Below are 57671 nucleotides of genomic sequence, written 5' to 3' on the forward strand. Positions count from 1 at the left end.
AACAGATGGATCGTCCTGAACCAGTGCGAAGTAGCTGTAAATATCATCAGTTGTAGTACCGATAGGAGTATCAATATATTTCAACGTACCTTCGTGATCCTTTTGAACAGCACGAACAATCGATTTATCAGGTTGTACAGACTCGTCAACACTCCTTGTGGAGGATTGAGATTTGGATACTTCCCACTCACCTTTTACTTGTTTTAATGTCAAATCAATAATTCCAAGTGCAGCGCCACCATACCCTGCCTGAACAGCAGGTACGCCATTAATGGTTCCTTTAGTATTATCAACACCAGGAAGAGGATTTCCTGCAGAATCTTTGAATAAAGCATCTAATTCAGTAACGGTTTTAGCTGGGAATACTTTATGTGTGTGTGAAAAAGTGAGAGCATCAATACCAGGTACTTTGCTTAAAGCATATACGGTATCCTCTGTATTATCGAGATTCCCATTAAAACCGGAGTGAGCCATAGCAACAATTACATCCGCACCTTTTTTCTCTAGGACAGGAATGTATTTTTTAGCAGTTGCTACAACATCCTTTGTAATGACCTTTCCATCAAGATGGGCCTTGTCCCATTCGTTGATTTGTGGTGGAACAAACCCGATATAGCCAATCTTGATGATTTTGGTTTTTCCGGATTGGTCTTTAACTTTTTTATTGACGATTTTATAGGGCTGGAATTTATGTACATCATTGCGTGGATTGTTATCCTGATCATCAATGTATACGTTTGCATTAATGACAGGAAAATCAGCGTCATTATATACTTCGTTCAGATATTTCAACCCATAGTTAAACTCGTGGTTTCCAAGAGTCGCTATATCATAATCCATGATATTCATAGCCTTTATGGCTGGATGTGTTTCTCTTCTTTCTAACGGATCGATTTTAGCTTTATATGTGCCAAGAGGTGTCCCTTGAATTAAATCGCCATTATCAACTAATACAGAATTTTTTACTTCTGAACGTGCCTTTTTTACGAGAGTAGCTGTTTTAGCTAAACCTATGTTAGGGGCGGAGCTATCTTTATAATAATCATAGCTTAAAAGATTAGTATGAATATCTGTCGTTTCCATAATACGGAGTTCTACTTGTGATTGTCCCTTAGGCTTATGATGCTTGTGATTGGTGGCTTCTGCTTCACTTGTCATAAATGATGTTGCTGCCAAGCTGATTGCCATTGTACTTGTTAAAAAGATCCGACCTTTAATACTACTCCATAGTTTCATACGAGGCACCTATCCTTTGTATTTTTTTGAGAGTTTTAGGCTCCGCTTACAAATATATCAAATTTAAAGTGGTATATGGATAGGTATCTAGGATAACAGTTAAATACTACTATTAATTATATTGGTTCAGGTTAAAAAACTAGTTATCATTACTCAGTGCATAATTAAATATAGGTATAATGGATGTCAAAGTAATCGGTTATTTTGGAGAAGACATGAGAATTTGGTTTGGTATTTCATAAAATAGAATATGCGGAGACTATCAAAAGGGATAAGAGGATTATAAGGACTAAAAAAGAAGATTGGAACAATAACTTATAAACGTTCCTGAAAAGACGAACGATATCTAATTTATCGACTTTGTTACTTATTAAAGAGTTAAGTTGGAAGAAAAGTTCGTTTCATTGCGCGCTTACTCCACTCGCTTTCCGCGGGGAGGAGGGCTTTAGCCTCCTAGGCTGCGCCTTGCTCAGGTCTCAGTCTTTCCTCTACTTCCCGCAGGAGTCGGTGGCTTCCGCTCCATTCCACTAAGTTTAATAATGGTATATAGAACTAACTAATCTATTGAAAACAAATAAAAATCCGAACTATTAGGCGAAATATTTATTAAAATATCACCTAATAGTTCGGATTTATCATTGACTGAAATACTTATGTCCCAGCCTCTTTTATTATTTGTAATGTTAGGAAATACACTAAAGTCTTTCAGATTTGACATAGGTTCCTAACCGCATAGAAATGGTTGTCGGAGGCTTCCGAGATGAGGGTTCTAAAGGTCTTTTGAAGGTGTATTAGGACGTGGCGTTTTTAGTCTTTGTTCCTTTATTAGAGGCCCTTCAGCACTCTAAGTAGTCCGGCTTCAGGGCCTAGGAGCTCGAGTCATAAGCAAAAATCTACGGGAGAAGAACCCTCCCTTCGAGTATTCGTCTTATGCTTTTCGCGGGCCTACAGGATGTAGGTCATGAAGACGTTGCCACAGGACGTGGCGTTTTTAGTCTTCGTTCCGTACTTAGAGGCCCTTCAGCACTCTAAGTAGTCTGGCTTCAGGGCCTAGGAGTTCGGGACATAAGCATAGCCTCTGCGGGGGAAGAACATCCCCTCCGAGCCTCTGTCTTATGCTCCTTACTCCTGATCAAGGCCCTTCAGCACTCTTGCAATATTCTCACAGGTTCTTTCTATGTTTTTAGGGCCGTTTTTTAGGGTTTGGTCTAGGGGTGCGAGTTCTGGGATGATTCCGAAGATGGCATCGATTCCTTTGTCGTAAAGCTCTTCAATACCTTCCCCAATGTATCCGGCAACTGCTATTACTTTTTTGTCAAGTTCTTTTGCAGCTTGCGCGACCCCATAAGGTGTTTTGCCAAATTGCGTTTGATAGTCAATGCCGCCCTCGCCTGTGAACACGTAGTCAGCGTTCTTAAGTTTTTCTCGTAACCCACTGAATTCGATTACAATGTCAATCCCTTTTTGAAGAGTGGCATTTGTAAACAGGAGTAAGCCAGCACCCAGGCCACCAGCAGCTCCAGAGCCTGGGGTGTTCCGAACAGCTTGTCCTAATTGCTGCTCTACCATGTCAGCATAATGCGCTAGATTCTGATCTAGCTGTTTAACCATTTCAGGTGTGGCGCCTTTTTGAGGCCCGAAAACATGAGATGCTCCAGTTTCGCCGCATAAAGGGTTCGTTACATCACAGGCAACTATCATGGTTACATCAGCTAGACGTGTATCTATTTTAGACGTATCAATTGTATGCAATTGATTTAAGTAGCCACCTCCTCTAGGGATATGGTTTCCTTCTTTATCAAGAAACTGAACACCCAGCGCCTCAGCCATACCTGTTCCTCCGTCATTAGTAGCACTGCCGCCAATTCCAATGATGATTTTTTTAATCCCTTTATCTAAACAGGCGCGAATCAATTCACCTGTACCATATGTAGTAGTAATGAGTGGATTTTTTGTTTCTTGGGTGACATAGTGAATACCGCTGGCTTCTGCCATTTCAATAACTGCGGTTTCATGATCCCCCATAATTCCATATCGAGCAGTTACGGGGTTGCCGAGTGGACCTGTAACGTCTAATGAATAGAGAGTGCCGCCTGTTGCATCAATGAGTGACTGGACAGTACCTTCTCCGCCATCTGCCATCGGAACATGGATAAAATCTGCATCTGGATAGACCTTTTTAATACCTGCTTCCATTGCAATGCATACCTCTTTTGCTGTCATGCTTTCCTTAAAAGAATCTGGTGCAAGTACAAACGTTTTGCTCATTGTAACCCCTCCTGTTATAAAATAAATCCGAATAAAATGGTGGCTACAATCGTCATGGTTGCACCGACAATTGCTTCGTAGCCGACTACGGACATCCTTTGTTTAATGGACATGTTCATGCTTTGCGCTGTAACATGAAAATAATTTCCGTGCGGTAATGAATCAATTACTGTTGCACCTGAGTGAACCATAACTGAAGCGGCAAGTGGTGCAACTCCCATGTCTAAAATAGCTTCGCTGAATGATCCTGTGGCAATAATAACGCCAGTAGATGTAGAGGCAGTGGCTGCTGCCATTAAAATACCTGCTATAGGTGCCAGGAATGTACCAGAGATACCGGTAGCTTCAATTAATGAAACAACCTGTGCGGATAGATTGGATTGAGAAATTAATCCTCCGATGGCACCTGCACCAATTAGAATTAACACAGTTACTGTCATTCTATCCAAGCCTGATGCTGTATATTTCAATAAATTTTTTGATTTCCCCATAGCTATTGTTCCAATGATACCTGCAAGGGGGAGAATGTACATAGCATCTACTTTAAAGCTGGATAAGGCCTCTATATTTAAAATTGAACCGATTGGATTAATCATTAATAAGATAATGGCTACTAATGGAGCTACGATTGCTTTATTCAGTGGAGGATAGTTAGCTGAACCATGATCAAGATCCACAACCTCATTATCTGAAACTTTTTCGCCTTTATTTTTGATTAAAGTGGCGATGAGAACAGTTGCGATTAAGCCGAAAATTGCTGGGATAAGACCTGCAATCATTACATCGCTAAGTTCTAAATCAAACCCTCGGGCTGCTGCAATTGTATTCGGGTTTGGCGAGATGATGTTACCCGCTTTTCCTCCTCCGGATAGTGCTAATAATAGAGCAATTTTTGAAATGCCCATTTTATTACCAATTGATAAAGCGATAGGCGCTACAATCAGGACAGCTACAGGGATAAATACCCCAACCGCTGTAATAATCATGGTGGCAAGAGCTAATGCAATGAGAGCCTTCTTTTCCCCTAATTTAGAAACAATAGATTGGGCGATTGTTTCTGCAGCCCCGGATTCCATCATGACACCAGCCAAAACTCCAGCGGCAAGAACACGAATAACAGTCCCCATAACACTTTGAGTGCCGCCAACAAGTATATTGATTGTTTCCTCAAGGTTAGCTCCACCTATTAAACATCCGAGTATGGCTCCTAAAAATAGAGCATACAGCGGGTTCAGCTTTTTTAAGATTAAGATAATGGCTATTGCCAGACCAGCTAAAGCCCCAATCCAACTAATCATAATCCCGTCCATCTTGTAACCTCCTAAGTAGTGTGGAATACGTCTTATTATAGTTTGGTAGCGGTTACAATTCTATTGATGGATAGATGATTTTCTTTGTGCAAACGCACAAAGAAAGTGATGAGAGGTTTGTTAGTTTATAATGGAAATATAGGAGAAGATTTACGGATCATAAGATAAGGCGGTACAGAAATAAAGAAAGGTTTTGTTCACCATGTATCAGTTAACTAATAAACAGGCGCAACATATTGTCGATAAAATGATGGCGGATATTCCATATAATATCAATATTATGAACGAAAAGGGCATCATTATCGGCAGTGGGAGTAAGGACAGAATCGGAACCTTTCATACTGGAGCAGTCCAAGCCCTACGTTTAGGCAGGATGATTACAATAACAGAGGATAATAGGTACGAAAAAAAGGGTACAAATGAACCGATTGTCATTAATCAAAAGATGGTAGGTGTTATTGGGATTAGTGGCGAGCCGGATGAGGTAATCCCTTTTTGCAAACTAGTCAAAACCACAGTCTCTCTGTTAATTGAACAAGAAATCGCGTTGAAGAGTATGGAGGAGATTAGTAAAAAGAAGTCCGCGTTTCTTAAGTTATTAGTAGAAACGAAGTACCAATACTCAGATGAAATAAAAAGGGAAGCCCTGAATTATCAGCTTGATCTGACAAGAAAAACATCTGTCCTGATTGCAAAGCCAAAGCCAAGTCCTAAAAGAATCAATTATCCTGTTTTTGAGGAAGATGAGCATTCCATCATCCTGCTACAGGATAATATCGGAGTCAAACCCTTGGCTGACCTGTTAACTAATGAAAATTCGACTATAAAGATCAGTGTTGGAAGTCATGTAGACACTATTTCTGAGAGCTATCATCAAGCAATCAGTGCTATGCAAATTAGTGAAAAATTAAATCTTCAAAAGAGAGTTATTCATTATATGGATGTATCCTTTTTATCCAGAATCAGCGAGATAGGTATAGATTCGTTTATTAATCACTCCTATATTAAAGGTTCTCTTATCTCTTCGCCGGAATTGCTGGAGACCTTGCAGATCTATATTAATAAGAATGGCAATATGACATTAACATCAAAAGAGTTACATATTCATAGAAATACGCTGCAATATCGTCTGGATAAAATTAAGGAGATAACAAGTAAAGATCCTAAACAAATATTCGAGTTGTTCGAGTTGATCTTTATTATGTTAAAGGATTAAATTCCTCATTCATTTAAACCTAACATTCGGTTAGGTTTTTTTATTGAAGATTGAAGGTCGAATTAATTGGGTGCAGACAGACAAAAGTTTGTGAATAAAATCTAGAAAAAAATTATCAAGATAACAAAACTGTTATAGTCTATATTTTTATAGAGTAATACAGTTTGTGAAATAAATCACATGATTTTGGAAGTGTTTTCATTGCTTTCACAATCATATTTTTCTATGAATACTTGTATACAACTATGTATACCAATAGATTAAACGGTGTGCTTAACAAAATATAAGTGAATAATTTCACAAACTTTTTTTGAAAATTTCACTGGACTGTTATAGTCATTTTGGACTATACTGTATCTGTAAGGTTGAGAAATCAACTTGAAAGATCACTTATTTTTGAAAAGGAGATTGTGAAATTGAAAAGTGTAGTATCAACTTTTGCGCTTAAAGCGGGATCATTATTGTTAGTTTATACAGCAATGCAAATTTTTATGTAATAGGACAATATGTAATTAAAAAGATAGGAGGAGAAGGAATGAAACCATTAGCGATTGTATTTGGATTTAAAGCTGTAACAATGGCGTTAATGTTATTTATGTAATGAACATTGTATGTAGTAATATTTGCTCTTTGTAGGAATGCAAACGTAAAGAAAAAAAGATAGGAGGAAAGGCAGAATGAAAGGATTAGGAATTGTATTTGGACTTAAATTTGTAACAATGGCTCTTGTATTATTTGTTTAATGTAATTAATCATATGCGATATTGGGCTAATATTGAAACAAGGGAGGATCTAATATGAAAGCAATTGTGATAACATTTGTCTCTAAAGTTGCTACTTTAGGAATGGTGTATACTTCATTAAATGCCTTTATCTAAAATGAATAGACAAAGGCAATTAGAGTATGCACCATAAATTTAAATTCCCATCATTAAAACACGCTATTTATAGAATTTTCCTCGAATTATTTTCTTCAAAATGAAAAGAAGGCTCCCGCTATTTAAAGCAAGAGCTCCATAAATAATTTTATAACGATTCTTTTATGATTTTCTTATAATATGAAACAGATAATACTCCAAATATAGAATAGAATACTGTATACAACACCATTACTAGTAACATCGGTGTCCAAATCTCTATTCCAAATAGGAACCAACCTGACTTAACTGCAAAATAGCTATGACAAAGACCTAATATGAGTGGTATTCCAAAATTAAATAATTGTTTTAGCTTAACACCCTTCAAAAGATCCTGTTGGGTAAATCCAAGTTTTCTTAAGATAGAGAAGTTTAACTTTTCGTCCTCACTTTCACCCATTTGTTTAAAGTAAAGAATGCAGCCCGATGTAATAAGGAATGTTAAACCGAGAAATCCGACAATAAACATCGTTAATCCCATTCTTTTTTTGTTATCTTGGATCATGTTAATACGAGATTCATGTGTATCATCCTGAGTAGCTAATTGGTTGAATAGACTATTTGCTTCTGGAAGCTGTTCATTATCTGTGATATCAATCCCAATATAGAGTGAGTCAGCATCCTGGATAGCTGGATCTATATCATCCTTTAATCTTTGAAAAGTAGATTCATCCACAACTACAGCAGGTATACCGCTGATGGTAAAGTTCCAGGAAATCACATAATCCCTATTTAGGCCTGTATATTTTTGGTCAATCGTTATGTTGTTACCTGTTATTTGGATGTTACCTGTGTCTTTAAAATCCAACGTATTTTTCAGCATGTCGCTATACCCGGTGAAATAAGCCTCATGGGTAGATAACTCAACATCGTCAATTGCCTTTTCACTGATAACAGGCATTGGCATAGAATTCAGTCGAAGATCAAGTACATTAAGGCTGGTTTCTATAATTTGCTCAATATTAACTCTCGATTGAATAACGTCAACTTTCTTCTCCTTAAAAGCAATGCCATTTTCACGAAGGACACTTGTAAAATGATCAGCATCTTTTTCATTCATAAAGGAGAAGTTAGCTGGAACATCATTCTTCGCTGTTTTCTCTACTGAATAGAAGGAAATATAGCTTAAGGAGAGTAAACCGATTGCAAGTGCTGAAACAGTTGTGATGATTGTTAATAACATAGCATTCGATTTCAAGCGAAACATGATAGATGAGAGAGAGAGAACCTCATACACATTTAAATAACCATCTTTCTTTTTACGAATACTATTTAAAATAAAGGTCACAGAGCCTTTATAAAACAAATAGGTCCCAACTATCACAGCCCCAAGAATATATAACATTGCTGCTATTAACTCATCGCCAGTAGATAAATCTTCACCGAAAAGTTTAGTTGAAATATAGTATCCAGATCCTATTAAAAAAAGACCAAGTATACCAATTGTGATTTCAAATTTAGATATTTTTTTGACTTTTACTTCAGTGGAAGAAGTTACTCTAAATAATGATAATATAGTTTGTCTTTTAATGAAGAGATAATTTGATAACATGATTAGTAGATAGATCACACTGAACACAATAATAGTTTGGATTAGCGCTTCTCCTGAAAAACGTAGAGCAGCTATATCCTCGACACCAGTTAATTTAATTAGTATAAGCATAATAAGCTTTGAAATGGAGAATCCAATAAAAATACCTACCACCAATGAACCAAAGTAGAGAATCGCATTCTCCATATTTAAAATACGGAATATTTTCGATTTCGTCATACCGATTAACTGGAATAGACCAATTTCTTTGCCCCGCCTTTTAATAAAAATACTATTGGCAAAGAGCAGGAATACAAGTACGATGCTAATGAGCAAAATAGATCCTACTTGAAGTGCAGCCCCTCCTTTTATCGAACCTTTAGCAGCATCCATTGCGGGGTCATACTGCAGAGTAACAAATGAAAAGTAAAGGGCAACGCTGAAAACTAAAGCAAATACATAGAGATAATAGTTGTTTATATTTTTTTTGAGGTTTCTCCATATGAGTGTTTTAACGCTCATCCATAACACCACCCAAGATTCCTTGTGTTTTAATAATTCCTCTGAAAAAGGATTCACGATCTTCTTGGCCCTTAATTAGCTGTGTATAGATTTGTCCATCCTTAATAAAAATAACGCGATTGCAATAACTGGCTGCTATAGGGTCATGTGTAACCAATACAATCGTTGCATTCCTCTTTTGGTTTAATTCACTTAGTTTATTTAACAGATCGGATGCTGATTTAGAATCAAGGGCACCTGTAGGTTCATCGGCAAAAATAATACTTGGTTCATGGATAAACGCTCTTGCTGCAGATGTTCGCTGCTTTTGACCGCCTGAGAGTTCATTTGGGTATTTATCCTTCAGGTCCAGGATGCTAAGATCCTTAGCTACCTCATCAAACTTCTTTATAGCTTCTTTTTTGGATAAGCCGCTAATAGATAATGGTAAAAGAATATTTTCCTTAACGGTTAAGGTATCTAATAGATTGTACTCCTGAAAGATGAAGCCAAGATGATGCTTGCGGAATTCAGCTAATTTCTTTTCCTTCATTGCTGTCATCTCTGTATTATTAATCATGATGGTCCCTGTGCTGACTTTATCAATCGAAGATAATACATTAAGTAAAGTCGTTTTTCCTGAACCGGAGGCGCCCATTATTCCAACAAATTCTCCTGTTTTAATAGTAATATCAATGCCTTTTAGAACCTCTTGCTGATTAAATTTGCTACCAAATGATTTATGGATTTTATGTGCCTCTAATATATTCATATGGAATCGTCTCCCTTTAATTGATACCTTCATTATATAGAGGACGTTCTATTCAAATCCTTCTATTCTCCGAACAAAATAGAAAAGCATGTGACATTCCTGTCACATGCTAATGACCTCAACAAAATCATTCTTCTTTGGAAAGGTAAGCGTAAATCGGGTGCCTTCGTCTAGTTTTGAATCTACTCCAATATCAATCATAAGAGGATTTGCTGCTTTTTTAGCTAGATATAAGCCCATACCTGTCGCAGCATTATCGGTATGTTCCACAGCAGAAGTGTAGCCTTTATCAAAGATACGCGGCAAATCCCTCTGATCAATGCCGCGGCCAAAATCCTGTATGGTTAAAATGATATGTTCATTTGGCAGGGGGCGGCTTGAAATAATAATATCTGAGTCATGACTATATTTGACTGCATTCGTTAATAACTGTCTAATAATAAAGCTCAACCACTTGGCATCACTTACAACCTCGGTAATATCCAGCTGGAGGTCAAAGCCGATTCTTTTCTGGATACACCAACTCTGCAATTCTCTTATTTCTTTATAGACAATTTTACGTAAATCTAAATTCTCTATTAAAAGGTCGTTTTCAATAAATTGAAGTCGCTTTTGGAAAAGTTGAGAATCAAGAAGATGTTGAATTCTCATCCATTCATAGGTTAGCTCAGATTTTGTTCGTTCATCCTCAAGGCGATCAATGATTAAATTCATGGCTGTTAGCGGAGTTTTAACCTCGTGAATCCAGGAGAGTAAGTCATCTTTTTCTTGTTCAATTAAGGTTTGGCTATGTGCAGTTGCATGTTTCAGCTGCTCTGTTTGATTCAGGATACTATTTAGAACAATTCGTTCAATAGGGCTCCTTGCATCCGGCAAAGTGGAGATGTCTAAATCAGTTTCCCGTTTATCTAAACTTCTATAAAATTGCGTTTCAGTTTTATAGCGTATGATAATGAAGATGGTAAATAAAATTACAGATAAAAAGACGATATAAGCAATTGATTGAAAAGGGATAGACTGGTCAATATAAGCCACAAAGAGTATAAATAGATGAATTGATAGGAATAAGATAATCCAGCTTCGTCTTTCAATTAAATAGCTCTTTATCATAAAGAATCAGCCGTCTCTTTTGCCATGTAACCTTGACCTACTTTTGTTTCTATAAAATGTCCGAGTCCAAGTTCATCCAGCCTTTTTCGCAACCGATTCACATTGACCGTTAATGTATTATCGCTGACAAACCGCTCATCATCCCATAAACTGCGAATTAAAGTATCTCTGCTGATAATCTTATTCTTATGATCGATTAACTGCTTTAAAATGTAAATTTCATTCCTTGAAAGCTCTATTGATCCAAGTTCATTTTCAACCGTATTTTTTTCGTAATTAATGGTCGCTCCGCACCAGATTTTCAGCTGTGTTTGATCAGCATTATAATTATAAACTCTTCGTAAAATGGCTTGAATCTTTGCAACTAAAACATCAAAGTTAAAGGGCTTCTGTATAAAATCATCAGCACCAAGTTGCATAGACATCACCATGTCAGTAGGGTGGTCTCTCGATGATAAAAATAAAATGGGTACATTGGAGTGCGTCCGTATCAGCCGGCACCAATGGAAACCGTCAAATTTAGGCAACTGAATATCAATAAGGACTAAGTCAGGCTGAATATCCGTAAATTCATTAAGTACCTCTCCGAAATCTTGAACGCCATATACTTCATAAGACCATTGGGTTAACCTCTCTTTAATTTCTTTAAAAAGGCTGGTGTCATCTTCAATTAATAAAATTTTAAACATAACCATCACCCGTTCTTTATTTATTAGGATTACGAATAGTGGTAAAGTAGCTCGAACTATTTTAGGGTATTAGTTGTTTTGTCATGTAAAGCTCAAAATGTATAGTATATATAAATATAGTGTACTATAAAAACGACTCGCAAATATAAAAAGGAGAACAAGCACCAATGCTTGTTCTCCTTTTTATAAGTTAACCGAAGATAATAACGAGGATTCCTACGATAAAACAGTAAATAGAAAAATAACCTAATTTCCCTTTTTTCATAATATCCATAAACCAACGCAGTGAAAAATAGGAGGCGATGAGGGAAGCTATAAATGCCAATGCATACGGAATCAGCAGTCTTCCTAAATCAGGATCGTTCACCATATCGGATACTGAAAATACCATGCCGCCAAGACTGATTGGGATATATAGAAAAAACGAGAATTTCAACGCAGTTTCACGGTTCATTCCCATAGCCATAGAGGATACGATCGTTGCACCGGAACGGCTGATTCCAGGTATTAAAGCAACAGCCTGTGATAATCCCACAATAATGGCATCCTTAAATGTTAGTTCTCCCTCAGCTTTCCTGCCCTCTAAATTACGGATAAGCCATAAAGCAATACCTGTGATAATCAGCGCAAAGCCAATGACACGTACACCCTTAAAAATAGATGCGATTTGATCCTCAAAGAAAAGACCGATAAATGCAGCTGGAATTGTAGCAACAATTAAGTAAAGAATAAAATAAAAATCCTTTTTCGTGGCGGTAGATTTATCAGAACCTGTTAAATAGGAAAATCCATTTTTAATCAACTTCATTAAATCTGCTCGATAAATAAAGATAACGGCCAGTAGGGACGCAAAGTTTACAAACAACTCAAAGCTTAATCCCGGAATGTTAAGTCCGAAAAAATGCTGAAAGATGACCAAGTGGCCACTTGAAGATACAGGGATAGGTTCAGTAAGACCTTGCAGTAATCCTAAAAAAACAAATTGTATTATTTCAATAAAGCTAATTGAATCCATTTTAACACTCCTATTTTATAGCTTTTACTTTTATTTATTATACTAAAATAATAATATCATTTGGAGAGAACGGTTCGAAACTGGAAAATTCAGAAAGTAAGGGAACTGGATTAATACTAAAGCTTATTTTGCGCGTAATAAAGGTTTTTATGAAAATATTGGAGTGTTTGCATGAAGGGTTGCATGTAACCAGGAAATAGAAGTTTATATCAGAGTAAAGGCAGGATTCATATATATCAGGCCTTTTAGTAACTGCATATATGGATAGTCATTACATCAGCAAGAAGGAGGTTATCAAAATAGAAATACTAAAGGGCACAGTGCTTAAGCACTGTGCCCTAACTTATCCTTATAAAACTTTATCAAGAAAATCCTTAGTTCGTTCATTTTGCGGATTGGAGAAGATTTCTTCAGGTGTTCCTCTTTCCACAACATAACCGCCATCCATAAAGATGACCTGATCAGCTACTTCACGGGCAAAGCCCATTTCATGAGTCACAATTACCATGGTCATACCCTCTTGTGCAAGCTGTTTAATAACATTCAGAACCTCACCGACCATTTCGGGATCAAGTGCACTCGTAGGCTCATCAAACAACATAATGTCAGGGTTCATGGCAAGAGCTCGTGCAATCGCCACACGTTGTTTTTGTCCGCCGGACAGTTGAGCTGGCATGGCATTGGCCTTATCTTCAAGACCCACACGAGCCAATAGCTTTAAGCCGATTTTTTTTGCTTCTTCTTTTGTAGCTTTATTCAGCTCAACAGGAGCCAAAGTAATATTATCTAGTACTGTCATATGCGGGAAGAGATTGAAATGCTGGAATACCATTCCGATATTTTCCCTAACTTTATTAATGTCTGTGTTTTTATCAGTTAAATGTTTATCATCAACTGTTACGTCACCTTCATTTACTTCTTCAAGTAAATTGAGGCAGCGCAGAAGTGTACTTTTACCGGATCCAGAAGGGCCGATTAAGCAGACAACTTCGCCTTCTTTAACCTCAAGACTGATATCCTTTAGTACTTCCAGCTTCCCGTATGATTTTTTTAATCCTTTTACTTTAAGCTTTCCCATTTTGGATCTTCCTTTCCATACGGTTTGATACCTTAGTTAAAATCATAATAATGATAAAGTATATAAACCCTACAATCAGCCACATTTGGAAGGACTCAAGGTTTCTGGCAATAATGATTTTTCCGCTTTGAGTCAATTCATTAATACCAATGATGGATAGGATAGAGGTATCTTTTAATGTAATGATAAATTGGTTAATGATAGATGGAATCATCAGACGGATTGCCTGTGGAAGGATAACCTTTGCCATTGCCTTTTTATATGGAAGACCAAGGCTCCGGGCAGCTTCCATTTGTCCCTTATCAACGGATTCGATACCACCGCGTACAATTTCAGCCATATATGCACCAGCATTTAAGCTTAATGTTATGATACCGGCAGCAACTGCAGATATACGGAAGTCAAGTGCTGCTGGAATACCGAAATAGATAAAGAAAGCTTGAACAATCAGTGGAGTTCCTCTAAAGATATCTACGTAAATGACGCCGATTGCCCTTAAGATTTTGAGATGGGACACACGCATCAGACCAAATATAATACCTAGGATACATGCTATAACAAGAGATACGACAGTCAATATCAGGGTCATTTGAAGACCTTTTAACAGACTTGGCATACTTGATTCTAATAAGCCGAAGAAACCGTTATTAGTATCGGTGCTTTTTTCTGCCTTCAAGTACTTATCCATAATATCCTGATATTCACCGGATTCTTTTAGATTGGCTAGACCTGTATTGAACTGCTCAATCAATTCCGCATTTTGCCCTTTAGCGACAGCAAATCCATAGGAGCCGCCTTTTTCTTTTTCAGTAACGATTTCTAATCCGTTGCCTTGCGTAATCCCATATGCCAGAACTGGGTAATCATCAAAAACAGCTGCAGAGTTACCTGTTTTAACATCGTCATACATATTGGCGGAATCATCAAAGGTTACCGTTTTAAAGCCATATTTATCTTTTATGCTTTCTGCAAAGCTGGCACCTTCTGTACCTGTTTTAATGGCTACCTTTTTTCCTTTTAAATCTTCATAGGATTTAATCTCTTCATTTCCCTCGGCAACCGCCATTACGACACCAGATTCAAAATAGGGATCGGAGAAATCAAATTTCAGTTGTCTTTCATCTGTTATACTCATTCCGGCAATAACGCCGTCTACTTGATTGGACTCTAGTGCTTGTACGGCTGCATTAAATCCAAGCGGCTTAATTTCTACTTCAAACCCTTGATTTTCAGCTATAGCATTGAGTAAATCGATATCTATACCTACAAATTCGCCATTCGTTTCCTGGAATTCAAATGGGGCAAATGTAATATCTGTTGCAATCTCATATTTTTTTCCTTCTGCTTTCGTGTTTAAAGCCGGGAATATAAATGAAGCAATCATGACAATAGCCATTGCTATTAGGAATGTGAATTTTGAAAATTTCTTCATTGTGAACCTCCTTCATATAAGTAACGTTTAAAAACCCTCTATATCCAATTGGGGCGGGTTAAAAGGGATGTTTTAATCTTATAACAGAATGTATGTATCTCTATGAGTATATATAAAGATACGGTTTTTTGGCAATCAATACTTACCAAATAATATTAGATTACTATAAGATTTCCATTTATTTGTTGTGAAGAAAAAGATGTAATAAAGGGTGGAGAAATAAAAAAAGAGCAGTATTATACGTATTTAATCTAATAAAATATATAGAGATTTGTAAATGGAAAGTACTTCCTAAATGTTATGTGAAAATAATCTAACTCACATATTAATACTGATTATGTATGGAAAACAGCTGAGAATGCTTTAACCATGTAAGTGTATCTTAAGCAAATTTTAGTTCTGAAGAATGAATTCTAAAGTATATTTCCATTTGTGCTCTAATTCTTTTGGAACTACATCCAGTATGGGTATTGATCTATAGAATTTAACTCCAAAGCCCTCCTCTTAATAATGTAAACACTACCTATTATGAGTATTTATGACTAATTTTATTTACCCTATTCAACACGATTCTAACTATATATTTAACAATAATTTAAATATGGGTAATAAAATTAGTCCAGTTGTTAAAAAATAGATCAATCCTCGAGTGAGGATGATCTATTTTCTTCAGTATATATTATTGTAAATTCTTAATTGTAATACCGTTAACAGGTAAAAAGTTTTCCCCGGTATCCAGGTACGTTACAGATACCTCATCGTTTTCCTGCAGATATATGATCAAAGGATCCTTTTCAGAGGACATATTGTAGCTTTGTCCATTATCCAGAAGGAACGAAACGACGGTATATTCACCTGATTTTTCTTTATAGACTCTGATAACTTTCCCATCGATTTTCTTCTCAACACTTGTGGAGGTGCCGTTAACCGTTCCGCCGCCTTTTTGAAGTGCTGTTTTGTATAGCTTTAAGGCTTCATTTGGCGTTGACCCATATGCTGTTATTTCAGGATTGGCAGCAGATACAATGAAATAATTTTGTAGGAATCCATTTGAATCCAGGACTCCTGTTAACCAACTGGCTTCACCGTAAAAATTATAGATGATGGGCATTTCTCCTTCCCATTTCTTTTCTATAAACTTCTTCTCGATAATTTGCAGGGCACCCTGTGAATCCATGTAGGATTCCTCCATATTACCTGTATAATAGACAGCTTTACCTGTCCTGGAATTTGTGAGCGCATAGCCGAGCATAGAATCGACGCCTTCTTTAGGACTCGTGAAATCAGTGAAATAATACATATCTCCATTTTCATCAAAGATCGGACTTACATTCGCTTCGGTACCCTCATCAGAAGGCAGTTTAACATCTGATTTTCCAAATAGGCTGTTCCAATAGCCATGAATATAATTTCCGAAGTAGCTGTTTTGTGTACTGACGACTTCTGGTGCAACGGCACCATCAATAAATTCGGGCGCTTCAGAAAGGGAATAAGAGTTGGACTTCCCAGTTTTGGCATCCATCACCACAACACCTTTTACCTTAAAGCCATTTCTGGCAGAGACAAAATCACCATAAGAGCGAATATAAAATGGCGTGCCATTATCATCTACTTCAAGCTGTGAATCCCCATAGAATATGTAGGATGGATACTGTAGACGAATACGGCGCTCTGTTTCTTTATTGAAGAATGCAGAAGGAGTGTAGATCATTTCTGCATCAACAAATTTTGGGTTGGCTGATGAATCTGTAGCACTCAATATAAAGTAACCAGGAGTTTCTTTCCCTTTCAGCCATTTGAAGAATCCTGAAAATTCGACTGGAGCAATATAAACATACTCACCATCTACTTTTTGGATTTGTAAATTCCCTAATTCGTAGTAGCTCGTATTTGGTACCTGGCCAAATGCTTTTTTCATTTTATTGCGCGCGTATTGAGGAGGCACGCTGGCCGGCTTTTTATTTTCATCAAATGTTTGAATTTCTTCTTTGATGTCCATTTTAGCTATAGTATACTTTTCATCGGCATTGAACAGAAATGCCGTTAAAAAATAGAGACCGACAAGCAAACTACCTGCAAATAAAATACCCTTAATGGTTCTCTCCATACCCGTAGCAAGCATTGAACCCAGCAAGGTTAGTATGATGACAAAAATCCAAAGAGAAGAGATAGTTTGATCCAATAGGGTGAAGTAATAAAATAAAAATGCTCCAATCGTGATTAATGCAGCTAAGCTGACAAAAACAAGCAGTTTTGTTTTCCCCTTCATATGGATACGTAATTTTTCATTATTTTTGAATGGCACAAGAATAAGTGCCGATATAATCCCAATGATAATGGAATAGATGAAGATATTTCCCACAAAGTACCCCTCCTTATTTTTTCTATAATTTACCTTAATATCCTATACGAATAACTGACCAAAATGATTCATGAATTGGAAATATTCATGAATTTTAGTTGCTGTAACTTGATTTAGGATATTCTTTATTATAAATCAAAAATATTTTAAATATTATAAATTATTATTGACATTGCTAAACAAGATAGGATATAGTTGGAAACATCAAATTTAATTGAATAGCAAGCGATTCTTATCGAGAGAAGTGGAGGGATTTGGCCCTATGATACTTCGGCAGCGGATTTTTACTATGGTAAAAATACTGTGCTAATTCCAACAAACATCTGTTTGAGAGATAAGAGGAAGCTTTAAGCGAACATATTTCTACTTGTCTTTTTATGTATATGTTCATACAAAGCCTCTTCTGTCTAATGACAGAAGGGGCTTTTTGCATTTCGAATTTTTTAGGCCTGGAGGAGAGAACATGATTGAGTTTCGAAACATAAAAAAGTCATATCAAGCAAATGGTCAAAGCGTAGATGCTCTGAGAGGCGTTCATTTAACGGTTGAAAAAGGGGATATTTTTGGAGTGGTAGGATACAGCGGGGCCGGGAAAAGTACACTTTTGCGTTTAGTTAATATGCTTGAACGGCCTACTGAGGGGGAGGTCCTTGTGAATGGTAAATCGTTTGCCAGTCTCAAAGCAAAGGAATTAAGGGCAGAGAAAAAGAAAATCGGGATGATCTTTCAACATTTCAATTTACTTCAATCTAAGACGGTATTTGATAATGTAGCGATTCCATTGATACTATCCGGCGTTCGTAAAGAAACGATTCAAAATAGAGTTCGAGAATTACTGGAGTTCGTGGGGTTATCAGCTAAGGGTCGAAGTTACCCGGATGAATTGTCAGGGGGACAGAAGCAGAGGGTTGGAATTGCGAGAGCTCTGGCCACGAATCCATCTATCCTGCTATGTGACGAAGCTACATCGGCATTGGATCCGCAGACGACCAGGGATGTTTTAGAGCTATTGAAAAAAATAAACCGAGAATACAATATAACAATTTTGCTTATTACACATGAAATGTCGGTGATTAAAGAGATATGCAATAAGGTCGCTGTCATGGAAAATGGGAGGGTTGTTGAGCAGGGGCCTGTTCTTGATATTTTTTCCAAGCCAACCACTGAGGTTGCCAAGCGGTTTGTTAGAACAGTCATTCACGACGAGATTCCGCAGAGCTTTTTGAAATCCTTAAAGGAGAATAAACCAGCAGTTTGGAAACTTAATTTTTTGGGATCTTCGTCTGGCAAGCATCTACTTTCAACAGTGGCGAAAAGTTTTGATGTCCATTTAAGTGTTCTTTCTGCCAATATTTCTGAAATACAGGAAACCCCTTTTGGGAATTTAATCGTTGAGGTCATCGGTGAAACAGAAGAAATAAAGAAGGCGATCCAATACATAGAGAGTGAGGATGTGCTCTTGCAGGAGGTTAAGCTATCATGAATGAACAGTTTTTAGGAATGGAAATTACACTTGAACAGTTACTGATTGGATTCAGTGACACACTCTATATGGTTTTCTTCTCCTTACTATTCGCGGCCGTGATTGGATTGCCTTTAGGGATTTTACTCGTCATAACGAGAAAGGGTCACATTCTGGAGAATAAGTGGGTGTTTAATATATTGAACCCAATCATTAATATTTTACGCTCGGTTCCCTTCATTATTTTATTGGTGGCTTTGATTCCATTTACACGATTGGTTGTTGGATCGGCGATTGGAACGAATGCCGCCATTGTACCGCTTGTATTTTATGCAGGTCCTTATATTGCCAGATTGGTTGAAAATTCATTATTGGAAGTTGATAAGGGAATTATTGAAGCAGCTCAGTCAATGGGCGCGACTGAATGGCAGATCATTTTTCGGTTTTTAATACCAGAGGGACTTAGCTCTCTTGTTTTAACCTTTACAACAGCAACTATTGGGCTGGTTGGAGCCTCAGCAATGGCAGGGGCAGTAGGAGCTGGAGGAGTTGGAGATCTTGCCCTCACCTATGGTTATCAGAGGTTTGACACTAACACCATGATTGTAACCGTTGCGGCACTGGTAATCATTGTACAGCTTTTACAATCCATAGGTAATACGCTGGCTAGAAAAATAAGAAGACGATAAAGAAGGAGATGGAAAAAATGAAAAAACTTTTTCTTACTATTTTAATAATTGCATGTACTGTCGTAACAGCAGCATGTGGAAGCGATTCGAAAGGCAGTGCAAAAGAGGGCAGCTCTACCATTAAGGTTGGAGTAAGCAGCGGAGACACAAGAATATGGGATTATATTGCTGAACTCGCTAAGGAGAAGGGGCTCAATATAGAGCTTGTAAAGTTCAGTGATTATATTTTGCCGAATACAGCTCTAAATGATGGCGAAGTGGATGCTAACGCATTCCAGACCATTTCTTACTTTGAAGAACAAGTGGAAGAAAGAAAATTAGATCTTGAGCCACTAAGCTCTACTGTTATTGCACCAATGGGAATCTACTCAAATAAGCATAAGGATTTAAAGGAATTGCCTGATGGGGCTAAAATTGCTGTCCCTAATGAAGGTACAAATCTTGGCCGAGCGCTACTTCTTTTGCAGGAGGCTGGCTTCATTACACTAACAGATAATTTTGATGGAATAGGCTCTTTGGAAAAAATTAAATCAAATCCAAAAAATATTAACCTCGAACTGGTAGCTGCCGGGAATACACCGCGTTTTCTTGAGGATGTAGATGCATCTATTATTAACAATAACTTTGCAGTTGAAGCAGGATTGACATTAAAAGATGCCTTGTTCCATGAAAGTGCAACGGCCAAACCATACATTAATATTATCGCTATAAAAAAAGGGGATAAAGACCGCGCTGAGCTAAAAAAACTGGTAGACATCTATCATTCCGAGGAAGTGGAGGACTTTATCCTTAAAACATTTAAAGGGAATACCATTCCAGCTTTTGTTTCAATAGAAGAATTGGTTAATTATCAGGATGCCTGGACCAGCCCGGCAGTCGATCAATGAATTACTTCGGATACTAACATAGGTATAAGACTATTAGAGAGATTGGAGGCAGAGCAATGATTAAAAACGGAGGTCGCATTTTTCATAAAGATATTATCAATGGATATATTGATCAGCAGAAGAACAAATATATAAATATAAGCCACCAAATTCATGCAAATCCCGAAATAGGGAATGAGGAATTTTTTGCATCTGCAACACTGACCAAGGTATTAATCGATGCTGGCTTTGAGGTAACAAATGATATTGCCGGTCATGAAACTGGATTTATAGCGAGGAAGTCATCCTCAAAGCCGGGGCCTACGATAGCTTTTCTTGCCGAGTATGATGCGCTTCCTGGCCTTGGCCATGCGTGCGGCCATAATATCATTGGCATCACCAGCGTAGCGGCTGGAATTTCGCTTGGTTTAGTACTGGAGGAAATAGGGGGAACGGTACTTGTTTACGGTACCCCGGCAGAAGAAGGGGGACAAAATGGAAGTGCGAAGGGTAGTTATGTAAAGCATCAATTGTTTGACGGTGTGGATGCAGCTATTATCATTCATCCTTCCGGTCAAACGAGAACAACTCAGCCTTTCTTGGCTGTTAATCCCCTTGACTTTCATTTTTATGGGAAACCGGCGCATGCTGCGGCAGCACCAGAGGAAGGGATTAATGCACTTGATGCGGTCATCCAATTATTTAATGGGATTGGCGCATTGAGACAGCAGCTGCCGACAGATATAAGGGTTCATGGCATTATTCCAAATGGAGGAGATGCGCCTAATATCATTCCTGATTATGCCTCTGCAAGATTCTATATTAGAGCGGCAACTTGGAAAAGTTGTGAGGAAATATCGGAAAGGATTATTCAGATTGCTAAAGGTGCGGCATTGGCAACCGGAGCTGATGTGAAAATAGAAAGATTTCAAAATGAAGTTCATGATTTCGTTCTGAACACGGCTCTTGATGAGGTAATTCGAGAAGAACTGGCAGCTCTAGGTGAGGAGGTTGTACAGGATACGCGGAATGCATCCGGTTCAACAGATGCAGGAAATGTAAGCCATGTTGTTCCGACAGCGCATCCTTATATCAAAATTGGTCCGAATGATTTAATAGCCCACACAGAAGAGTTTAGAGAATGTGCTATATCTGAGCTTGGAGACCAAGCTGTCATTATTGGTGCAAAAGCCTTGGCTAATACAGGTTATCGCCTTCTGACAGATCAGTCGTTACTGCAAAAGATTAAAGATGAATTCCTTAAAGCTAAAACAAGTGATATTTAAACAAGCCTAAAAATCGACTCGCGGCAATATAAATTGAGTATCCACTGCCCTGTTCTTCTTTTAATATTTTTAATTCATAAAGAAATTAGATACCACATAATTCTAAATAAGGTAAAATTAGTGTGTGTATTTCTGATTACCAATCGTGAGAAACAGGGGAGTGGATCATGGATGGCGATACTCATTACAGGTGGTGCTGGTTATATAGGCAGCCATGCGGCGGTTGAATTCTTAAAAGCGGGTTATGATATTGTGGTGCTGGATAATTTCTCTAATAGTCATGTGGAAGCAATTGAAAGAGTGAAAGAGTTAGCTGGTAGGAAATTTCCTTTCTATAATATAGATTTAGTAGATAAGGAAGCTATTGACCAATTGTTTGCAAAATATGATTTTGATTCAGTTGTCCATTTTGCCGGTTTAAAAGCAGTTGGTGAGTCCATTTCAATGCCTCTGAGATATTATGAAAATAATGTGACGGGTACCATCAGACTATGTGAAGTTATGGCGAAGCATCAGGTGAAGAAGCTGGTATTCAGTTCCTCTGCCACTGTATATGGTATGCCGGATCGGGTACCGATTGATGAGTCCTTTCCATTATCAGCAACCAATCCATATGGACGTTCAAAATTAATGATAGAGGAAATTCTGTGTGACTTGCATGTTTCCGATCCAGCATGGAGTATCGCTTTGCTGAGGTACTTCAACCCTATAGGAGCTCATGAATCAGGAAGAATCGGTGAGAATCCAAGTGGTATTCCCAATAATTTAATGCCATATATCACACAGGTTGCCATTGGAAAAAGAGATAAATTATCCGTTTTTGGCAGCGATTATGAAACTCATGATGGTACGGGTGTCCGCGACTATATCCATGTAGTCGATTTAGTGAAGGGCCATTTGAAGGCATTGGAATATCTGCAGGGTAGATCCGGAGTAGAAGCATTTAACCTTGGAACAGGAAACGGATACAGTGTCCTGGACCTGGTGGATGCGTTCGCGAGTGTTAGCGGAAGGAAAATCCCTTACGAATTAGTGGAACGGAGGCCCGGTGATGTGGCTGTTAGTTACGCTGATTCCGTAAAGGCCGCAAAGGTACTGGTCTGGAAAGCAGAAAAGAGTCTGAAGGATATGTGCGCAGATTCATGGAAATGGCAAAGGCAAAATCCGAATGGTTATGATCAGACAATTATAAATTCTTAGTGGAGAATTGGATGATGGAGTTGATGATTAAGCCCGATTCCATTTTCATTTACATATTGGGTAAACAGATAGCATCAAAGTTGCTATCAGCCATGTATTGAAATAACCTATTTAATAGAAGAGAGAGGGGGAAGCCACCTGAAAATCGCCTGTGTACAAATGGATATCGAGTATGGAAAGCCAAATGAAAATTTTAAGCATGTAACAGAGTCTATATCTGAGGCGGCCCAGAATGGTGCGGATTGTATTGTGCTACCTGAAATGTGGAATACAGGCTATGCACTGCAACAGCTGGGGGATCTTGCTGATCTTGAAGGAAAGGAAACGATTAAGCTACTTTCCTCACTGGCCTTAAAGTACAATGTCAATATTGTTGGCGGCTCTGTTTCTGTGAAAACCTCAAAAGGGTATTTTAATAGAATGTATGTATTCAATCGCTTTGGAGAGGTCATATCTGAGTATGATAAAGCTCATCTTTTTAACGTAATGGATGAACATCAATATCTTATAGCGGGACAAAAAGAGAATTTATTTAAGATAGATGGGAACATGAGCGGAGGCCTGATTTGCTATGATATCCGCTTTCCCGAATGGGTAAGAAAACATGCTTTGGCGGGAGCAAAGCTTATATTCGTAGTGGCAGAATGGCCGGAAGCAAGAGTGGATCATTGGGTAACGCTCTTGAAGGCACGAGCCATAGAAAACCAGCTATTTATTATAGCTGTCAACCGAGTCGGAAAAGATCCTAATAACACATTCGGCGGGTTTTCCATGGTTATCAATCCATGGGGCGATACAATTGCAATTGGTTCTACAGCAGAATCTATCCTTTATGCTGACTTAAACATACAGGAAGTCGATCAGGTACGAACTCGCATCTCCGTTTTTGAGGACCGAAGAGAGGATTTATATAATAGAAAAAAGTAAGCTTCAGACATACAATAAAAAGGAGACTCTTAAAAAAGAGCCTCCTTTGTTTATTATTTAGTTAAGGAATCTAGTACCAAATCGATTGTTTTAGCATTGGCCGTTTTAGCATTGGTTGTCCAGTTGCTGGAATCTTCAAATGTATAAACATTTCCTTTTTGGACAGCCGGAATGGATCTATAAATAGAGCTGTTTTCCAATGTTTCCATTCCTGGTTCGCCGCTCGCTGCAGCAATAAAGAGGTGGTCTGCATCCAAATCCGCTAATGCCTCAAGTGAAGTGCCCTGCCATGTTGCCTGTGCTTCACCAAGTTTACTAATATAAGTTGGCATCTTAATTCCTAAATCATTATAGAGTACATTTGAAGCGTAACGATCACCCTCGAAAACAAAGTACTGACCGCCTGTTACCCAAATCAGAGCGGCAGACTCATCTCCGATTTTCTCTTTAACTGCTGTTTTAGCTTCCGCAGCTTTATCCTCATAGTCTTGAATTGCTTTTTTTGCCTGATCTTCTTTACCGAACAACTCGCCCATTTTTGTCAGTAAAGTTCTCCAGTCAGCAGCATCTTCTTCCTTAAATACATAGGTTGGAGCTACTTTTTTGTATTCCTCATACTGGCCTTCCTGAATAGCAGCTTCAGATTCGAACATAATTAAGTCTGGTTCCGCTTCGATCACATCTTCTATCGGCATATCCCATGAAATCAAAGGAACATCCTTAAGTTCATCCTGTAAATAATTATGAACAGTTGTACCGATTGACCATTGAGCAGCAGGTTTAATGCCCAAAGTGACTAAATAATCCTCTAAATTTGGTGCCAGTATTCTTTTAGGGTCTTTAGGGAAGCTCATTTCACCGATTGCATCTGTAACCTTCTTGTCAGACTGCTCCTTGTTAGAAGTATCATTGTCATCATTTGAGCCACAGGCTGCAAGCAATAATACTGCACACAGCATGAATACCAGAAGACGTGTGTATTTATTATTTATTACCATTGCTATATCCTCCTTTAGTATGTAAAATAAATTCGTTACTATTAATGATAATCATTCTCATTTGAAGGGTCAAAGGAAATTCATACCTATTCATTTTAAGGTAACACTAGAAAGGTGGATTCCTTTGGACTACATATTATAATTTTGAAGGACTGAACGTACGTGCAGAAGAACGAGGATAGAAATATTCCATCTCGCAGGGAACGGATTGGCATTGTTCTCCCGCTGTCTTTTTTACTACTACTAGTTATTTTTATTACTTCATTAATAATTGGAACAAAAATGATAGACCTTTCAACAGTATGGGAGGCTTTGCTCCATAGAAATCCTGATAATGTGACACATCAGATTATTTGGGAAATCAGATTGCCGCGGGCACTGATGGCAGGCCTTGTTGGGGCATACTTAGCCATTTCTGGTGCTGTTATGCAGGCATTGACTAGAAATCCACTTGCTGAACCATCTCTTTTGGGAGTATCCAATGGGGCTGCATTTGCTTTAGTTTTATCATTAACGGTTTTCTCTGGATTATCCATAATGGGTTCTATTAGTGCATCCATGATTGGAGCAGGATTGGCTGTCCTATTGGTATTTTCTTTATCTGCCTTATCCAGAGGAGGGGTAACACCAGTTAAATTGGCTTTGGCGGGTATGGCAACTGGGATGTTTTTAAGTTCTTTGACAACCAGCATGGCTTTATATTTTGATGTCACGAAAAATATTAGCTTCTGGTATGCAGGTGAATTGGCGAATAGTCATTGGGTTGAGGTAAAAATAATTACAGCGGTTGGCTTAATAGGATTGCCTATTTTACTTAGTATTGCACATTCGCTTACGTTATTATCGCTTGGTACGGATGTAACGAAGGGGCTTGGGGTTAACATCAAGCTAGTCCGAGCTTTAGGAATTATCGTTATTTTATTACTGACTGGCAGCTCGGTTGCGGTCTCTGGGACGATTGGTTTTATCGGTCTTGTCATTCCTCATATAACCAGGATGTTGATTGGAACGGACTATAGAAAGTTACTGCCTCTCGCAGCTGTTCTCGGAAGTGCGTTGTTATTGTTGGCCGATGTTGCCTCAAGAGTGATTAATCCCCCATATGAAACTCCGGTTGGTGTTATGACAGCACTTATTGGAGTTCCTTTCTTCCTGTACCTTGTTCGCAGTGAAGGGAGGCAATTGTTTTGAAGAAGATTACTAATTTGCCAAGAGTATGGATTGCTTTGTTCATACTAATTATTGCGGTCAGTTTAATCAGTCTGAATATAGGAAGAGTCAGTATTTCACCAGCAGAGGTGTGGCAGACGATTGTGGGAAATGGAACAGTTAAGCAGGAGCTTGTTTTATTTGAAATCCGGTTGCCTGCTATCTTACTGGCTATTTTGGTAGGAGCAGGAATGGCTGTATCGGGAGCAGTATTGCAAACAGTTACTCAGAATGAATTAGCGGAGCCTGGGATTTTAGGTATTAATGCCGGAGCTGGTCTTGCTGTATTAATTTATATCACTGTATTTCAATCTACGCTTGGCAGTCAGAGCCAGATAGGCACATTTATTATGCCTTTGTTTGCATTTGCCGGTGCCATGCTTACAGCCGTATTGATATTGGCATTATCATGGAAGAAAGGGCTGCACACGATTCGCCTTCTTTTAGTTGGAATCGGTATTAATGCTGGATTTTCAGCTGTCTTAACTGCCATGCAGCTCAGATTGAATCCGCATGATTTCATGAAAGCGATGGTCTGGTTATCCGGAGATCTTTGGGCTACACAGTGGAAATATGTGTGGGCCTTGCTGCCGTGGTTTTTAATCTTAATTCCATTTATTTTATATAAATCACACACACTGAATGTATTAAATCTTGGGAGTCTTGTATCGACAGGACTGGGAATTCGTACAGAAAAAGAGCGCTTAGTTTTAATTGGTGCCGCAGTTGCATTGGCTGGGTTAGGTGTGACAGTTGGCGGGGGGATTGCTTTTCTTGGACTAATAGCACCCCATATTGCAAGGAAGCTTGTTGGTCCTAAACATGGTGCATTTTTACCAGCCTCAGCTATGATTGGAGCCTTTATTTTGCTGTTGGCAGATATGCTGGGTAAAAATATGTTCCGTGTCGATATTCCTTCAGGGGTAATCGTCTCTATTATCAGTGCTCCATATTTTATTTATCTTTTAATGAAATCAAAGTAGAGGAGGGGTAAACCTTTTGGAATTATCAGCTCGGAATTTAAAAATAGGCTACGACGGAAATGTAATTGTTCCTTCACTGAATTTAGATATAAAAAAAGGAGCGATTACAGCCATTATTGGTCCAAATGGCTGTGGAAAATCGACCATTTTGAAGACAATGGCAAGATTACATCCTGCTATGTACGGATCAGTTATTTTAGATGGAAAAGATATTAAGAATACACCTACAAAGGAGATTGCCAGAAAAATGGCCATCCTGCCCCAGTCACCGGAGGCTCCTAACGGTCTATCTGTAACCGACTTGGTCTCTTATGGAAGAACTCCATATCAGGGCGGTTTCTCACGCTTAAATGAACATGACAGAGAAATGGTCGATTGGTCGATTCGTGTTACTGGATTAAGTGATTTTAAAGATCATGCAGTGGACTCCTTATCCGGCGGGCAACGTCAGCGTGCATGGATTGCAATGGCAATTGCCCAGGAGACGGGGTTATTGTTACTGGATGAACCAACCACGTATTTGGATATGGCTCACCAGCTGGAGGTTCTTGAGCTTTTAAAAAAACTGAATCACGAGGATGGCCGAACCATTGTGATGGTGATCCATGATTTGAATCATGCTAGCCGGTTTGCAGATGAATTGGTTGCGATTAAAAAGGGTCAGTTAATTTTACAGGGGAGTTCTAATGAAGTTATGAGTTCGGAAGTATTAAAAGAAGTATTCCAGATTGATGCTTCTATTGTAGAGGATCCCAGAACCGGTAAACCGGCAATCATTTCGTATGATTTAGTGAAATGATGAAAAATATGAGGGGGCTATGAGTGATGAAACACTGCAGTAAACAGTGTTTCATCACTCAAAAGCCCCCTGTTTATATAAATTCTGGATGCTACTCTAGCTTAAGCTTTTTAATCTTCTGGGTCAGGCTTGGTCCACACAGAAACACTGCCACCATTTACAGGGAATGTTGCCCAGCCTTCCTCGTCAATCTTAATCTTATCTGGTCGGTTGCTTGTACAATCAGTCCATATTTCTCCGGCACGTTCAGCTCCTACACACATTCTTTTTTCGCCCTCGTCACCGTTTGAAATAACAACAGCGCAGCCAGAGTTCTCCTTTTCTTCGGTTCCTAATCTTACCCACCCAATGGTATTTGGATGGTCAAAGTAATCGACCTGTTCTCCATAGGCTTTATGGACCCTTGCATAAAGAAGCGGATCAATCAGTTTGTTTTTTCTCCCAACTGGGTTTTCGCCGCCAACTCCATAATAATCCCCGTAAAAAACACACGGGTAACCGTCATGGCGAAGTAAGATGAGTGCATAAGCAGATGGTTTAAACCAATCTTCGATCCATGATTCCAGAGATTCTTCCGGCTGTGAGTCATGGTTGTCTACGAAGGTTACCGCATTTAAAGGATTAGATTCTACTAGAGTATTATGAAAAATGGTTGTAAGGTCAAAATCTCGTCCCATTTGAGAAGCTTGATGTAATTTATAGTGGAGAGGCACATCAAATAAATCAAGTGTATGATCAACTTTTTCTAAATACTCCTGGCATGCCCGTAAATCGGGATTCCAGTATTCTCCCACCATATAAAAGTCATCACCATGAGCTTCTCTCATTTCAATGGCAAATTCTTTAATAAAGGTATAATCAATATGCTTAACGGCATCTAAGCGATACCCCTCACATTTAATGGTTTCAGCGAGCCATCTTCCCCAATTTTTCATTTCATTTCGTACATCTGGAAGGCGATAATCAATATTGGCAAACATTAAATAGTCATAGTTTCCAAACTCTTTATCAACATGTTCATTCCAGCCTTTATTTTCACCGAGAATTTTAAATACACCTGTTCGAATGGTTCCTTCATCATAATCAGTTCCATTGAAATGCTCCATATTCCATTTGAAATCAGAATACGTATTACCGCGCCCGGGAAACGTGAACTTCGTCCAGCCATCGATATCAAATGGTTCCGATATCTCTTGTGTACGGTCATTCTGATCAACTTCTACAACCTTAAATCTCTCTGTTTCATCCGCACCTGCTTTATGGTTCATAACGATGTCTGCATACACACAAATATCATTTTCTTTGCATGCTTCAACTGCTTCTATCAACTCATCCTTCGTACCATATTTCGTGCGTACAGAACCATTTTGATCAAATTCCCCTAAATCATATAAATCATATATACCATAACCTGTATCTTCAGGTGTTTGTCCTTTCGTTGGGGGTGGGATCCAAACAGAATCTATTCCGCAGTTTTTTAATACTGGCGCTAATTCCTTCAACCGTTTCCAATGAGTACCATCAGGTAAAATATGCCACTCAAAAAATTGCATCATTGTATGGTTATGCCCCATTTGTACCACCTCGCATCTCTCTATTAGCAGCTTCAACTAATAAAACAATATTTACCTATTTACCCGCTAAGCATACCTTTAGAAACATGAAATGAAAATATAATTAATAAATCGTATTTATTGCGAGAAATGCGTCTCTTAAGATGGGATAAAAAATAGTCAAAACGTATAAAGAATCAACATTCACACGGTGAATAAGAACGTTGGTGAATAAAATTATAATGCTGGCAAATCAACGATTATAAAGGCTTGATGAGGAAGTGCTACATTTTGCTCTTTTACCGAAACAATTAAATTATTAGTATAAAAATATTTCAGCAGGTAGGATGGAATATTTGTGATAAAATGTAAGGAATGTAAGCGGATAAATACATATCTGTGCAGATCAGGATGGTGAGGGAATGGAAACGATCGCTGAAAAGCATGTAAATCTGTATAAAGAGAGTCAGCGAGATAAAGGGCGCCTGCTAATTAGCTGTCCGGACAAAAAAGGAATTGTGGCAGCAGTATCTGATGTCTTGTTTAAACAAGGCGCTAACATCCTGGAATCAAATCAATATTCAACAGACAGTAATGGCGGTACGTTTTTTATGAGGATCGAATTCGAATGCCCTGATCTGGCTAAAAACGAGAAGAAACTAAAAGAAGAATTTCTTTCAATAGCGAATAAGTTTAAGATGAAGTGGGATATAATTTTTAACTATCACATAAAGAAAACGGCTATATTTGTTTCAAAGGAGCTCCATTGTTTAAGAGAGCTGCTATGGGAGTGGCAATCAGGAGATTTAATGACAGAGATTCCGATCGTAATCAGTAATTATCTGGCTGCTAAAGAGTTGGTAGAATCGCTGCACATCCCTTTTTACTATATACCTGTGTCGAAGGAAACAAAGGAAGATGCGGAGTTAAGGCAGAAGGAGCTGCTCGATAAACATCAAATCGATCTAATCGTGTTAGCGCGCTACATGCAAATTCTTTCGCCAAGCTTTGTTGAAATATATGAGAATAAAATCATTAATATTCATCACTCCTTTCTGCCGGCGTTTATGGGAGCACGACCGTATGAAAGAGCGTTTGCACGAGGGGTTAAATTAATTGGAGCAACCAGTCATTATGTAACAGATGATTTAGATGAAGGGCCCATCATTGAACAGGATATTATGCGGGTTAATCATCAGGATAATATTCAGCAATTGAAGAAAATAGGACAATCCATTGAAAGAAATGTGCTGAGCAAAGCTGTGAAATGGCACTTACAGGACAGGATTATTGTTCAGGGGAATAAGACAATTGTTTTTTAGGTCAATGAAATAAAAGAGTAAAAATTAGTGGAAAACTAGGGGACCAAAATGGAAGCGGATAAAAAAAGTAAAGTGATAGAAGCTGCTAAACTTTATTATTTACTGGATTATACACAGAATGAAATTGCAAAAAAACTCGGTGTTTCAAGGCCTACGGTGTCACGTATGCTGCAAACGGCTAAAAGAGAAGGGATTGTCCAGATTAAAATAGATGATATGGAAGAAAATTTGGAGAATCTTGAGGTTAAACTTGAAGAAAAATATAAGTTAAAAAAGGCAGTAGTAACACCTGTACCACAATATGAGGATCACACTATCAAAACTTCTATCGGATTAAAGGCTGCAGAATATCTTGATACAATTGTTAAGGATGATGACATTATAGGAGTGACATGGGGAACGACTCTCTATCATGTGGCAGTCGAGTTGAAGAAAAAGGCAGTAAATAATGTGAAGATTGTGCAGCTTAAAGGTGGAATCAGCCATTCCGAGACGCATACCTATGTATCAGAAATTCTATATTTATTCGGGAAGGCTTTCCGTACTACTCCATTGCATTTACCTTTACCGGCGATTGTCGACCAGGTAGTTGTTAAACAAGCAATGATGGCAGACAGACATATTAAAGGAATTATTGAAACTGGAAAGGAAGCTAATATTGCATTATTCACATGTGGGCCGGTTAAACCAGAATCTCTGCTCTTTAAACTTGGTTATTTTACGGAAGAAGACTTGGAGATGCTTTATTCTAAGGCTGTGGGTGATATTTGTTCACGCTTTTTCGATTCAAAAGGAAATATATGTAACAACTCATTGAACGAACGTACTTTGGGAATTGACCTTGAGGAGCTGAAGGTAAAAGAATATTCGATATTGGTTGCCGGCGGCACCCAAAAGGTAGATTCCATTCACGCGGCTCTAAAGGGACAATTCGCCAATGTATTAATCACCGATCAATATACGGCAAGGTTTATTTTGGATAAATAAATATATCACCTATATATGAATATGGTTCTAACCTCCTGTTTATCCTAATAGGAGGTTTTTGGTGTTAAAAATTGGATGAAGGGGTCAATAAGGATACGCTCACAAAATGTTTTACATTTGTTCATACTTTAATGTTACTTTTGTTCAATTAATATGGTATAGTTAGTTTTGTAAGTGCTACCAATATTTTCACTTACATGGTTATTCCAAGTAATGGTGGCTATTTTACGATAATTCAAAAATGAGGTGTAAAATCATGAGAATGGTTGACGTTATTGAAAAGAAACGTAACGGTCATGAGTTGAATAAAAGTGAAATCCAGTTTGTTATTGAAGGATTTACGAATGGAAGTATACCCGATTATCAAATGTCAGCATTTGCTATGGCGATTTATTTTCAAGGTATGACTCAAGAAGAAAGAGTTAACCTAACTGAGTTAATGGTTGAATCAGGAGATCAAATTGATCTTTCACAAATAAAGGGCGTAAAAGTAGACAAGCATAGCACTGGTGGTGTTGGTGACACAACTACACTTGTGTTGGCACCTTTAGTAGCAGCACTTGGAGTACCGGTTGCGAAAATGTCCGGACGTGGTCTAGGTCATACAGGCGGAACCATTGATAAGCTGGAAGCTGTTCCAGGATTTCATGTGGAAATTTCAAATGAGGATTTTATTAATCTTGTAAATAAAAATAAAATCGCTGTTATTGGACAAAGCGGTGACTTAACACCAGCTGATAAAAAGCTATACGCATTACGTGATGTAACAGCAACAGTAGATTCTATTCCTCTAATTGCAAGCTCCATCATGAGCAAGAAAATTGCAGCTGGAGCAGATGCTATTGTCCTGGATGTTAAAACAGGCGATGGCGCATTCATGAAAAACCTTGATGATGCAAAAGAATTGGCAAGAGCAATGGTTGATATCGGGAATGGAGTTGGCAGAAATACAAAAGCTATCATTTCAGATATGAGTCAGCCACTTGGATTTGCAGTTGGTAATGCATTGGAAATTAAAGAAGCTATCGACACATTAGTAGGTAAAGGTCCGGCTGATTTACATGAACTATGCTTAACTTTGGGAAGCCATATGGTCATACTAGCTGGTAAAGCTGAAACAACTGAAGAGGCACGTGGCATGCTTGAGGAAGTTATGCATAATGGAAAAGCGCTTGAAGTATTCAAAACATTCCTTGCTTCACAGGGCGGGGATGCATCTGTGATAGATGATCCATCCAAACTTCCAACGGCTAAATACCTTATTGAAGTCCCTGCAAAATCTTCTGGATATGTTGCTGGTATTCAGGCGGAGGAAATTGGTGTTGCTGCCATGATGCTTGGAGCAGGCCGTGCTACGAAAGAATCTGTAATTGACTTGGCTGTTGGAATTGTTTTGAATAAAAAAGTTGGCGATGAAGTTGCGGAAGGCGAATCACTTGTAACTGTACATTCCAACTCAGAAGAAATTGCCAATGTATTGGAAAAAATTTATGGAGCATACAACATCAGTACTGAAAAAGTACAGGCTCCAACATTAATTTACACAGAAATTCATTAATATAAGCTTTTGGAAGGCAGGAATTAAGACATGACTACAAAATTAACATCTTTAATCGACCATACGTTATTAAAAGCGGATGCAAGAGAAGAACAAGTAACGACAATTGTTGAAGAGGCAAAGGAATATAAATTTGCATCTGTATGTGTGAATCCAACATGGGTAAAAAAATGTGCAGAAATGCTAAAAGATACACCGGAAGTAAAAGTATGTACAGTAATTGGTTTCCCTTTAGGAGCGAATACTCCTGAAGTAAAAGCATTTGAAACGACTAATGCAATCGAAAATGGTGCAGACGAAGTTGATATGGTAATCAATATCGGTGCTATGAAGGATGGCCGTTATGATGAGGTTGAGGCTGATATTAAAGCTGTAGTTGATGCAGCAAAAGGTAAAGCATTAGTAAAAGTGATCATCGAAACATGCCTATTAACAAAAGAAGAAATTGAGAAAGCATGTCAGCTGGCTGTTTCTGCTGGTACAGACTTTGTTAAAACATCAACTGGATTCTCTACAGGCGGCGCAACAGTGGAAGACATCGCTCTAATGAGAAAAACAGTTGGAGCAGAAATCGGAGTTAAAGCTTCCGGCGGCGTTAGAAGTCTTGAGGATGCTAAAGCGATGACAGAAGCTGGTGCTACACGTATTGGTGCAAGCTCTGGAGTTTCTATTGCAAAAGGCGAAACAGCAAATTCAGACTATTAATTAATTGAAGAAGTATGTGGGAGGCCCCCTAATGGATAAAAACAGTTTAATTCAAGAAGCAATCGAAGCACGTAAACAGGCATATACACCTTATTCTAAATTTAAGGTGGGAGCAGCTGTCTTAACTACAAGTGGACATGTTTTCCGTGGATGTAATATCGAAAATGCATCATACGGCCTGACAAATTGCGCTGAACGCACAGCCATATTTAAAGCTGTTTCAGAAGGTGAACCAAAAGTAGAGGCAATTGCTATTGTTGCCGATACGGAAGGTCCGGTTTCACCATGTGGAGCTTGCCGACAAGTAATAGCTGAGTTTAGTGATAACAATACAAAAGTCTATCTATCCAACTTGAAGGGTGATCTGTTGGAAACTTCAATTGCAGAATTACTGCCAGGATTTTTTAAATCGACGGACATGGGGAAATAAAGTGAAACTAATGCCTCGGTGGGGGACTTTAAACCCGCGCCGACCAATAGTTGAGCTATTCGAATTCACTGGCGCTTAGCGGCAGCTTGAACGGGATAATTTAAGTCATTAACCAAGAGCAGTTTTCGGCTCCAATCTCTAAACAGGTAGTATTGGAGCCGGATTCTGTAATGAAGAATGGGTTTTTAGTTAAGGTGTACGTAAAACAATCTAAACATCTTAGTGGAGGAATTATGAAATATTTAATTTCAATCATCGGGTTACTTGCAGTGGTAGGGTTGGCTTTGTTAGTGAGTTCAAACAGGAAACAAATCAAGTATAAATATATTGGGTTAATGGTTGTTATTCAAATTGCGTTAGCAGCTTTATTATTAAATACTAAATTCGGCTTTGTTTTAATCCAAGGGATTGCCACAGTATTTGGATATTTACTGGAATTTGCAGAAGCAGGGATATCATTTGTGTTTGGCGGAATGGCAAATGAAGGAGAAGCACCATTTTTCCTTACAGTATTACTGCCAATTGTTTTTATATCCGTATTAATCGGAATATTGCAGCACTTTAAAATACTTCCTTTTATTATGAAGGGAATTGGCCTTCTGTTAAGTAAAGTGAACGGAATGGGTAAACTTGAATCATACAATGCAGTTGCCTCAGCTATGGTCGGACAATCAGAGGTATTCATAACGGTGAAAAAACAATTGGGGCAATTACCGCCTCACCGTTTATATACTTTATGTGCATCGGCTATGTCTACAGTTTCAATGTCGATTGTCGGCGCATATATGACAATGATCGATCCTAAATATGTCGTAACCGCTTTAGTGGTCAATCTATTTGGTGGATTTATTATTGCTTCACTGATCAATCCTTATGAAGTTGATGATAAAGAAGATATTCTCGTTGTAGCAGAAGAGGAAGAAAAACAAACCTTTTTCGAGATGATTGGTGAATATATCATGGATGGCTTTAAAGTCGCAGTTACCGTAGGAGCCATGCTAATTGGTTTCGTGGCGTTAATGGCGTGTATAGATGCCTTGTTTGATATGACTATTGGTGTATCCTTCCAACAAATACTTGGATATATCTTTGCACCATTTGCCTTCATAATGGGTGTACCATGGTCGGAAGCAGTATCCGCAGGTGGAATTATGGCTACTAAACTAGTAACTAATGAGTTTGTTGCGATGATTAGCCTGACAGAAATAGCAGATACATTTAGTGAACGTACACTGGGAATTATCTCTGTATTCCTTGTTTCCTTTGCAAACTTCTCCTCAATCGGAATTATATCCGGTGCAGTGAAAGGTCTACATGAAAAGCAAGGAAATGTGGTAGCGCGTTTTGGCTTAAAATTACTCTTTGGAGCTACGCTTGTAAGTGTATTATCCGGTATTATTGTAGGCTTGGTTCTCTAGTTATATAAATATAAATTAGAAAAAAGCAGATTCGTGCGAATCTGCTTTTTTTAATAGGTTTGAAAGTTACAGTATTGCGCAGAAATTATCCCCTTAACGGCTTTATACGTAAAGGAGTGGTCAGACCAGATGTCTTGCTAATACTGGAGGCTATTGTGTATTGAGCAGCATAATAAGTTGACATGATTAAAAAATGCGAGTATGGAACATCAGATATAAACATATTCCATGATAATATAGTGTCAGAAATGACGAAGAGCAAGCTGCCGATTATCGCATATAAATTCCCCGTCATGAAGGCTGCCCATGCCATAAAAGAAATAGCGCCAATATAGATAACAACAGGAATAATTAATCCATCATTTCCCGTCTCTTGAAGGGCATTTATAAGTTTATTGCCTATGATCAGGTCAAATGCAAGGAGCGGAAAAATGGATAAAAGGCGAATTTTAGAGAAATTCCATCTCCTTAGAAAGCCTGCGATATAAATGATATGTCCGATCAGAAAGAAGCTTAGCCCAATTATAAACCAGTGAAGCAGCCCATCACCGAGCATACAAAAAAACAGTCCGGTAAGGATGAGTCCTTTATTTTTGTGTCCTTCAGCAGGTTTTTGAAGATAGGCAAAGTAGATAATTAACCACATTGGAATGAGCTTGAATAGCAATTTGATTCCAAACGGCTCAGCTGGAATGAAAAAAATATAGATAATACTCATTACTAAAATGAGAAGAGTAAGTAATTTAACCTTCATGTAATTCCCTCCTTCCTGTGAATGTAACATAAAGTATTTGATGGAGATAGCGGAAAATCCTTCATTTTACTTAGTATTAGTTTTGAGAGGAAGGCAGTTTTCGATATACTGTAAGTAGAAAAGATTAAAAGAGAGTATGTGAAATATATATGAGTTCAAATAATAAGGAAATAATTTGTGAAGTAAAACCAAGAGATAGCAAAAAATTAAGAAATGGATTTCCGCTTATTTTAAAGGAGGCTATTGTGTCTCCTCAAAAACTGCAGGAGGAAGGTCAAATTCTTAAGCTTGTTGATGATTCAGGTCGCTTTATTGCCAAAGGATATTTTGGAAAGCAGAATAAAGGATATGGCTGGGTATTAACAAGACAGGAAAATGAATCTATTAACCAAGCGTTCTTTGATGAAAAAATTCGAAAGGCTTTGGATAAGCGAGTGCACTATTTCCAACAAGAAGATACAACAGCTTTCCGTGTGTTCAATAGTGAGGGTGACGGAATTGGCGGTCTCATTATTGATTTTTATGATGGATATTTTGTCATTCAATGGTATAGCCAAGGGATCTACTCATTTAAAAGATATGTTTTAGAGTCTTTACGCAGATTAACAGATTTTAAAGGAATCTATGAAAAAAAACGTTTCGATACAAAAGGAAAATACATTGAAGATGATGATTTTGTTGAAGGGCAAGAAGGTGAGTTTCCAATCATCGTAAAGGAAAATGGCGTGCATTTTGCAGTCAATCTGAATGATGGTGCTATGGTAGGTGTTTTCTTAGATCAGCGTGATGTACGCAAAACAATCCGGGACCACTATGCTAAAGGAAAGACAGTTGTAAATATGTTTTCTTATACGGGAGCATTTTCTGTGTTTGCGTCATTAGGTGGAGCGAAAAAGACGACCAGTGTGGATCTTGCCAATAGAAGCCGGGCGAAAACGATTGAACAGTTCAGTGTAAATGGAATTGATTATGAAGCACAGGATATCATCGTAGAGGATGTATTTAAGTATTTTAAATATGCACGCAGAAAAGAGCTAAAGTTTGATATGGTTATTCTCGACCCGCCAAGCTTTGCAAAGTCCAAGAAATTCACCTTCAGTGCAGCAAAGGATTATACAAATCTGCTGAAGGAATCAATCGCAATCACTGAAAAAGGTGGTCTGATTGTTGCTTCAACAAATTGCAGCCTGTTTGGAATGGATAAATTCAAATCTTTTATCGACAGTGCATGTAAGGAAATGCATCAGAAATATAAAATTGTTGAAGAATTTTCATTACCGGATGATTTTAGAACGATCAATGAATACCCAGAAGGTAATTACTTAAAAGTAGTGTTTATCCAATTAGCAAGATAATAAAAATGGCCTCGTAATGAATATACGAGGCCTTCTTTTTTAGAAAAATAAAGCTCCTAGAGCAAAGCCGGTAATAAGGCCAAGTCCAACCGGATAGCCCCAGCCTCCTCCGCCCCAGCCCCAATAGCCATAGCCATTCTGTCCGCCATGTGGCTTAATCCATACATGGCTTCTAGTGACTCTTGTGATTGTCCCGGCATGAACACGATTATGACGGTCAGTTATGCGCACATTTCGACCAATATGTTTATTGCATAGGTTGTAATAGTTCATTTACCTGATGCCCCTTTCAAATAATGTCTTCTTTGTATTGTATTGATAGATGGACAACTTGACTGTTTGTTTACCTAAAATTCCAATAAAAAATCCAATGCTAAGCCAAGAACCAAAAAAAAGAAGAGGCATACAATGTGTAAAACACTGACAGAGGTGGATGATGACCACATTTACGTATATGGATTTATTATCTAAGCTTGGAATTGGAGGAGCTCATCCGGGAGGGCTAAGGGCAACAGAAATTATGCTGAAGGATGAGCCTATTAATCAAGACACCGTCATTCTTGATGCGGGCTGTGGTACGGGACAAACCAGTGCTTATTTATATAATACCTATCATGCAAACATTATAGCGCTCGATGCCCACCCACTCATGATTCAGAAAGCAAAGAACAGGTTTTTGCAATTGCAATTACCTATACAGACAGTAGAAGCCTCGTTGGAAGCTATTCCAATGAAGAATCAATCCACTCATTATGTTCTGGCTGAATCCGTTCTATCCTTTGTTGAAATAGAGCCTGTTCTTAGAGAAATGCTAAGAGTATTAAAGCCTGGTGGTGTTTTGTATGCCATTGAACTGACCATGCAAGGACCGCTTTCTGAAATAGAACAAAAACAGATTGGACAGTTTTATGGATTTCAACAGATGTGGAACGAAGATAGATGGAGAGACGCTATGAAAAAGGCCGGGTTTGCGGACGTGCAAATTAGAACGTTGCCATCCTTTTATGATGATCATGAGCCTTTGACAGAGTTTCATCCATCAGAGGAGGTTCCTGAAGCAATATTTGATTTAATGGAACAGCATGAAACGTTTGTGCTTCAATATCGTGAAGCAATGGGCTATCGGATAATTCGTGCGCAAAAATAATGTTATAGAAGCACCTGATTTTATAAGCAGGTTGTTTCATAGAAGAAACCCCTTCGTGTGAAGGGGTTTCTTCTATGTCATATGATCTTCAAAGCAAGAAGTACTCTGGATTAGGTTAGATTACGTTAAGGAATTATGAACATGGAAGTGCTAAACTTTTCCTGTTTAATTCTGATCCTTAAAGAACTAGATACGGACATAGCTTTCACGATTAAAGATGGTATGGCTTCTCGAAGTGATAGTAAGCTCGAAATTCCACGAAGAGGTATTTACCCTGGAACAACACTGGATATCTTTGAAAAACTATTAATTTATGAATGATAAATAATTGGAGCATTAAAGATTACCGGATTTTGTTGACCGTGGAAACGTGACTCGGAGAATTTGCACGCCCAGCATCTTGTGCACTATTTTAAAGAGTGGGATTTTTGATGATAGAAAAAACAGCAGATAAACTTCTTTCACATAGGAAGTTTGTCTGCTGTTTTTTAATTCATTGAAGTTATGCTTTAGCTGTTTTACTAAGTGAGTTTTGCAGCCAGTTTTTACCCTCAACCAGACGAGCTACGAGCATTGCACATACTGTGTTTCCAGTTGAGTTCAATAAGGTTGCAGGAATATCAATAATTGTGCTGATTACAGCGATAATTGGCAGCACCTCTGGTGAGAAACCAAATACAGAAAGAATGAGCATTTCTCCTATCATACCGCCGCCAGGTATAGCTCCCATGACAGCTCCGACAAGGAAGGAAACAGCAAGAATACTTAAAATGCTTGATACACTTGTCATGTCTTTGCCGAAGAGGCTGAATAGAAAGACAATCTTCAAAACTCCTCCAAAGACAGATCCATCTTTATGTGTATTGGCACCAAGAGGGATGACAGTCTCAGCAATATCGTCTGGAACTCCGATTCTTTTAGTAGCTTCCAGGTTGATAGGTATACAAGCAGCACTTGAGCATGTTGCTATAGCAGTTACGGATGGAGGAAGGGCATTCTTCCAAAATACATTGATACCATTTTTGCCTGCTGCTATATAAGCATATAAAGTAAAGAAACCAAAGAAGTAGATGATACTTAAAATCATATACAGAGCAAATGAACGGGCATATCCTTCAAGAATTTGCGGCCCAAGCTCCCCAATAATTGTGGCAAAATAACAGCCTAATCCGATAGGGGCATAGTACATGATAATTTTGACAACCTTCATTAATACTTCAGTTGCTGAGCTCATCAATTGTGCAACAGGCCGACCTTTTTCCCCAGCCATAGCTGTAGCCAATCCAACTAATACGGAAAATACGATTAATTGTAATATATGATTTTTGGATAAGAGCTCTGAGAAATCACTTACTGTAAAAGTGTTAACTAACTGGCCCAGGAAAGAAATTTCTTCTGTTTCAACCACTTCAGTGTTTGACATTAATTCTTTAATGGATGATACATCGGAATCCCCAATTGGATTCATAAAAGTTGTACCGATAAAGCCGAGTACCGCCGCAATAAGAGCGGTTGTGAAGAACACGATGACAATACTGCCCATGATTTTTCCGAGACGCTTCATTTCACTCATATTTGCAATAGCGGAAGTGATACTGAAAAATACAAGCGGAACGATAATCATGAATAATAAGTTCAGAAATAAATCCCCGAATGGCTTAATAACTGCTATATCGGGACCGATCAGATAACCGGCTACCCCACCAATCGCGATCGCCAGCAGTAAGATGATGGAACCTTTATAATTTAAAAAGATTTGTTTCACTATTTTCACTGCCTCTCAATAATTAGTACTATAAGCATACTTGACTATTTTACCACATTCTATGAAAATATTGCTTAAAACATGGTAAAAAGTGCTCTTAAACAGGAGGAATATCATGCATGAATTCAATAGATGGCAATCAGAGAGAAGGGGAATCCTAAATCAGGAAATAAAAGTCTTTCACATTAAAGACCAAATTGTGAATGAATTCGAATATCATTATCATGATTTTAATAAAATCATCATCTTTATTAAAGGAAACGTCACTTATATGATAGAAGGAAAGGCTTATAAACTGAAGCCGTGGGATTTGCTCATCATAGGGCATGGACAAATCCATAAGCCTATTATTGACCCAACGGAAGAATATGAGCGTTTTATCATTTGGTTCGACCCAGCTATGGTTTCCAAACATAGCAGAGAAAATAGCAATTTATTGATGTGTTTTGATTTGGCTGCCCGTCGTGAAATTAATCTAATACGGATTACAGATAAGCCACTTGAAAAAATCAAAAGCATTGTTCAGGAATTAATAGAGACTGAACGGGAGGCTGCTTTTGGAGATGATATTTTAAAATCGGCTCTGTTAATGCAATTGCTGATTATTATTAATCGTATTTTTATTCATGATGAAGCAGCAGCGCATTCACAGGATATCCTTTTTGATAAAAATATAACAGAAGTCTTAACGTATATTAATCAACATTTAAATGAGGATCTTTCTATACAGGTATTAGCATCAAAATGTTTTTTGAGTAAGTATCATTTAATGAGAAAGTTTAAATCCTATACAGGGTACACGCTGCATCAGTATATCTTGCAGAAGAGATTATATCTAGCAAAATCGATGCTCTCGAAGGGGGAATCCATGACACATATTTCCCAAAGTGCAGGTTTTAATGATTATTCAACCTTTGTAAGGGCCTTTAAAAAGGAGTTTGGGCTGTCACCGAGGGAGTATTTAAAAGCAAGTAATTATGAATAAAAACCGATTCCATTTCAAATCAACATGACAAAGGACCGTGTATGACCACGGTCCTTCAGTGTTTATAGCCTTAGATTTTAAAGGAACTCTTCAGAGATACAATTAAGTTGAAGGTTAAATGTTCAGCTGTTGTATCCTTAGGGTCAACATTAAAGTACCCATGACGGAAGAATTGGAATTTCTCATTAGGTTGAACATCTTTCATATTTGGCTCAACAAAGCCGTTTTCAATAATTAATGAGTTAGGGTTTACATGATCAAGGAAGCTTCCGTCTTCCTCTGCTTCTTCATCAAGAATAAGCGGTTCATATAAGCGGAATTCAGCTGGAATAGCTTGTGTAGCTTCAACCCAGTGAATAGTTCCCTTTACTTTACGTCCAGTGAAACCAGTTCCACTCTTTGTTTCAGGGTCATAGGTACAACGAAGCTCTATCACATTGCCTTCCTCATCTTTAATAACTTCTTCACATTTGATGAAGTAAGCATGCTTCAGACGCACTTCATTTCCAGGGAATAGTCGGAAATATTTTTTTGGAGGATTCTCCATAAAGTCCTCTTGCTCAATATAGATTTCTCTTGAGAATGGAATTTGGCGAGTTCCCATCTCAGGATTTTCTGGATTGATTTCTGCATCAAGCATTTCAACTTGTCCTTCCGGATAGTTGGTGATAACCACCTTTAATGGTTTTAAGATTCCCATCGTTCTTGGTGCTTTTAATTTCAAATCTTCTCTTACGAAGTGCTCGAGCATTTTCTCATCCACAATTCCGCTTGTTTTAGCGACACCAATTTCTCGGCAGAAATTACGAATTGCTTCTGGAGTATAGCCTCTTCTTCGCAGACCGGAAATGGTAGGCATTCTTGGATCGTCCCAGCCATCTACATAGCCTTCCTCAACCAATTGTTTTAGCTTACGTTTACTCATAACTGTATTTGTTAAATTTAAACGGCCAAACTCATACTGTCTAGGTGTTCTTTCCATCTCACATTCTTTAATAACCCAGTCGTAAAGCGGACGCTGGTCTTCAAACTCCAACGTACAAATAGAGTGAGTAACACCCTCAATTGCATCCTCAATTGGATGGGCGAAAGCATACATAGGATAGATACACCATTTATCACCAGTGTTATGGTGAGTTGCATGAGCGATTCGGTAAATAACCGGGTCGCGCAAATTGATGTTTGGTGAACTCATATCAATTTTGGCACGAAGTACCTTTTCGCCATTGCCGAATTCACCATTACGCATACGTTTAAATAGCTCTAAATTCTCTTCTACAGAGCGGTTACGGTAGGGACTCTCTTTACCTGGTTCAGTTAAAGAACCGCGATATTCACGGATTTCGTCTGCGGTTAAATCGTCAACATAAGCCAATCCTTTTTCAATTAACAAGATGGCGCGATTATACATTTCTTCAAAGTAATCAGAGGCAAAGAAGAGGTTGTCCCAATCAAATCCAAGCCATTTGACATCTTCTTTAATAGATTCAACATACTCCGTATCTTCTTTTAACGGATTTGTATCATCAAAACGTAGATTTGTTTTTCCTTTGAATTCATCAGCAAGTTCAAAATTTAAAACGATAGATTTTGCATGTCCAATATGCAAATAACCATTTGGTTCAGGAGGGAAACGAGTAATAATTTGATCTGTTTTACCTGATTTTATATCATCAATAACGATGTTACGAATAAAATTTGACGTATTGTGCTCCACCATCTTCAACCTCTTTCGCATAAACTAGTAGTTTCATTCTAATGGAAATAATCCCATGTCGCAAGAAGCCTAAAAATAATTACATTTTCACTATTTGTGCGTTCTTCTAATATAGTAATTTTATTGTTTGTATTTAGTATAACTGTATTTACCTTTGCCAATACATCATATTGCTTAAAAAAGATAGCCTGGAGCAGGTATCCCAGGTTAATAAGGAATTAACCCCATTTTTGTTTATGTGTCGACATCCGTAATGGTAGTAGGTGTATAGTTGACAATTTCGAGCACAATTGGACTTCCAGCCAGAATAGACCCCGCTTCAGGAACGGTAATCACTACACTTCCTGCACCTGTAGCACCCGGTGTATAGACATAAATCCCATCCATTTGGAGTACGCCATTTATAAATAATTGAGTGGTAGTGTTATCTGGATTTAATGCAGGCAAGCCTGCTGGCGTATTTCCGGCATCATCAAAAAATTCAGCAGTATCAAGCGTAAGTGTAGCACCCCCGGCAACATCGCCTGTTACGACTGTAAAATACCTTGTAGATATAGGAGATACCGTAGTGGTAGTTGTAGCCTCAATAGCCAATTTCATAATTACTAAGGGCAAAATAAACACTCCTTTGTAACAGGTCATGCAAAATATCTTTATTCACTAAACTTTTAACCCTTGTGTATATATATATGAAAAAGGAATAAAAAGGTTTAATGAAACCATTTTGAGGTGAGGAGGTAACGAGGGAAGTGAAGCTAATGAGAAAAACGGATATCGATTGTTATAGTTATACCGCATCCTTACCAAAACCATTACTTATGCATCCAATGGTGGAGACAGAGACATATAGGTATAAAATTCCTAAAAAGGTCGAGTTATATGAATTTTATATGTATGCTAACGAAAATCAGCGTGTTTTCTCTTACTGTGATCAGGTGAACGAGTATCGAGATAGCAAAATACCTTCACCAGAAGATGTATCATATACGAATCTATTTATTAATGGAGTTTTGCAGCCGGCTAAAAATTATAAAGTGGTAAAAGATAAATTAATACTTAAAACAGTTGATTTATCGCCCGGAAAAAACCATTTTAATTTTTCAAATGGTTAAGGTTTAAAAACTAAATAAAAAAATGGCTTTACACGGAGAGACCTCTTTATTATGGGAGGAACCTCTCCTTTATTGATAATCATCGTTTGGCATATGTATAATAAGAATCATACAAGTATGTGTTTAGTTAGGAGAAATTAATGAATACAAATGATTCAATCGTCAATGAGTTAATAAATGGATTAAAAAAACAATGGGAATTATCCGGATTCAAAGAAGCAACTACAGTTCAGAAGGAGACCTTTGGTCCTATATATGAAGGAAAAGATGTTTTGGCAGAATCGCCGACAGGAACAGGAAAGACACTTGCTTATGTCCTGCCAATCTTAAATAAAATAAAAGCAGACGAACAAAAAGTACAGGCTGTTATTCTTGCTCCTTCAAGAGAGCTTGTTATGCAAATTTTTGAAGTTGTACAAGCATGGTCAAAAGAAACAGGTATTACGGCTGCTTCGTTTATCGGCGGTGCTAATCCGAAGCGTCAATTGGAAAAGCTGAAAAAGCATCCGCATGTTGTCATCGGAACACCAGGCAGACTAGAAGAACTGATTAAGCAGAAAAAGCTAAAGATGCATGAAGTGAAAACAATTGTGCTGGATGAAGGGGACCAACTAATGATCCCTGAGCATTTGCCAACTATTGGGACAATTATTAAAAGTACTATGAGAGACCGTCAGATAGTTTTGTTTTCAGCTACTTTGCCGGCTGGGTTAGAGGAAGAAGCCGAGCAATGGATGAATGACCCTGTTAAAGTACGGGTTAAAAAGGAAGATACCGTTCAATCAAAGGTGGATCATATTTATTTTGTCACTGAGGCGCGTGATAAAATAAATATTCTTGAAAAATTAGTTAAAATGCCTGAAATGCGTGCATTGGTTTTTGGAAAGGACATCGGAAATTTGGATGTGATGGCTTCAAAGCTTCGTTTCAAGGGAGTAGATTTAGGAGTTATTCATGGCGATTCCAAGAAAATAGAAAGAGAAGCGGCTATACGTGAGTTTCGTAGGCAGGAGTCAACTATATTACTTGCTACAGATGTGGCAGCAAGGGGCTTGGACATTAAAGGGCTGCCATTTGTAATCCATGTGGATTTCCCTGAAACGATTGCTCAATATGTGCATCGTTCAGGTAGGACTGGACGCCAGGGAGAAAGTGGAACGGTTATTTCAATTGTAACGGCTCGTGAAGAACGTGAATTAAAGAAATACGCTCGGGAACTGCATATTGAAGTTCAGAAAAAGGAACTGTTTAAAGGTAAAATTGTAGATCAGAGACCTGTATATAATCAAAATTCAAAGTCTATAAAGAAGAAACCGAATCCTAAAAGGTATAAAAAATAAAGAATGAAATGGGCTGGCTCTAATTAGAGTTCAGCCTTTTTTATTATAGGAAAACAGCATGCATAAATAATTAAAGTTGGTAAAAACTAGGGGCAGAAAATAAAGAAGGAGTGAAAATACTAATGAAAAAAATGTCTCTCTTGTTGATAATGGCATGTGTTTTGAGCTTTACCTCAATTGGTATATCCAATACCGTCGTACATGCGGCAGAAAATGGCGATAATCAAACAAAGCAAACAAGGCCAACTTTAACGGAACAACAGAAAGCAGAGCTTGCTGCGATGCATAAAGAAGTGATGGAAAAGGAAAAGGCTATTGTTGAAAAGTATGTTGAATTCGGTGTGATGTCTAAGCAGAATGCTGATATGTTAAAGAATCATATGGATAAAAGATTTGAAAGAATACAGGCAAACGGATATATTCCTCCACATCCTTTTGGAGGTACCCACCCTGGTAAGCCGCCGCATGAAAACAGTCCTGGGACTGAATCTAACGAATAATAAAGCATGAATAACCTCTAAGGAATAGAATTCTTTAGAGGTATTTTTATTTTTGAGTAATTATAGAAGAAAGGATAGTAGGGCATTAAAAAAGGCTTTTTATCCTACTATTCAAATTCACGTAGATGTAATAAATTTTAGATAAATTTTAGAATTTTTAATTTTATGCTTTCATAAGTTAATGAATCGGTTATAATGAGAATGTACTTTTATGCAACCGATTGCACAAACAGTAGAAGCCTATATATATTCTATTAAATAAATAATTGAGGGAAGATGGAAAGGGGTATTATATGAAAAGACTGTTCTCAATAGATCCGTGGAAAATTATTGAAGAAGAGTTACATAAAGAGGATTTTAGACTTGCTGAAAGTATGACAAGTCTTGGAAACGGGCATATGGGGTTAAGAGGTAATTTTGAAGAAACCTATACAGGTGATAGTCATAGAGGGACATATGTGGCAGGCGTTTGGTTTCCGGATAAAACCAGGGTTGGATGGTGGAAAAACGGTTATCCCGATTACTTTGGTAAAGTGATCAATACCATTAATTTTATCGGAATTCGTGTTTTTATTGGTGAGGAGGAAATTGACCTTAATAAAGTGGAAATGAGTAATTACCGCCGTGAACTCGATATGAAAAATGGTGTTCTTACGAGAAGCTTTACGGTCTCACAAGCTGGTAAAGAAACAGCTGTTGAGGTAGTACGCTATTTATCAATTGCAGAGAAGCAACTAGCGGTGATCAAGTATGCGGTTACACCAATTAACCATGATAGTGTGATTACCTTTATTCCTTATTTAGATGGTGAAGTTCGCAATGAAGATTCCAACTATGAAGAAGACTTCTGGAATTATATTTCCTCCAGCTCATCTGAGCTCATGGGTAATTTGGTTATGCAAACAAATGAAAACCCTTTCGGAACAGACAGATTTACAGTCTCTGCGACGATGGGTCTTGAAATCAATGGCAACACGGCCGATATCAAACCGTTCCAACACGAAGAATATGTAGATAATAAAATTGAAATTCCAACTGAAGAAGGTAAGACTGTTACGTTAACTAAATATGTGGGCATTACAACAGACCGTGATCATGCTTCAGAATTTTTAAGTGAAAAGGGTCTGGAAATTGTTAATACAGCTATGCAACAAGGCTATGAAGCTTGCTTAAAGGCACATTGCGATCGATGGGCAGAGCGCTGGGAGTTAGCAGACGTCCAAATTGATGGAGATATTGAAGCACAACAGGGAATCCGTTTTAATTTATTTCAGCTGTTTTCAACCTATTATGGAGAAGATGCCCGATTAAACATCGGACCTAAGGGATTCACAGGCGAGAAATATGGTGGTGCAACGTATTGGGATACTGAAGCATATGCGATTCCATTATATTTGGCAGCAGCTCAGCCTGAAGTGGCTCGCAATCTCTTAATCTATCGTCATAACCAGCTCGAAGGAGCCTATCTCAATGCTGAGAGACAAGGATTAAAAGGAGCATTATATCCAATGGTCACTTTCACAGGAGTGGAGTGCCATAATGAGTGGGAAATTACCTTTGAAGAAATCCACCGTAATGCAGCTATTGCCTATGCTATTTATAATTATGTGAATTATACAGGAGATAAGAGCTACCTTAACGAATATGGCATAGATGTGCTGGTCGGGATTTCGCGCTTTTGGGCAGACCGCGTCCATTATAATAAAATGAAAGATCAATATATGATTCATGGAGTAACCGGTCCAAATGAATACGAAAATAACGTCAATAATAACTGGTATACGAATACAATGGCAGCCTGGACTTTACGTTACACCCTTGAAGTTATTGGATATTTAAAAGAGAACGGGCATGAAGCGAGATTTTCAGATTTATATATGACAGACGATGAATTAAATAAATGGCAGGATATCATTGATAAAATGTACTATCCATTTGATGAGGAGAATCAAGTGTTTATTCAGCATGATACATTTATGGATAAGGATTTAATGCCTGCTTCGCAATTAAAGCCAGAAGACCGCCCGCTAAATCAAAAATGGTCCTGGGATAAAATTCTGCGCAGCTGCTTTATCAAGCAGGCGGATGTCCTGCAAGGGATTTATTTCCTGAATAATGAATATACACGTGAGGAAAAACGCCGAAACTTTGAATTCTATGAGCCAATGACCGTACATGAATCCTCTCTGTCTCCATGCATTCATGCGATACTTGCTGCTGAACTTGGACTGGAAGATAAAGCATATGAGATGTATACCAGAACAGCAAGGCTGGATCTGGATAACTATAACAATGACACGGAGGATGGCCTTCATATTACAAGTATGACAGGCTCCTGGTTAGGGATTGTACAAGGTTTTGCTGGCATGAAAACATTTAATGAGGAGCTGTCGTTTGCACCATTTATTCCGGCAGCATGGGACCGTTATAGCTTTAATATCAATTATAGAGATCATCATTTAACTATTGAAGTGAATAAAAACGAAGTGAGTATTTCACAAACTGGCCCGGTAATGAAACTCAAGGTTTACGACAGTGAATTTGAGTTGCCTGCTGATGGTGTTGTAAAAATACCGCTAATGAAGGAGGACACGGTCGCGTGAGTAAGGAATTAAAAGCGTTTATCTTTGATTTGGATGGTGTTATTACGGATACAGCAGAATATCATTATCTTGCCTGGAAACAGCTTGCCAGTGAATTGGGAATTGAGTTTACCAGAGCGGATAATGAAAGATTAAAGGGAATTTCTCGAATGGAATCCCTTGAAATCATTCTGGAAATTGGGAATAAGCAATCTTCCTATACGGTTGAAGAAAAAGAAAAACTGGCTGCGCAGAAAAATGAGCATTATATGGAGCTAATCAAGCAAATTACACCAAATGATAGTTTACCTGGCATTAAACAGCTATTGCTTGATATAAAAGCTGCCGGCTATAAGCTGGGTCTTGCTTCTGTTAGCAAAAATGCGCCGGCTGTGATGAACTCCTTACAGCTCAGTGACCAGTTTGATTATATGGTTGATGCGCGTACAATTAAGAGGGGTAAACCGGATCCGGAAATTTTCTTAAAAGCCGCTGAAAAGCTTGGTGTCCCTGCTGATGAATGCATTGGGATTGAGGACGCAGAAGCAGGAGTTGAAGCCATTAAGAGTGCTGGCATGTTTGCGGTCGGAATAGGCTCTAAAGAACAACTGGCTAAAGCGGATCTCCTATACAGCAATACATCTTACCTATCGCTGGATGAATTAATAAAGGAATATCAAAACTAAGCAATTTAAGTGCGTCCCAATTTTGGGGCGCTTTTTTTACTCTTTTTATTCCTAAGTAGCAATTAAATACTTCCTCGTTAGCCTGTATTCTAACAGATGGATATTACTACATAACATTGCTAATGAAATCCAGGGAGTGCTCCTGCAGGCCACTGCCAGAACCGCGAAAAGGGAGTAAATGGAGCTGCCTTACTTTAATAAAGCCTCTTTATAAAGCGTTTTAGATTAAAAAATCAAACAAGTCACTATATTTGTAATGTTACTTAATTTTTGATAATATCATAATTAAGTAACATTATAGTTAGGGGGTATTTCCTTGGAATACGTTGATCCCATAAAGGATATCCGCAAGATTACCGCAATAAAAAGGATTCTTAAAAAGCAATCCTTGCGTGATCTACTATTATTTGTTTTTGGAATTAATACTGGTCTCCGTGTCAGTGAACTGCTCTCTTTACGGGTGGGTGATATCTGGGAAGGCGGGAAGTTCAAGGAGTTCCTTTATATAAAAGATGCAAAGACTTCGGAAGAGAGGGCTTTTTACCTCAATCAAAATGTGAGAGAAGCTGCGAAACATTATTTAGAAACCTTTGATTTCTCTACGGATGATTATTTATTCAAATCCAAAAAAAATCAGCAGCCTATCTCAAGGCAACAGGCATACAGGATTATTAATTGTGCGGCTAAGGAAGTGGGGATACCGGGAAAAATCGGAACCCATACGTTACGGAAGACATTCGGTTATCATGCCTATCGAAAAGGGATTGCTATTTCAATCCTGATGAACATTTATCATCATCATAGTCCTGGTGAAACATTACGGTATTTGGGAATCGACAAAAATGAAAAACTTCCTGTCAAAGTTGATGTGAATCTATAGGTATAACAGACTCCAGTTTCCTTAGAAAAGAAAAAACCCCCACATTTTTTTGTGGAGGTGTCACATCATAAAGTTTCTTTGACATAGTTATCAGTCACGGTTACTTGCAGTGTTTTTTGGTTTTTCATAAATTTAAAGATACCAGTATTGAAATCAGTACCGATTTCTTTAAAGAAGATACCCTCAAATTCACTTTTCTTTGTATGTTCAAAGCTCAGCCGATAATGATTGTCTTCTTTTTCGAGATAGGCACGTACGCCTTTTTCGTAAAGGCCGTCTGGATCATCTCTCAATGCCCGGGCGACGGATATTATATGAATGTCAACAAATGGAATATCTCGCAACAAAGTATTTATAATCGAACCTTTAGCAATCTGTTCCCAACGGCTTTGTGCTGTTTGACCAAGGATGATCTGTGAAATTTGTTTTTCACGTGCGACATCCGCTATTACTTTTGCAAACGGTCGTTTCTCATTATCTTTCAAAATGAATTCCTCTGCTTCCAATTCCTCGGCGAGCTGACGCCATCTCTCAATACTTTCGGATTTCTCAGCGTCTAGTTCATCAAAAGGACTTGGGTCCACTGTCAAGATATATAGGGGACAATCCAACATGTTGGCGATTTTACTGCCACGCTGGATCAAGCGATCACCATTGGGGCCGTAATAGACACACACAAGGATGCTTTCGTCCATTCGGCTTTTGCATTTTTTCATTAAAAGTTCACCTCTAAATAGATGGTAGTTCATTGGACTATTACGAATATAGCCCATGCCAGATTTTCAGTCAATTATTATTACACAAAATAGAGTAAATATTTCTAATATAAAAAGGGTCCGTTGGATATATCGTCACTTTTGTGTGTGCGTACAGTATTCTATGATGAAGGGAGCGCGAGGACATGATTAATTTAATGATTTTATTACCGTTTTTCTTTGCGGTTCTGATACCTTTCCTCTATAGTATGTTCAATAAAAAATTACATATAGGCTGGTTTGTTCTTTTTTTGCCGGTCATCATCTTTATCTCCTTATTACAGTATATCCCAATTACAACGACTGGGAATACATTGACCAGTGAATTTAAATGGCTGCCATCATTCGGGATTAATTTCACAGCTTATGTCGACGGATTGTCCCTCTTATTCGGTTTGTTAATCACAGGTGTCGGATCGCTTGTCATTTTGTACTCGATTTTCTATATGTCCAGGGCTCGGGAGGAGCTGCATAGCTTTTATGTATATCTGATGTTGTTTATGGGGGCCATGCTTGGAGTCGTTTTCTCGGATAATGTTGTCGTCCTTTACGTGTTCTGGGAACTGACCAGTATTTCATCTTTCTTGTTGATTGCTTATTGGTACCAACGGAAAAAATCGAGAGAAGGAGCACGGAAGTCGATGCTAATCACCATTTTCGGTGGATTATCTATGTTGGCCGGGTTGTTGCTCCTTTCCATCATTACCGATACATATAGCATCCGTGAAATGATCTCCCAAGCTAAATCATTGCCGGAGAATGTCCTCTTTTTACCTGCGATGATTTTAATTTTACTGGGAGCTTTCACTAAATCAGCTCAGTTTCCGTTTAGTCTTTGGCTACCTGATGCGATGGAGGCACCGACACCAATCAGTGCTTACCTCCATTCGGCTACAATGGTCAAAGCCGGCATCTATTTGGTGGCTAGGTTAACCCCTTTGTTTGGCGGTGATGCAGTTTGGTTCTGGACGGTATCCTTGGTCGGAATTGTAACTTTATTATACGGATCCTGGAATGCAGTTCGTCAGAAAGATCTAAAGGCCTTGCTCGCTTATTCGACAATTAGTCAGCTCGGTTTGATCATGAGTCTACTAGGATTGGGGTCTGCTGCCATTTATTTTGGCTATGGCGATGAATCGAAAGTATATGCAATCGCTATTATGGCGGCTGTATTCCATTTGGTTAACCATTCAACCTTTAAGGGAAGTCTGTTCATGGTTGTCGGAATCATTGACCATGAGACAGGAACCCGGAATCTGCAAAGGCTGGGTGGGTTAATGAGCCTCATGCCGATTTCTTTCACGATCACTATGATTGGAAGTTTCTCTATGGCAGGATTACCGCCATTCAATGGCTTTTTGAGTAAAGAAATGTTTTTTACCGGCGTGGTGAATGCTTCAGGGATGGATATTTTCGGGATGGAAAAGTTCGGCATGATATTCCCTGTTGTTGCTTGGATAGCAAGTATCCTAACGTTCGTCTACTGTATGATTATGGTCTTTAAGACGTTCACTGGAGAACATAAACCTGAGATGCTGTCAAAGGCTGCTCATGAACCACCTGTCGGTATGCTGATTCCGCCTGCTATATTGGCGATGTTTGTAGTCCTGATATTCTTCTTCCCCAACATTTTGGCAAAATACATTTTAGATCCTGCCCTTATATCAATCTTGCCGGATTATGAGGCAGCAGGAGGGTTGGGTAAGGAGATTAGTGCTTGGCATGGTTTTAATACAGAATTATTGATGACAATCGGTGTCGTATTAGTTGGCCTATTGCTATACAAGCTGCTGCCTAAGTGGATCAGGGTATTCAGCTGGTATCCGCAAAGCCTGACGTTTAACAATATATACAATGAGTCTTTGCTGCTTATGGAATCGATATCTGCTTATGCAACGAAGAAGTACATGACTGGATATACACGTGATTATCTAGTTTATATTTTTGCGTTTTTTATTTTCATTGTTGGTGGTTCTCTGTGGCTGTTCAACGGTTTTGCTTTCGATATGTCTAAGGATTCACCGGTGAGCATTTATGAAGCTGTGATGGTCATTGGTATGGTGGTGACCGCTTTAATCGCACTGTTTTCCCAGTATCGACTGACATCGATTATTGCTGTTGGTGCCCTTGGATATCTAGTGTCTATTCTTTTCGTTATTTTTCAGGCACCGGATCTGGCGCTGACGCAATTGGTTGTGGAAACAGTGACAGTCGCTTTATTCCTGCTGTGCTTCTATCATTTGCCAGAGTTTCGAAAAGAAGTAAGTAAAGTTCGTTTCAAATTCACCAATATGTTGATTTCAGTTGGAGTGGGGTTGACGGTAACACTATTGGCCCTTTCCGCCAATGGAACCCGTTTGTTTGAAACGATTTCTGGGTATTTCGAAGATTCCTATACGCTTGCCGGAGCTAAAAATATAGTGAACGCGACCTTGGTTGACTTCAGGGGACTTGATACGATGGTCGAAGTGGCGGTCCTGTGTATTGCGGGATTGGCTGTCTTTACATTAATCAAGGTCAATGTTACAGGGAGGGATAAAAAATGAAGCCTAATGATATTTTATTGACGGCCGTAACAAAAGTTGCAGTATTGATTATCCTCACCTTTTCCATTGATTTGTTCTTCTCGGGGCATCACAACCCTGGAGGAGGATTTATCGGAGGGTTGGGAATTGCCAGTGCACTTGTACTCATGTATTTGACGCTTGGGACGGAAGCGGTCAATAAGATTATTCCTGTGGATTTTAAAACAGTGGCAGCGATCGGTGTACTGATTGCAATTCTTACGGGTGTCGGTTCATTTCTGTTCGGTGTTCCCTTTCTTTCCCAAACGTATGGTTATGTAGATTTTCCGATTTTAGGTAAAACGGAACTAGCTACCGCTCTTATATTTGACACTGGTGTAGCGTTAGCTGTCATTGGTTCAGCTGTGACAATCATCCTGAGCATAAGTGAGGATCGATAATTATGGAAACAGTTATGTCTATACTTGTAGGTATTTTTTTCACAATTGGAACATATATGGTCCTATCCAAAAGCCTGCTGAGAATCATTCTTGGGACTTCGGTGATCGGCCACGCTGTCAATCTTTTAATCTTAACAATGGGGGGATTAAAGACCGGGGGTCCGCCATTGTTAGGATTGAAAAGCACTTCCTTTACAGACGGGCTGCCACAGGCGCTCATCCTGACAGCGATTGTTATTAACTTTGCAGTTACAGGTCTTTTTCTGGTGGTTGCCTATCGTAGTTACCGAGTCTTGGGAACTGACGATTTGAATGAATTAAGGGGAAATGAAGATGAATAATATAATCATTCTGCCGGTCATTATTCCGCTTATCGCGGGACTTATCATGGTCATATTCAGAAAAAACTTATATGCGCAAAGATCAATTGCTCTTCTGGCAATTCTAGCCACGGGAATGGTTTCAGTGCTAATGGCTATGAAAGTAAAGGTGGAGGGAATACAGGTTCTGCAGGCAGGGGGATGGGCGGCCCCTTATGGAATTAGCCTTGTCGCCGATATGTTTGCGGTCATTCTGTTGATTATAACGGCATTTGTGTCTTTCTGTTGTTTGCTTTACGCCTTTTACACAATTGGAAAGATAAGAGAGAAAAATTTCTTCTATCCATTGTTCCTGTTTATGATCAGCGGTGTGAACGGATCTTTTTTGACCGGAGATATCTTCAATCTATTTGTCTTTTTCGAACTGATGCTGATTTCCTCCTATGCATTGATTACACTTGGCGGGGAGAAAAAACAGCTCAGGGAATCAATCAAATATATATTGATTAATGTCATGTCATCCTTCTTTTTCCTTGTGTCCGTTGCCTACCTATATGCTGTAACAGGTACGTTGAATATGGCGCATCTGTCTGTCCGTGTTGCGGAAGCGGGACAAAATGGGCTGCTGACGACCGTTGCGATTTTACTGCTCATGGTTTTCAGCCTGAAGGCCGGTCTCTTGCTATTTCATTGGTTACCAGGATCATATAGTGTTCCACCTACAGCGGTGGCAGCAATCTTTGCGGCTTTGCTCACCAAGGTTGGAATTTATGCTATTTTCCGTATGTTTACATTGATTTTCTATCATCAACCGGAAATCACCCACTTGTTGATCGGAATCCTAGGGGCAGCGACAATGTTACTCGGAGCAATCGGTGCGGTCTCGAGATGGGATATAGAAGGAATTTTGACCTACAATGTTATCATTTCTGTCGGTTTGATTATGGCCGGACTTGCTGCTTTCACCACAGGCAGCATCACAGGTTCCATTTTTTATCTTGTGCATGACATCAATGTGAAAGCACTGATTTTTCTAATCGGCGGTACAGTTATTTACCTAACTGGCACTGCTAAATTAAAGGAAATCAGCGGCTTGATCCGGACTCATCCGTTTCTTGGCTGGATGTTCTTTGTCGCAGCCTTGGCGTTGGCAGGTATCCCACCTTTCAGTGGTTTCCTCGGGAAGATGCTGATTACAAAAGGTACCTTTGAAGCCGGAGATTATTGGCTGGGGGCAATTGGATTACTATCAAGCTTGTTAGTGCTATATTCTGTTATGAAAATCTTCATGAATGCATTCTGGGGTGAGACAAACCTAAGTGAAGAAATGGAGAAAGGGACAACAAGAGGGGTTATTATACCAATTACGCTTTTGACGGCTGCAACAATTTTTCTGGGATTGGGTGGAGAAATAATCTCATCTTATATCCAGTTGGCTGCCGAAGGCTTGATGAACCCTGATTTATATATCGATGCGGTTTTAGGAGAATAGTAGCTAGTCTATAAACAAAAAGGGGTGGTCGTTGTGCCCGTTCAAGTCTTGCTTAATATATTCATTGGTTTCTTATGGATGCTCTTGCAGGATAAATGGAGTTTCCCTTCGTTCTTTGCCGGATATCTAGTGGGAATCGTTATTTTGTTTTTTGTGCGTCGCTTTTTCAATAAATCCTTCTACATGGGGACATTTCTCTCTATATTAAAGTTGCTATTTGTATTTCTTAAAGAGCTCGTTTCTTCTACGGTGCTTGTTCTGAGGCAGGTCACACGTAAAAAAATAGATGTTCAGCCGGCGGTTTTTGCCTTAAAGACAGATCTGAATGGAGATTGGGAAATACCAATGTTGGCTTTGCTATTATCGCTGACACCAGGCTCCGTGGTATTGGAGATTTCGCCGGACAACAAAACATTCTATATTCATGCCATGGACTACAAAGAATCTAAACAAGCGATTATTCAGGCAAAAATGAGCTTTGAAAAGGCGATTAAGGAGGTTACACGATAATGTTTGAAAAAGCCATGACTGTAGCGCTATTCATTTTAACGTTATCCATTCTCATTTCCATCTATCGCCTCTATAAAGGTCCATCCATGCCAGACAGGGTTATGGCACTGGATTCAATTGGAATCCACTTAATTTCAGGTGTGGCTATTTTTTCTGTACTGTTCAAATCCCATGCCTTCTTGGACATCATATTGTTGTTAGGGATCCTTTCTTTTATCGGGACTATCGCGTTTGCGAGATTCATAGAAAGGGGTGTGGTCATTGAACGTGGAAATGATAAGTGAGTGGATTGCTGCTGTCTGTATTCTTACGGGGACAATCTTAACGCTTCTAAGTGGTGTTGGGCTGATTAGGCTTCCGGATGTTTATACACGATCACATGCAGCTTCAAAAAGTACAACACTTGGAGTACTATTCATCCTTCTGGGAGCATTTCTGTTTTTTTTAATTGGTGAAGGATATGTTAGTATACGGCTGCTTCTCGGAATATTCTTTGTATTCCTGACTGCTCCGGTAGCAGGCCATATCATCTGCCGGGCAGCTTATCGCTCAAACGTAAAACTTACCGACCGTACAGTCCGTGATGATTTGAAGAAATTATTGAAGTCTAAATGAAAGATAGTTGAACTGCCCACTAAAGGTTAGACTAAATCTAACTTTTATGGGGCAGTTTTAATTTGGAAAAAAAGCGATAGGATGTCTATTCAATTCAAACATTGAAACTATGGTATATTGACAGTACATAGTTAGTAAAGGAGTTTAGAAATATGGCAAAAAGTGTAGTCATTGCTGAAAAACCTTCCGTTGCCCGTGATATTGCGAATGTACTGAAATGTACAAAGAAGGGCAATGGATTTTTCGAAGGAAACAAATATATAGTTACTTGGGCATTAGGGCATTTAGTTACTTTAGCTGATCCTGAAGCTTATGATAATAAATATAAAACATGGAATCTAGAAGATCTTCCTATGCTTCCA

At 38.5% G+C, this 57671-nt stretch carries 53 protein-coding genes and 1 riboswitch (2 of these 54 cut by a window edge); of the genes, 34 read left to right on the forward strand and 19 right to left on the reverse strand.

All coding sequences use genetic code 11. The features are described from left to right. The 3 genes from AC4G3N_RS09700 to AC4G3N_RS09710 all read right to left on the reverse strand — a co-directional run. On the reverse strand, positions 1 to 1236 hold the 5' portion of the coding sequence (locus AC4G3N_RS09700; protein WP_148630344.1) for a bifunctional 2',3'-cyclic-nucleotide 2'-phosphodiesterase/3'-nucleotidase. It extends 2280 nt beyond the left edge of the window; the window shows 1236 of its 3516 coding nt (coding positions 1-1236); it begins with the start codon at positions 1234 to 1236; the stop codon falls past the left edge of the window. A 1122-nt stretch (positions 1237 to 2358) separates the two neighbouring features. Continuing rightward, complete coding sequence (locus AC4G3N_RS09705; RefSeq protein WP_066109608.1) at positions 2359 to 3504, reverse strand: glycerate kinase; 1146 nt, start codon at positions 3502 to 3504, stop codon at positions 2359 to 2361. 14 nt (positions 3505 to 3518) lie between these two features. Beyond that, positions 3519 to 4814 carry a GntP family permease gene (locus AC4G3N_RS09710; protein WP_066109605.1) on the reverse strand — a complete coding sequence of 432 codons (1296 nt, stop codon included), beginning with the start codon at positions 4812 to 4814 and terminating at the stop codon, positions 3519 to 3521. Positions 4815 to 5016: 202 nt separating this feature from the next. Here AC4G3N_RS09710 and AC4G3N_RS09715 point away from each other — a divergent pair, with 202 nt between their 5' ends. After that, positions 5017 to 6030: a CdaR family transcriptional regulator gene (locus tag AC4G3N_RS09715; protein WP_491090103.1), complete on the forward strand. Its 1014-nt coding sequence runs from the start codon at positions 5017 to 5019 to the stop codon at positions 6028 to 6030. Between the two features lie 1026 nt (positions 6031 to 7056). Here the strand turns inward: AC4G3N_RS09715 and AC4G3N_RS09720 are convergent. The 8 genes from AC4G3N_RS09720 to AC4G3N_RS09755 all read right to left on the reverse strand — a co-directional run bounded on the left by AC4G3N_RS09720 (position 7057) and on the right by AC4G3N_RS09755 (position 17437). Further along, entirely contained in the window at positions 7057 to 9000 is a 1944-nt protein-coding gene (locus AC4G3N_RS09720; RefSeq protein WP_491090104.1) for an ABC transporter permease, read from the reverse strand. Beyond that, on the reverse strand, positions 8990 to 9751 hold the full coding sequence (locus AC4G3N_RS09725; RefSeq protein WP_491090105.1) for an ABC transporter ATP-binding protein: 762 nt from the start codon (positions 9749 to 9751) through the stop codon (positions 8990 to 8992). Before AC4G3N_RS09725 ends, AC4G3N_RS09720 begins: the two co-directional genes overlap by 11 nt. 102 nt (positions 9752 to 9853) lie before the next feature. Beyond that, the gene (locus AC4G3N_RS09730) at positions 9854 to 10861 is read right to left on the reverse strand and encodes a sensor histidine kinase (protein ID WP_066109593.1); all 1008 of its coding nucleotides are present in this window, start codon (positions 10859 to 10861) and stop codon (positions 9854 to 9856) included. Then, positions 10858 to 11550, reverse strand: a complete 693-nt coding sequence (locus AC4G3N_RS09735) for a response regulator transcription factor (RefSeq protein WP_066109590.1) — start codon at positions 11548 to 11550, stop codon at positions 10858 to 10860. Before AC4G3N_RS09735 ends, AC4G3N_RS09730 begins: the two co-directional genes overlap by 4 nt. A 190-nt stretch (positions 11551 to 11740) precedes the next feature. Beyond that, positions 11741 to 12565, reverse strand: coding sequence for an undecaprenyl-diphosphate phosphatase (locus AC4G3N_RS09740; protein WP_066109587.1), 825 nt, complete (start codon positions 12563 to 12565; stop codon positions 11741 to 11743). A 349-nt stretch (positions 12566 to 12914) separates the two neighbouring features. Further along, positions 12915 to 13643 (reverse strand): amino acid ABC transporter ATP-binding protein, encoded by a 729-nt coding sequence (locus AC4G3N_RS09745; protein ID WP_066109585.1) that lies wholly within the window; start codon positions 13641 to 13643, stop codon positions 12915 to 12917. Next, entirely contained in the window at positions 13630 to 15075 is a 1446-nt protein-coding gene (locus AC4G3N_RS09750; RefSeq protein ID WP_066109582.1) for an amino acid ABC transporter substrate-binding protein/permease, read from the reverse strand. Before AC4G3N_RS09750 ends, AC4G3N_RS09745 begins: the two co-directional genes overlap by 14 nt. Positions 15076 to 15754: 679 nt before the next feature. After that, positions 15755 to 17437, reverse strand: a complete 1683-nt coding sequence (locus AC4G3N_RS09755; RefSeq protein WP_066109578.1) for a YrzE family protein — start codon at positions 17435 to 17437, stop codon at positions 15755 to 15757. Positions 17438 to 17666: 229 nt separating this feature from the next. Further along, positions 17667 to 17778, forward strand: a riboswitch (SAM riboswitch). Positions 17779 to 17900: 122 nt separating this feature from the next. Here AC4G3N_RS09755 and AC4G3N_RS09760 point away from each other — a divergent pair. From AC4G3N_RS09760 to AC4G3N_RS09785, 6 genes are all read left to right on the forward strand, one after another. After that, complete coding sequence (locus AC4G3N_RS09760) at positions 17901 to 18920, forward strand: methionine ABC transporter ATP-binding protein (RefSeq protein ID WP_066109575.1); 1020 nt, start codon at positions 17901 to 17903, stop codon at positions 18918 to 18920. A 17-nt stretch (positions 18921 to 18937) separates the two neighbouring features. Further along, positions 18938 to 19588: a methionine ABC transporter permease gene (locus AC4G3N_RS09765; protein ID WP_066109774.1), complete on the forward strand. Its 651-nt coding sequence runs from the start codon at positions 18938 to 18940 to the stop codon at positions 19586 to 19588. 17 nt (positions 19589 to 19605) lie between these two features. Beyond that, positions 19606 to 20475 carry a MetQ/NlpA family ABC transporter substrate-binding protein gene (locus tag AC4G3N_RS09770; RefSeq protein ID WP_491090107.1) on the forward strand — a complete coding sequence of 290 codons (870 nt, stop codon included), beginning with the start codon at positions 19606 to 19608 and terminating at the stop codon, positions 20473 to 20475. 56 nt (positions 20476 to 20531) lie between these two features. Continuing rightward, positions 20532 to 21740, forward strand: a complete 1209-nt coding sequence (locus AC4G3N_RS09775) for a M20 family metallopeptidase (protein ID WP_491090108.1) — start codon at positions 20532 to 20534, stop codon at positions 21738 to 21740. A 171-nt stretch (positions 21741 to 21911) separates the two neighbouring features. Beyond that, entirely contained in the window at positions 21912 to 22940 is a 1029-nt protein-coding gene (gene galE, locus AC4G3N_RS09780) for a UDP-glucose 4-epimerase GalE (protein WP_491090109.1), read from the forward strand. Positions 22941 to 23078: 138 nt separating this feature from the next. Further along, positions 23079 to 23867, forward strand: coding sequence for a carbon-nitrogen family hydrolase (locus tag AC4G3N_RS09785; protein WP_139892045.1), 789 nt, complete (start codon positions 23079 to 23081; stop codon positions 23865 to 23867). Positions 23868 to 23920: 53 nt separating this feature from the next. Here the strand turns inward: AC4G3N_RS09785 and AC4G3N_RS09790 are convergent, their stop codons facing one another. After that, positions 23921 to 24865 carry an ABC transporter substrate-binding protein gene (locus tag AC4G3N_RS09790; RefSeq protein ID WP_066109564.1) on the reverse strand — a complete coding sequence of 315 codons (945 nt, stop codon included), beginning with the start codon at positions 24863 to 24865 and terminating at the stop codon, positions 23921 to 23923. Between the two features lie 162 nt (positions 24866 to 25027). Here AC4G3N_RS09790 and AC4G3N_RS09795 point away from each other — a divergent pair, with 162 nt between their 5' ends. The 3 genes from AC4G3N_RS09795 to AC4G3N_RS09805 are packed head-to-tail and all read left to right on the forward strand — an operon-like array spanning position 25028 to position 27856. Continuing rightward, on the forward strand, positions 25028 to 26056 hold the full coding sequence (locus AC4G3N_RS09795; RefSeq protein ID WP_066109560.1) for a FecCD family ABC transporter permease: 1029 nt from the start codon (positions 25028 to 25030) through the stop codon (positions 26054 to 26056). Further along, entirely contained in the window at positions 26053 to 27057 is a 1005-nt protein-coding gene (locus AC4G3N_RS09800; protein WP_491090110.1) for a FecCD family ABC transporter permease, read from the forward strand. Before AC4G3N_RS09795 ends, AC4G3N_RS09800 begins: the two co-directional genes overlap by 4 nt. Positions 27058 to 27073: 16 nt before the next feature. After that, on the forward strand, positions 27074 to 27856 hold the full coding sequence (locus AC4G3N_RS09805) for an ABC transporter ATP-binding protein (protein WP_491090111.1): 783 nt from the start codon (positions 27074 to 27076) through the stop codon (positions 27854 to 27856). A 110-nt stretch (positions 27857 to 27966) separates the two neighbouring features. Here AC4G3N_RS09805 and AC4G3N_RS09810 read toward each other — a convergent pair whose 3' ends face one another. Beyond that, on the reverse strand, positions 27967 to 29430 hold the full coding sequence (locus AC4G3N_RS09810) for an alpha-amylase (protein ID WP_491090112.1): 1464 nt from the start codon (positions 29428 to 29430) through the stop codon (positions 27967 to 27969). A gap of 401 nt (positions 29431 to 29831) precedes the next feature. On the opposite strand from AC4G3N_RS09810, the gene purU reads away from it, so the two are divergent. The 6 genes from purU to AC4G3N_RS09840 all read left to right on the forward strand — a co-directional run bounded on the left by purU (position 29832) and on the right by AC4G3N_RS09840 (position 35829). Then, positions 29832 to 30731 (forward strand): formyltetrahydrofolate deformylase, encoded by a 900-nt coding sequence (purU, locus tag AC4G3N_RS09815; protein ID WP_491090113.1) that lies wholly within the window; start codon positions 29832 to 29834, stop codon positions 30729 to 30731. A gap of 48 nt (positions 30732 to 30779) precedes the next feature. Continuing rightward, a complete protein-coding gene (gene deoR, locus AC4G3N_RS09820; protein ID WP_491090115.1) occupies positions 30780 to 31718 on the forward strand; it encodes a DNA-binding transcriptional repressor DeoR in 939 nt (312 codons plus the stop codon). A 256-nt stretch (positions 31719 to 31974) separates the two neighbouring features. Continuing rightward, on the forward strand, positions 31975 to 33276 hold the full coding sequence (locus AC4G3N_RS09825; RefSeq protein WP_139892051.1) for a pyrimidine-nucleoside phosphorylase: 1302 nt from the start codon (positions 31975 to 31977) through the stop codon (positions 33274 to 33276). Between the two features lie 30 nt (positions 33277 to 33306). Next, a complete protein-coding gene (gene deoC / locus AC4G3N_RS09830) occupies positions 33307 to 33981 on the forward strand; it encodes a deoxyribose-phosphate aldolase (protein WP_066109538.1) in 675 nt (224 codons plus the stop codon). A 31-nt stretch (positions 33982 to 34012) separates the two neighbouring features. Continuing rightward, positions 34013 to 34411: a cytidine deaminase gene (locus AC4G3N_RS09835; RefSeq protein WP_066109535.1), complete on the forward strand. Its 399-nt coding sequence runs from the start codon at positions 34013 to 34015 to the stop codon at positions 34409 to 34411. 233 nt (positions 34412 to 34644) lie between these two features. Continuing rightward, complete coding sequence (locus AC4G3N_RS09840; protein ID WP_491090116.1) at positions 34645 to 35829, forward strand: NupC/NupG family nucleoside CNT transporter; 1185 nt, start codon at positions 34645 to 34647, stop codon at positions 35827 to 35829. Positions 35830 to 35914: 85 nt separating this feature from the next. On the opposite strand, the gene AC4G3N_RS09845 is transcribed toward AC4G3N_RS09840, so the two are convergent. Next, positions 35915 to 36583 (reverse strand): lysoplasmalogenase, encoded by a 669-nt coding sequence (locus AC4G3N_RS09845; protein WP_139892054.1) that lies wholly within the window; start codon positions 36581 to 36583, stop codon positions 35915 to 35917. Positions 36584 to 36732: 149 nt separating this feature from the next. Between AC4G3N_RS09845 and AC4G3N_RS09850 the strand changes: the two genes are divergently transcribed. Beyond that, complete coding sequence (locus AC4G3N_RS09850) at positions 36733 to 37938, forward strand: class I SAM-dependent rRNA methyltransferase (RefSeq protein WP_491090117.1); 1206 nt, start codon at positions 36733 to 36735, stop codon at positions 37936 to 37938. A gap of 39 nt (positions 37939 to 37977) precedes the next feature. Here AC4G3N_RS09850 and AC4G3N_RS09855 read toward each other — a convergent pair whose 3' ends face one another. Further along, positions 37978 to 38211, reverse strand: coding sequence for a hypothetical protein (locus AC4G3N_RS09855; RefSeq protein ID WP_066109526.1), 234 nt, complete (start codon positions 38209 to 38211; stop codon positions 37978 to 37980). Positions 38212 to 38371: 160 nt separating this feature from the next. On the opposite strand from AC4G3N_RS09855, the gene AC4G3N_RS09860 reads away from it, so the two are divergent. Continuing rightward, entirely contained in the window at positions 38372 to 39085 is a 714-nt protein-coding gene (locus AC4G3N_RS09860) for a class I SAM-dependent methyltransferase (RefSeq protein ID WP_491090118.1), read from the forward strand. Positions 39086 to 39226: 141 nt separating this feature from the next. After that, entirely contained in the window at positions 39227 to 39406 is a 180-nt protein-coding gene (locus AC4G3N_RS09865) for a hypothetical protein (RefSeq protein ID WP_491090119.1), read from the forward strand. A gap of 181 nt (positions 39407 to 39587) precedes the next feature. Here AC4G3N_RS09865 and AC4G3N_RS09870 read toward each other — a convergent pair whose 3' ends face one another. Further along, positions 39588 to 40853: a dicarboxylate/amino acid:cation symporter gene (locus AC4G3N_RS09870; protein ID WP_373925486.1), complete on the reverse strand. Its 1266-nt coding sequence runs from the start codon at positions 40851 to 40853 to the stop codon at positions 39588 to 39590. 112 nt (positions 40854 to 40965) lie between these two features. On the opposite strand from AC4G3N_RS09870, the gene AC4G3N_RS09875 reads away from it, so the two are divergent. Next, a complete protein-coding gene (locus AC4G3N_RS09875) occupies positions 40966 to 41835 on the forward strand; it encodes an AraC family transcriptional regulator (protein WP_139892056.1) in 870 nt (289 codons plus the stop codon). Positions 41836 to 41905: 70 nt separating this feature from the next. Here AC4G3N_RS09875 and AC4G3N_RS09880 read toward each other — a convergent pair whose 3' ends face one another. Continuing rightward, positions 41906 to 43555 (reverse strand): glutamine--tRNA ligase/YqeY domain fusion protein, encoded by a 1650-nt coding sequence (locus tag AC4G3N_RS09880; protein ID WP_491090120.1) that lies wholly within the window; start codon positions 43553 to 43555, stop codon positions 41906 to 41908. Positions 43556 to 43786: 231 nt separating this feature from the next. Further along, positions 43787 to 44167: a DUF4183 domain-containing protein gene (locus AC4G3N_RS09885; RefSeq protein ID WP_491090121.1), complete on the reverse strand. Its 381-nt coding sequence runs from the start codon at positions 44165 to 44167 to the stop codon at positions 43787 to 43789. Positions 44168 to 44310: 143 nt separating this feature from the next. On the opposite strand from AC4G3N_RS09885, the gene AC4G3N_RS09890 reads away from it, so the two are divergent. The 6 genes from AC4G3N_RS09890 to AC4G3N_RS09915 all read left to right on the forward strand — a co-directional run bounded on the left by AC4G3N_RS09890 (position 44311) and on the right by AC4G3N_RS09915 (position 50652). Next, positions 44311 to 44664 (forward strand): DUF4183 domain-containing protein, encoded by a 354-nt coding sequence (locus AC4G3N_RS09890; protein WP_491090291.1) that lies wholly within the window; start codon positions 44311 to 44313, stop codon positions 44662 to 44664. A 140-nt stretch (positions 44665 to 44804) separates the two neighbouring features. Beyond that, on the forward strand, positions 44805 to 46004 hold the full coding sequence (locus AC4G3N_RS09895) for a DEAD/DEAH box helicase (protein ID WP_066109507.1): 1200 nt from the start codon (positions 44805 to 44807) through the stop codon (positions 46002 to 46004). Positions 46005 to 46126: 122 nt separating this feature from the next. Then, entirely contained in the window at positions 46127 to 46504 is a 378-nt protein-coding gene (locus AC4G3N_RS09900) for a YckD family protein (RefSeq protein ID WP_066109504.1), read from the forward strand. 293 nt (positions 46505 to 46797) lie between these two features. After that, positions 46798 to 49107, forward strand: a complete 2310-nt coding sequence (locus tag AC4G3N_RS09905) for a glycoside hydrolase family 65 protein (RefSeq protein ID WP_066109503.1) — start codon at positions 46798 to 46800, stop codon at positions 49105 to 49107. After that, positions 49104 to 49772, forward strand: coding sequence for a beta-phosphoglucomutase (gene pgmB, locus AC4G3N_RS09910; protein WP_066109500.1), 669 nt, complete (start codon positions 49104 to 49106; stop codon positions 49770 to 49772). The genes AC4G3N_RS09905 and pgmB overlap by 4 nt, the downstream gene beginning before the upstream one ends. Positions 49773 to 50088: 316 nt before the next feature. Then, on the forward strand, positions 50089 to 50652 hold the full coding sequence (locus AC4G3N_RS09915) for a site-specific integrase (RefSeq protein ID WP_066109497.1): 564 nt from the start codon (positions 50089 to 50091) through the stop codon (positions 50650 to 50652). Positions 50653 to 50717: 65 nt separating this feature from the next. Here AC4G3N_RS09915 and AC4G3N_RS09920 read toward each other — a convergent pair whose 3' ends face one another. Then, on the reverse strand, positions 50718 to 51368 hold the full coding sequence (locus AC4G3N_RS09920) for a universal stress protein (protein WP_066109492.1): 651 nt from the start codon (positions 51366 to 51368) through the stop codon (positions 50718 to 50720). Positions 51369 to 51553: 185 nt separating this feature from the next. On the opposite strand from AC4G3N_RS09920, the gene AC4G3N_RS09925 reads away from it, so the two are divergent. The 8 genes from AC4G3N_RS09925 to AC4G3N_RS09960 all read left to right on the forward strand — a co-directional run. Next, the gene (locus AC4G3N_RS09925) at positions 51554 to 53953 is read left to right on the forward strand and encodes a Na+/H+ antiporter subunit A (RefSeq protein WP_491090122.1); all 2400 of its coding nucleotides are present in this window, start codon (positions 51554 to 51556) and stop codon (positions 53951 to 53953) included. Further along, positions 53950 to 54372, forward strand: a complete 423-nt coding sequence (locus tag AC4G3N_RS09930) for a Na(+)/H(+) antiporter subunit B (protein WP_066109486.1) — start codon at positions 53950 to 53952, stop codon at positions 54370 to 54372. Before AC4G3N_RS09925 ends, AC4G3N_RS09930 begins: the two co-directional genes overlap by 4 nt. Positions 54373 to 54374: 2 nt before the next feature. Next, entirely contained in the window at positions 54375 to 54713 is a 339-nt protein-coding gene (locus AC4G3N_RS09935) for a Na(+)/H(+) antiporter subunit C (RefSeq protein WP_139892061.1), read from the forward strand. After that, entirely contained in the window at positions 54706 to 56184 is a 1479-nt protein-coding gene (locus tag AC4G3N_RS09940) for a Na+/H+ antiporter subunit D (protein ID WP_066109479.1), read from the forward strand. The genes AC4G3N_RS09935 and AC4G3N_RS09940 overlap by 8 nt, the downstream gene beginning before the upstream one ends. A gap of 33 nt (positions 56185 to 56217) precedes the next feature. Continuing rightward, positions 56218 to 56694, forward strand: coding sequence for a Na+/H+ antiporter subunit E (locus AC4G3N_RS09945; RefSeq protein ID WP_139892062.1), 477 nt, complete (start codon positions 56218 to 56220; stop codon positions 56692 to 56694). Beyond that, positions 56694 to 56978, forward strand: coding sequence for a Na(+)/H(+) antiporter subunit F1 (locus AC4G3N_RS09950; RefSeq protein WP_066109471.1), 285 nt, complete (start codon positions 56694 to 56696; stop codon positions 56976 to 56978). Before AC4G3N_RS09945 ends, AC4G3N_RS09950 begins: the two co-directional genes overlap by 1 nt. Then, positions 56956 to 57309, forward strand: a complete 354-nt coding sequence (gene mnhG, locus AC4G3N_RS09955; RefSeq protein WP_217491087.1) for a monovalent cation/H(+) antiporter subunit G — start codon at positions 56956 to 56958, stop codon at positions 57307 to 57309. The genes AC4G3N_RS09950 and mnhG overlap by 23 nt, the downstream gene beginning before the upstream one ends. Before the next feature lie 152 nt (positions 57310 to 57461). Then, positions 57462 to 57671, forward strand: the 5' end (the start) of a protein-coding gene (locus tag AC4G3N_RS09960; protein ID WP_139892063.1) for a DNA topoisomerase III. 1980 nt of this gene lie beyond the right edge of the window; the window shows 210 of its 2190 coding nt (coding positions 1-210); it begins with the start codon at positions 57462 to 57464; the stop codon falls past the right edge of the window.

It is taken from the genome of Bacillus sp. z50, assembly GCF_058313585.1.

Excerpts from the sequence above, each read along its gene's own strand:
- AC4G3N_RS09705 (WP_066109608.1), bottom strand. The coding sequence starts at position 3,504 with ATGAGCAAAACGTTTGTACTTGCACCAGATTCTTTTAAGGAAAGCATG.
- AC4G3N_RS09710 (WP_066109605.1), bottom strand. The coding sequence starts at position 4,814 with ATGGACGGGATTATGATTAGTTGGATTGGGGCTTTAGCTGGTCTGGCA.
- AC4G3N_RS09715 (WP_491090103.1), top strand. The coding sequence starts at position 5,017 with ATGTATCAGTTAACTAATAAACAGGCGCAACATATTGTCGATAAAATG.
- AC4G3N_RS09720 (WP_491090104.1), bottom strand. The coding sequence starts at position 9,000 with ATGAGCGTTAAAACACTCATATGGAGAAACCTCAAAAAAAATATAAAC.
- AC4G3N_RS09725 (WP_491090105.1), bottom strand. The coding sequence starts at position 9,751 with ATGAATATATTAGAGGCACATAAAATCCATAAATCATTTGGTAGCAAA.
- AC4G3N_RS09730 (WP_066109593.1), bottom strand. The coding sequence starts at position 10,861 with ATGATAAAGAGCTATTTAATTGAAAGACGAAGCTGGATTATCTTATTC.
- AC4G3N_RS09735 (WP_066109590.1), bottom strand. The coding sequence starts at position 11,550 with ATGTTTAAAATTTTATTAATTGAAGATGACACCAGCCTTTTTAAAGAA.
- AC4G3N_RS09740 (WP_066109587.1), bottom strand. The coding sequence starts at position 12,565 with ATGGATTCAATTAGCTTTATTGAAATAATACAATTTGTTTTTTTAGGA.
- AC4G3N_RS09745 (WP_066109585.1), bottom strand. The coding sequence starts at position 13,643 with ATGGGAAAGCTTAAAGTAAAAGGATTAAAAAAATCATACGGGAAGCTG.
- AC4G3N_RS09750 (WP_066109582.1), bottom strand. The coding sequence starts at position 15,075 with ATGAAGAAATTTTCAAAATTCACATTCCTAATAGCAATGGCTATTGTC.
- AC4G3N_RS09760 (WP_066109575.1), top strand. The coding sequence starts at position 17,901 with ATGATTGAGTTTCGAAACATAAAAAAGTCATATCAAGCAAATGGTCAA.
- AC4G3N_RS09765 (WP_066109774.1), top strand. The coding sequence starts at position 18,938 with ATGGAAATTACACTTGAACAGTTACTGATTGGATTCAGTGACACACTC.
- AC4G3N_RS09770 (WP_491090107.1), top strand. The coding sequence starts at position 19,606 with ATGAAAAAACTTTTTCTTACTATTTTAATAATTGCATGTACTGTCGTA.
- AC4G3N_RS09775 (WP_491090108.1), top strand. The coding sequence starts at position 20,532 with ATGATTAAAAACGGAGGTCGCATTTTTCATAAAGATATTATCAATGGA.
- galE (WP_491090109.1), top strand. The coding sequence starts at position 21,912 with ATGGCGATACTCATTACAGGTGGTGCTGGTTATATAGGCAGCCATGCG.
- AC4G3N_RS09790 (WP_066109564.1), bottom strand. The coding sequence starts at position 24,865 with ATGGTAATAAATAATAAATACACACGTCTTCTGGTATTCATGCTGTGT.
- AC4G3N_RS09810 (WP_491090112.1), bottom strand. The coding sequence starts at position 29,430 with ATGGGGCATAACCATACAATGATGCAATTTTTTGAGTGGCATATTTTA.
- purU (WP_491090113.1), top strand. The coding sequence starts at position 29,832 with ATGGAAACGATCGCTGAAAAGCATGTAAATCTGTATAAAGAGAGTCAG.
- deoR (WP_491090115.1), top strand. The coding sequence starts at position 30,780 with ATGGAAGCGGATAAAAAAAGTAAAGTGATAGAAGCTGCTAAACTTTAT.
- AC4G3N_RS09825 (WP_139892051.1), top strand. The coding sequence starts at position 31,975 with ATGAGAATGGTTGACGTTATTGAAAAGAAACGTAACGGTCATGAGTTG.
- deoC (WP_066109538.1), top strand. The coding sequence starts at position 33,307 with ATGACTACAAAATTAACATCTTTAATCGACCATACGTTATTAAAAGCG.
- AC4G3N_RS09835 (WP_066109535.1), top strand. The coding sequence starts at position 34,013 with ATGGATAAAAACAGTTTAATTCAAGAAGCAATCGAAGCACGTAAACAG.
- AC4G3N_RS09840 (WP_491090116.1), top strand. The coding sequence starts at position 34,645 with ATGAAATATTTAATTTCAATCATCGGGTTACTTGCAGTGGTAGGGTTG.
- AC4G3N_RS09845 (WP_139892054.1), bottom strand. The coding sequence starts at position 36,583 with ATGAAGGTTAAATTACTTACTCTTCTCATTTTAGTAATGAGTATTATC.
- AC4G3N_RS09850 (WP_491090117.1), top strand. The coding sequence starts at position 36,733 with ATGAGTTCAAATAATAAGGAAATAATTTGTGAAGTAAAACCAAGAGAT.
- AC4G3N_RS09855 (WP_066109526.1), bottom strand. The coding sequence starts at position 38,211 with ATGAACTATTACAACCTATGCAATAAACATATTGGTCGAAATGTGCGC.
- AC4G3N_RS09860 (WP_491090118.1), top strand. The coding sequence starts at position 38,372 with ATGATGACCACATTTACGTATATGGATTTATTATCTAAGCTTGGAATT.
- AC4G3N_RS09865 (WP_491090119.1), top strand. The coding sequence starts at position 39,227 with ATGGAAGTGCTAAACTTTTCCTGTTTAATTCTGATCCTTAAAGAACTA.
- AC4G3N_RS09875 (WP_139892056.1), top strand. The coding sequence starts at position 40,966 with ATGCATGAATTCAATAGATGGCAATCAGAGAGAAGGGGAATCCTAAAT.
- AC4G3N_RS09880 (WP_491090120.1), bottom strand. The coding sequence starts at position 43,555 with ATGGTGGAGCACAATACGTCAAATTTTATTCGTAACATCGTTATTGAT.
- AC4G3N_RS09890 (WP_491090291.1), top strand. The coding sequence starts at position 44,311 with ATGAGAAAAACGGATATCGATTGTTATAGTTATACCGCATCCTTACCA.
- AC4G3N_RS09895 (WP_066109507.1), top strand. The coding sequence starts at position 44,805 with ATGAATACAAATGATTCAATCGTCAATGAGTTAATAAATGGATTAAAA.
- AC4G3N_RS09900 (WP_066109504.1), top strand. The coding sequence starts at position 46,127 with ATGAAAAAAATGTCTCTCTTGTTGATAATGGCATGTGTTTTGAGCTTT.
- AC4G3N_RS09905 (WP_066109503.1), top strand. The coding sequence starts at position 46,798 with ATGAAAAGACTGTTCTCAATAGATCCGTGGAAAATTATTGAAGAAGAG.
- AC4G3N_RS09920 (WP_066109492.1), bottom strand. The coding sequence starts at position 51,368 with ATGAAAAAATGCAAAAGCCGAATGGACGAAAGCATCCTTGTGTGTGTC.
- AC4G3N_RS09925 (WP_491090122.1), top strand. The coding sequence starts at position 51,554 with ATGATTAATTTAATGATTTTATTACCGTTTTTCTTTGCGGTTCTGATA.
- AC4G3N_RS09930 (WP_066109486.1), top strand. The coding sequence starts at position 53,950 with ATGAAGCCTAATGATATTTTATTGACGGCCGTAACAAAAGTTGCAGTA.
- AC4G3N_RS09935 (WP_139892061.1), top strand. The coding sequence starts at position 54,375 with ATGGAAACAGTTATGTCTATACTTGTAGGTATTTTTTTCACAATTGGA.
- AC4G3N_RS09940 (WP_066109479.1), top strand. The coding sequence starts at position 54,706 with ATGAATAATATAATCATTCTGCCGGTCATTATTCCGCTTATCGCGGGA.
- AC4G3N_RS09950 (WP_066109471.1), top strand. The coding sequence starts at position 56,694 with ATGTTTGAAAAAGCCATGACTGTAGCGCTATTCATTTTAACGTTATCC.